Source organism: Breoghania sp. (assembly GCF_030066895.1).
Taxonomy (GTDB): Bacteria; Pseudomonadota; Alphaproteobacteria; order Rhizobiales; family Stappiaceae; genus Breoghania.
The window spans coordinates 56,985-111,417 of sequence record NZ_JASJAV010000011.1 but is presented as its reverse complement, the minus strand read 5'-3'; the positions used below and the strand labels follow the sequence as shown (position 1 = coordinate 111,417).

The window sequence follows — 54,433 nt, the reverse complement described above, 5'->3', positions numbered from 1 at the left end:
CTCCGTTCGGCCCAGATTCTGGATTTCAAGATTCCGTTCACGGCGCAACAGATCAATGACGCCACGAATGAGCTGCTGAAGCGTGAGAAGCTGACGGAAGCCTATGTGCGCCCGATTGCATGGCGCGGCAGCGAGGCTCTGGGCGTGTCGGCTCAGCAGAACAAGATTCACACCGCGATCGCCGTGTGGGAGTGGCCGAGCTACTTCAAGCCGGAAGAGAAGCTGAAGGGCCTTCGTCTGGATATCGCCGAATATCGTCGTCCCGATCCGCACACCATCCCGTGGAATGCAAAGGCTGCCGGCCTTTACATGATCTGCACGCTGTCCAAACACGCGGCAAAGCACAAGGGATACGCGGATGCGGTGATGCTCGACTGGAAGGGCGATGTTGCCGAAGCGACCGGTGCGAACATCTTCTTTGTGAAGGACGGCGCGCTGCATACGCCGAAGCCGATCTGCTTCCTGGACGGCATCACCCGTTGCACGGTGATGGGGCTTGCCCGCGATCGCGGGATCGAGGTGAACGAGCGCACGATCAAGCCGGAAGAGATGGAAGGATTCGAGGAATGCTTCCTGACCGGTACGGCCGCTGAGGTGACCCCGGTTGCCGAGGTCGGACCGTATCACTTCAAGCTTGGCAAGATTTCCGAGCAGCTGATGCACGACTACGAAGCTTGCGTGCGTGCGGTCGGTGCCGCCGCGATCGCAGCCGAGTAAAGCTCGACGGCCGAAGGCCGAAAGCATCTGAAATGAAAAGGCCGCCCGCAGTTCATCTGCGGGCGGCCTTTTTCGTTCAAAGCGGATCGGCTCAGGTGTGCGGCATATCTCCGGCGCGGAACATGTGACCGTGCTCCGTGATCACCACCACCACGAGGGCTGCGATCGACAGGATCGCGAAGCCGGTCGTGAAGGGGATAATCGTTCCGTCGAAAGCCTGACCGATGAAATAGCCGGGAATGGTGCCGCCGGTGGTGCCGACAAAACCGATGATCGCGGCGGCGGAGCCCGCGATATGGCCGATTGGCACCATGGCGAGCGAATTCAGATTGGCCATCATGAGACCGAAGCAGCACATGGCGGCCGCCATGAGCGGGGCGAAGGTCCAGATCGAGTCGAGCCCGAGATTGGCGATCAGTGCGTGGATCACGTAGATCACGGCCATCGTCGCCATGGCGTAGTGTGCGATGACACGCATGCCGAGCTTCACGACGAAGCGGGAATTCAGCATCGAGGCAACGGCGATCGACAGGGCGATGCCGGCGAAGACCAGCGGGAAGGCAGCGCCCATGTCATAGACGTCGACCATGATCTGCTGCACGGAATTGAGAAAGCCGAACATGCCGCCGAACATGAGGGCGACCGCGATCATGTAGCCGACCGTCTGGCGGGTCGTCAGCGTGATGCGGTAGTTGGTCATGATCGAGCTGAAGGAAATCCGTGTGCGGTCTTCCGGGTGCAGCGTTTCGGGGATGTGCAGGGCCGTCCAGCCGGCCACGATCGCGCTGCCGATGGTCAGAAGCCCGAAGATCCAGCGCCAGTGCCCGGCCAGGATCATCAATTGCCCGATACTGGGGGCGATGACTGGAACCAGGATGAAGACCATCATGGTGAGCGACATCACCCGCGCCATCTGTCGGCCTTCGAAACAGTCGCGCACGATCGCAAAGGCGAGCACGCGCGGGGCGGCCGCGCCCATGCCCTGCACGAACCGGGCAAGCAGCAGCAACTCGAAACTCGGTGCGCTCGCCGCCCCGATACCGGCAAGGCAATAGATCACCAGTCCGACCAGCAGCACGGGCTTGCGGCCGAAGCGGTCGGCAAGCGGGCCGTAGAGAAGCTGCGTGAAACCGAAGCTGATGAGGTAGGCGGAGAGAATGAGCTGACGGTCGTTGACGTCGCTCACGCCCAGATCGTTGCCGATATCCGGCAAGGCGGGAAGCATGATGTCGATCGCCAGCGCGTTCAGCATCATCAACGATGCGATGAACACGATGAATTCGGCGTAAGGGATACCGAGGCGCGCATAGGCGTCCGATTGGGTCGAACTCATCTGAGGTCCTTGCAAGAACGGATTTGGAGGTGGCGGGCAAGAGGCAGCAGAACACACCGACCGAGACCTGCCTGGATCAAGCTGGCATGATTTTAATGTCTACCAAGCTAGACGGCCGGGACGAGACGTCAAGGCATTGACGCACGTCCTCGCTCGACCCAGCGAACATATATTCGAATGTCAGGCGGCCCGCCAGCGCTCTGCAGCGGCATCGTCGCGGTCGTGAGCCTCGACCCACCCGCCGCTGGTGCCGTCCGCCAGCCATTCCTTCTTCCAGAAGGGAGCGCGGGTCTTGAGATAGTCCATCAGGAACTCGGCAGCCTCGAAGGCGGCGGCCCGGTGCGAGGAGGTGGTGACCACCAGCACGATATTGGAGCCCAGTGCGAGCTTGCCGTGGCGATGGATGACGGTGATGTCCTGCAGGGACCAGCGCTCGGCGGCCTGTTCCGCGATACGCCGGATCTCGGCTTCCGCCATGCCCGGATAATGTTCCAGTTCCAGTGCGGAGAGCCGACCGTCCTCGTCCCGGCAAAGACCGGTGAAGGTGACGATCGCGCCGATATCGGCCCGGCCCTCGGTCAGGTGAGCGATCTCGGCGGCCGGGTCGAAATCCTCCGGCTGGATGCGCACGGTGATCGACATCGGCTCAGCCGCCCGTCATCGGGGGAAAGAAAGCGACCTCGCACGCATCGCCGAGGGGAGCGTCATGCTCGATATGCGTCTGATCGGCGGCGACGCGAATGAGCTCGGGGCGTTCGAAGGCGGATTCGTATATTCGGGATCGCGCTTGCGCAGGGAAGTGAGCAGGTCTGCCGGTGTGGTAACCTCCGCGGGCAGGGCGATCTCTTCCTCCGGCATGCCGATGTGCTCGCGCACCCAGGCGAAATAGAGGATCTTCATCACGGTTCCTCGATCAAGTGGCCGATACCGGCTCTGAAGTAGTCGTATCCGGTATAGAGCGTCAGCAACCCGGAAATCCAGAGCAAGGTCAAACCGATCAGCGTCGTGCCGGGCAGAATCTTGTCTCCCGCGGGACCGGCGAGCAGGAAGCCGATGGCCACGAGCTGCGTCGTCGTCTTGTATTTCGCCATTTTCGTCACCGGAACGCTGACCTGAAGTTCGGCCAGGAACTCGCGTAGGCCCGAAACCAGGATCTCGCGGCACAGTATGACGATGGCGGGAATGAGGGACCAGTTTCCCACGGTGCCTTCGGCGGCCAGAACTAGCAGGCAGACGGATACTAGCAGCTTGTCAGCGATCGGGTCGAGCATGCGGCCCAGGGCCGATTGCTGTTTCCACATGCGTGCAAGGTAGCCGTCGAAAAAGTCGGTGATGGCGGCTGCGACGAAGATTCCCAACGCCGTCCAGCGGGCGGCATTGCCGGGAACGTAGAAACAGGCTGCGACGGCCGGAACCGCGAGGATTCGTCCGTAGGTCAGCAGATTGGGAAGGGACAGGGCAACGGAAGCGGACATTGCGGCTCGTGTCGGGCTGAACAGGCGGCGCGCGTGGCCGTGCGGGTCGCCGTATCGCGAAAAGCGGTTGAGCCTGAAGCGGACATGCGGTCGGTCCGACCGCTTGCTTCAGGAAGGGCAGCACTGCCTACACGCTTATGCTGCATCGCGAGACAAGCACGGTGTGGGCTTGTCCGTCAATTCGCCAAGGAACGGATCCGGATACAAATGAGGGGAGGGGCCGTTTCCGGCCGCACCCGATCACACGGCCGACGTAGCGGTATCCTGATTAAGCTGGCTGTAAGCCGATACGACTCGGTTACGGCCGTTGTTCTTGGCGACATAGAGCCGGGTATCGGCGCAGGCGAACAGGGAATCGAAATCGGTCGCCTCGATCGGCGCGGTGGCGACGCCGATGGAAATCGTCGATCCGCGGAAGTTCGTTTCGGAGTGAGTGTTGACGGCCTCGCGCAGGCGTTCGGCTATAAGGGCGGCCGCGGCCGGTCCGAGGTTCGGGCTCAGGACGATGAATTCCTCGCCACCGTAGCGGAAGAGCTGATCGTCGGGCCGCAATCCTCGCGACAGGGTTATCGCCATGGCCTGCAGCACCTCGTCGCCCACCTTGTGCCCGAAATTGTCGTTGACCGACTTGAACTGGTCGATGTCGATCGCGAGAAGGCTGATGGGCTTGGCGGCGATGGTTTCTTTCTGAAAGGCCTCGGTCGCCATCAGTTCCAGCTTGCGCCGGTTGAAGACGCCGGTCAGCGCGTCGCGGCCGGTCTGTTGGAGCAGATCCTCGTACCGTTCGCGGAACGTCAGCATGTAGAAGATGTCGGCGATGTTGCGCCCCTTGACGGAGTGCTCGGCCGCCGGCTCCTCGTGCTCGACGAAACGGAGGTAACCGATAATCATCACACTGAACACGAAGGCTGCGCACACTTTCGCCATCCAGTCGCCGATCATCGCTTCGAACGGGGCGCTGGAATAGACGTGGAGCGCGATGAAGAAGCCCGCCTGATCGAAGCTCAGGATCAGGGCGTCGCTGGTGAACAATCTCAGGATGGGGACGCGCCTGAACCAGGTTCCCAGATGCTCGTAGAGCAGGATGATCGCGATTGAATCGATGAAGAGCAGCGTCGTGCCCCAGACCATCAACTAACCCATCTCATCGACGAAGTGGATGTCGGGCAGACGGTCGGGCGAGATCTCGTGACTGCGCAGGATCATGAATGTAGAGCATCAGGATTATCATCAGCTTGCCGGAAAACAGGATCGTGGAGCCCGGCGAAAGCTGGCCGAAGGGGAGCTGGATGTAAAAGACGCTGGCCAGATAGGTCTCGAGGAAGTGCATCACGCCGATGGCGCACATGAACACCCCGATGCCGAAGCGTCGGCGACCGTAGAGCAGCCCCGCCATGATCGTGAAGTAGAGCAGAGCCTCACACAGCAGAAGGAAAAATTCTTTTCGATCAAGTTCAATCCCCAGCGTCAGGCGTTCTTCGGCTGCGTGCGCAGATGCGTTGCATGGTGCGCCTCGCGTCGGATTGTTTCGGTGTTTTGGGGCGGCGAGAACCCGTTGCGGTGTAACGCCATGCTCGATCTGCTGAGGTGGTAACACGAAATCCGTTAATTCTTACACCGAAATTCCTGTCCCCGTGAGGATTCCGAAGCGGAAGATCCCCTAGGAGACGCGGTTCTAACGGTTCGGTGCAAGATCTCCGAGCGCGTCCAGCAACGGCGCGATGTGCGGCTCGTAACGTTTCCAGCGCTCCAGGGAGGTCTTGTAGATCGGTTTGCGGACCTGATCCTTGGAGAACGTGCGCACCTGCCTCTCTCCCTTGTAGAATTCGAGGCAGTCATCGTCCCATTCCAGACCTGTTTGGGCGATCAGGGCGCGGCTCTGGCCTTCCTGATCGGAGACCATTGCCTCATAGGACTGCTCGTGGATTTCGACGGACAGAACCGATTTCCAGTGCTCCATCAGGTCGCGGTAGAGGCGGAAATACTGGCTGAGCGTGCTCTGGCTGCGGTTGTACCTGTGCTCGCTGCCCAGAGCCTTCGAATAGATGGAAATGCAGCAATCGACCGGCTCGCGCGTGCAATGGATGAAGGTCGCGCTGGGAAAGAGCAAGGCCACCAACCAGAGATGCTCGAAGTTGTGGGGCATCTTGTCGGCGACGCGGTTCGTATTCGGCGCCAGCTTGTCGAGAAGTGTCAGATACTTCCGGCTTATGCGCTTGAAATCCTTCTCCTTCATCGCCTGTGCGTTGTCGGCGAAGATGCCGGGCTTGTCGGCACCGAAGCTCAGCGCCTGTCCCTGATGGGTGAAGAAGCTCAGTTCGCCGACACCGGCTGCGCGCGGGTGGCGGTTGATGATCTGTTCGGTCAGCGTGGTGCCGGAGCGGGGCATGCCGAAGATGAAGACCGGTTTGGCGCTGTCATGGCCCATTTCGCGTCGTTCCTCGAAGAACGTGTGGGTGAACACCTCCTTCATCATTTCTACGTGCTGCCGGTAGGCGTCCACGTTGTCGTCGGGATAGATCAGTTCGTGTCCGCGATCGTAGTGTTCGAATGCCTTGCCCGGATCGCCCGCGTCGTCCTACATGGCGGCAGCCGCGAAATGCAGCCGGCTCAAGGCCCTTGGACTGTGTCCATTCTCCGTGGCGATCGCCTTTTCCAGCTCGGGAATGTCCTGCGGGTCGCGTGTGCGTCCGTTGAGCTGTGAACGTGCGATGTAGCCAAGCGAATGATAGCCGTTGGTCGACTTGATGATCTGCCTGAAGAAGTCTTCCGCCACCTTGCTGTCGCCGAGCGCGAGCTTCAGTTCGCCGTATTGCCGTATTCCTGCAAGGTGCCGATGTGTTCCGGCTCCAGGGCGAGCGCACGCTGAAGGGATTGCTCCGCCAGCTTTTCGCGTCCGGCCTTGCGATATGCGGCGCCGAGCGCGGCATGCATGTCAGGGTTTTTCGGCTCAAGCGCAACCGCCTTGCGGGCCGCCGTAATGGCGTCTTCGTCCTCGTCGAAGTTGCGAATAGGCACGGGAGAGTTCTTCGAAGACGAGGCCCTTCTTCTTGGCGACCTGCGCGGCCTTTTTCAGGAAGTCCAGCCGCCGGTAGTCATTCCCGGCATCGCGGGCGGTCATGGCGAGCGAGAAGTTGACGCGGGCATCGCGCGGTTCGACCCGGTACAGCTCTTCCAGGAGTGGCAGCGCATCGTCCACCCGGTTGACCTCCAGAAGGTCGAGTGCGTGCTGAAACATCGTCTGAGCTTGCATGCCGTGCATATGTCTTGCCTGCGGTGTGCCCGCAGTCCTTAGCCGTTTTGAATGAATCCGTCGCGGACGGCTGGGCCTTAGCGGAAATCCTGTCGTCTCGAAATCGGATATCGAGCATCAGGCGTGCGGGCGCTCTTCGCCATGATCATTCCCCGTCCACTCATTCGTGGAAGTGGTCGTAGATCGTCTTGGCGGTGGCTTCGGAAATGCCGTCTACCGCGATCAGATCGTCCACCCCGGCCTTGGAGACGGTTTTGGCGGTGCCGAAATGGCGCAACAGGGCGCGCTTGCGCGTGGGGCCGATGCCGTCGATCTCGTCGAGCGGGTTCTTCGCCATTTTTTTCTTGCGTCGCGCACGGTGGGTGCCGATGGCGAAGCGGTGGGCTTCGTCGCGCAGGCGCTGCACGAAATAGAGAACCGGATCGCGCTCCGGCAGCATGAAGGAGGGGCGGCCCTCGACGAAGAATTTCTCGCGGCCCGCATCGCGGTCGGGCCCTTTGGCGATGCCCACCAGCGGCACGTCGGTGACGCCAATCTCCTCCAGGGTTTCGCGCACGGCGCGCAACTGCCCCTGACCGCCGTCGATGAGCACGAGATCGGGCCAGGCCGGTATGGCCGTCGTGTCCGTGGTCTCTTCGCTCGTCTCCTCGCTTTCGGAAGCTGGCTGCGTCTCGTCCGGGCGCTCCTCGGCGTGCTCCTTCAGGAGCCTTGAGAACCGGCGGGTAAGGACCTCGCGCATCATGCCGTAGTCGTCGCCGGGGACCAGGTCCTGCGACTTGATGTTGAACTTGCGGTACTGGCTTTTGGCGAAGCCTTCCTGGCCGGCGACGATCATGCCGCCCACCGCATTGGTGCCCATGATGTGCGAGTTGTCGTAGACCTCGATGCGCCGCGGCACGCGCGGCAGGTCGAAGGCCTTGGCGACGCCCGCCAGAAGCCTCGCCTGACTGGATGTCTCGGCGAACTTGTGCCCCAGTGCCTCGCCCGCATTGGTCAGCGCGTGTTCGACGAGTTCTCGCTTCTCGCCGCGTTTGGGCACGGCCAGTTCGATGCGGCGTCCGGCACGTTCGGAAAAGGCCTCGGCCAGCAGCTCACGCTCCTCCGGCTCGTGCGAGAGCAGCACGAGTGTCGGCGTTTCCTTGTTGTCGTAGAACTGGGTGAGGAACGAGCCCAGCACCTCTTCGGCTTCCAGTGCCTTGTCGGTTTTGGGAAAATAGGCGCGGTTGCCCCAGTTCTGGCCAGTGCGGAAGAAGAACACCTGAATGCAGGTCTGGCCGTCTTCCTGATGGACGGCGAAGACGTCGGCCTCGTCCACATTGTGCGGATTGATGCCCTGGTGGTGCTGCACGTGGGAGAGTGCGGCCAGCCTGTCCCGGTAGATTGCAGCCGTCTCGAAATCCAGAACCTCTGAGGCCTTATCCATCGCCTCGGCCAGTTCGTTGTGTACGGTCTGGCTCTTGCCGGAGAGAAACGCCTTGGCCTCGTCGACGAGCCGGGCATAGCCTTCCATGTCGATCTCGCCGGTGCACGGCGCCGCGCAGCGCTTGATCTGATGGAGAAGGCAGGGCCGGGTTCGGTTGTCGTAGTAGCTGTCGGAACAGGTCCTGAGCAAGAAAGCCTTCTGCAGAGCGTTGATGGTGCGGTTGACGGCGCCGGCGGAGGCGAAGGGGCCGAAATAGTCGCCCTTGCGGGTGCGCGCGCCGCGATGCTTAGTGATCGCAGGAGCCTCGTGATCGCTGGTGATCAGGATGTGCGGGAAGGACTTGTCGTCGCGCAGAAGAACGTTGAAGCGCGGGCGCAGCCGCTTGATGAGGTTCGCTTCCAGAAGAAGCGCTTCGGCTTCCGTGCGCGTCGTGACGAATTCCATCGTCACGGTGGCCTGCACCATCCGGGCAATGCGGTTCGAGAGCCCTTGCAGCCGGGTGTAGTTGGTCACCCGCTTCTTCAGGTTGCGAGCCTTGCCGACATAGAGCATGTCGCCGTCCGCATTGATCATGCGATAGACGCCCGGTGTATTGGGCAATTGCCGCACGAAGGCCGCGATGACCTCGACCCCGCGCACCTTCTTAGCCGGTGCGGCGGCCTCGACCTCGGGAGCTGACGTGTCTTTCGATGGACCTTCGCTGTCGTTCATGCGCGATATCTGGTCAGAGTCGGGGGAACATGCAAATCAAAGCATGTCCGTTATTCCACGATCTGCGTCACATCGGGCGTCTGCCATGCAATGTGCTGGCCACCGTCCAGGGCGATCATTTGACCGGTAATCGAGGTCGTTTCCACCAGAAAACGGATGGCGCGGCCGAAATCGTCAAGCGCCGGGCCGCGGCCGAGAGGCAGGGCGGCGCATTGCGCTTCGAAATTGGCCTGCTGCTGGCGAGGGCTGGCGAGCGCGGGGCCGGGACCGACGGCATTGACACGAATGCGCGGGGCAAGCGCCTGAGCAAGCGTGCGGGTTGCCGCCCACAGGGTCGATTTCGAAAGCTGGTAGGAGAAGAAATGTGGTGTCGGCTTCAGCACCCGCTGGTCGATGATGTTGACGATATTGCCCGTCATGTCGTCGGCAAGCGCGTTGGCCATGGCCTCCGCCAGAAGGCAGGGCGCACGCACGTGAATGGCGAAATGATCGTCGAACAGGGCGGGATCGAGCGTGCCGATATCGTCCCGCTCGAAAATCGAGGCGTTGTTGATGAGAAGCTGCGGCGGGCCCAGGGTGCGGGTGGTCTCCGCAACCAGACCCGGCAGGGCTGAGATGTCGCGCAGGTCCGCCCGCAGGACATGTGCCCGGCCACCTGACTGGCGGATTTCGTCCGCCAGCGTTTCAGCTTGTTCGAAAGACTGGTTGGCGTGAATGGCGACGGGCCAGCCATCGGCAGCCAGATCCCGTGCGATCGCACGTCCGATGCGTTTGGCGGCGCCTGTGACGAGTGCCGTGCCTTCCCGCTCTTGTTTCACCCGGTCCCCCTTGCTGTTGCTGCGATGATCAGGCCACCTTTCCTGCAGCGAAGATCATGAAGATGTAGAGGCAGTAGCCGGCGACAAGGGCGAGCCCCAAAGGCCAGCGCAACCTGCAACGCGTGAATGCGAAAATGGCGAGCAGAAGGGTGGTCGCCATCATCACCCAGATATCGTAGCGCATGATGGCGGGCAGCACGTCAAGCGGTACTATCACCGCAGTCAGGCCCAGAATGGCGACGATATTGAAGACGTTGGATTCCAGGACGTTGCCGAGCGCGACGGCGGAATGTCCGCGAAGCGTGGCCATGACGGTCGTGGCGAGTTCGGGCAGCGATGTGCCGAGCGCGATCACCGTGAGACCGATCGCGGTGTCCGTCACTCCCCAGCTCCGTGCGATCTCGAAGGCGCCAATCACCGCGAAATGACCGCCGAGCGGCAGGCCGATCAGTCCCACGATCATGAAGTCCACGGCGACCAGGTATCCTCCGGGGGATTCCTCGAATTCCTCAAGTTCCGCGATCTGATCTTCGTCAAGGTTATCGCTGTTGCCTTCGCGATATTCCCGGCGGCGGCACTGGTGACGGCGCATCTCGCGGTAGGAATCGAACAGAAAAAGTCCCAGCAGCGCCAGCAGGACGATGCCCATGGCTCGGTTCAGCGTTCCGAAGGTGCACATCGCGGTGAAAATGACCGAGACGGCGACCAGGAGGGCGGAGTTCTTGCGCACGCTCCGTTCGGTGCAATGGGTCGTGGCGATCAGTGCAGGGATGCCCAGAACGAGCAGCACGTTGGCGATGTTCGATCCCACGACATTGCCGACGGCGATACCGGAGACGCCGTCCAGCGCGGAGCACAGCGAAATCACGAGCTCGGGGGCGGAGGTGCCGAAGGCGATGATGGTGAGGCCGATGACGAGGGAGGGAATGCCGAGCGCGCGGGCAAGCGTCACCGAACCGCGGACCAGTGCATCACCGGCTAAGGAGTAGGACAATGAGACCCCCGGCCAGGCTGATGTAGTCGAGCATGCTTGTTATGTTCCATTCAGCCTGTTTCCCGAACGGCGAAATGCTGTTCAGGAACAGTGTCTTGAGTATGTTCTCATCGATCGGGCAAGCCGGGGCGGTCCGATCGGAAAGCACGTCGGATGTCCGGGTAAGGCGTGGGAGCCCGTGACGGTCCGAGTGCAGTTGATCGCTATATAGGTATTCGAATGGCCCGGTGAAACCCACGGGCGCAAAGAGCGGGGGATGATCGCGTCAGGACCGTTTGCGCCAGCGCCGTTCCAGGTGTTTGGCGATGCGCATGTGGCGGTAGATGGCGTGGTTCATGGCCGTCAGAAAGCCGTAGCGTCCGCGCAGGAAATGGCGGCGAAGGAAATAGGCCTTGAGGAAGGCGAAGGGGAATTCCGTCACCATGCGCCAGCCCGGCAGAACCTTGCCGCGCGCTTCCAGATCGTCGACCTGCATGTCGGAATAGCTGTTGAGCTTGCGCAATTCATCGCTCAGCGAGCGGATTGAGCGATGGTGTATGCGATGGCGCAGCTTGCCGATCCCGGTGCCCTCGGCAAGGTCCACGCGATCATGCACGGGGCTTGCGTTGTAGCGTCCGGCGTCGCGACGATAGAGCCTGACCGGGGCGACCGTGTAGCTGAAGCGGTGGGGCGTGCCTTCTCCGGGAAACTGTTCGGTGATCGGCACCCCATAGGCGCGTTGTGCCAGCTCTCCCGCCGCAAACAGTGCCTTGATCTCGGCGACCAGATCGGCGGGGCAGACCTCGTCCGCGTCGATGTTGAAAAGCCAGGGATGGTGGCATTGGTCTTCCGCAAAGCGCTTCTGCGGGCCGTAGCCGGCGAAGGCGTTCACCACGACACGGGCACCCTTTTTCTGCGCGATGGCGCAGGTCTCGTCGTCGGAGCCGGAATCCACCACCACGATATCGTCCGACAGGTCGCGCACGGCGTCGAGCGTGGGACCGATGCGGTTCGCTTCGTTCTTGGTGATGATGAAGATCGACAGCGGCGGTTTGGGCATCGCGGTTCACGGCATGTGGCGGTTGGACTGCGGACAGGCGTTCGAGCGGCCGGGACCGGATGTCAGAACTTCAAGCCGTTCGACGGTGTTTTACCCGTATGACGATGAACGGTTGAGAGGGGCGCATAGGGGCAAATGTACGGTTGCGATGCAAGCAGTTTACAGATCCCTAACCATGCGCCGAATTACCATCGATTTGACGCTAATTATCCTCAATTGCCTTCTTTTATCGCCACATTCCGAGATCACGTTCAGGTCCGTATCGCAATCGCAAACGAACTCAATCCGTACGCAAAACGCATACAAGTTGGAGTACCCTCCATGAAACGCCTTCTCGGAACTCTTCTTGCCGGTACAGTCATCGGCGGTGGGGTCGTCGCGCCAGCCCTGGCAGCAGATCTGCCCGAGCCCACAGCGCCGGAGGCCTATTCTTCTCCCGCGCCCGTGCCTCAGGAACGGTTCTACTGGACCGGCTTCTATTTCGGTGGAACGCTCGGCTATGGCTGGGGCGATCGGGATGCCAGCGGTCCGTCGACCGGCAGCTTCGGCATGGGCGGTCTCGCCCTGGCGGATCGCGAATGGTCCCGGCGGTGGATCGGATGACAGCGAGGTGACCGCAGGCTGGACGCTCGGTGCCGGTGTGGAAGCGGCGCTGACCAACCACCTCACCGCACGTGCGGAATACCTCTATGCTGATTTCGGCAATGAGACCTTCGATTTCGGAGGAACCAAGGTGAAGTCCGATTTCGATGAGCATATTGGCCGCGTCGGCATGAGCTACAAGTTCTAGCTCAGTCCTCACGGGGGCAAGAATACGAGCGGTCCGGTCGTTGTTACGGCCGGGCCGATTTTTCGTTTAGCTTTTCACCCGGGTCCGCTCGAAAGCGGGAACCGCCGCGGAGAATTCGTCGAGCCATGCGACGAGGCGCGGGTGATCCTTGCGCCAGATCCCGTCGAAGCGCAGGTCGAGTAGCCCAGCGCGCAAGAAAGCCCGATTATGCCCACATCGGGCTTGGACGTCAGGGTCGGGGGCGCAGCTTCCAGTTTGTCGAGCGAACGCGTGGCCTTCTGCCACTGGCGGTTGAGCCAGGGCTGGTACCACTTTTCCTCCGGCCGGAAGCGCTTTTCATAAACGATCTGCAGCGTGGCCTCGCAGAGGCCGTCCTCCGCCAGCGCCTGAAGACGCAAGGCTTCGAAGCGCGTTGCATCCTGGGGCACGATGACCCCGCCTCCGACACGATGATCGAGATAATCGACGATGACGCGGGAGTCGTAGAGCGCCTGGCCATCTTCGGTGATGAGCACCGGGATCTTGCCGAGCGAGTTCTGGTTCAGGAACGCGTCTTCGGGCGCCTCGGTATTCGTCGGCTCCATCTGGATGATGGCATCGAGACCGAGGATACTTGCGGCAAGAGCCACCTTGCGTCCGAAAGGCGAGGCTGGAGAGGTGCGAAGGATGACCATGGCGTGTTCTCCGGGCCGTGCGACGGCAGGTTGTTGGGCAGGAGGACGCACACGGGAACGGAAGGTCTGTGAAGGCCTTCATCCGATGCGTGAAAGATAGCCCGGCCGGAGACGTCCGACCGCTGTTTCTGTCGTCAGCGGCGCACGACGCGGCACTGGCCGTCGTGGACATGCCAGCGGTCGTAACCCGGCAGACAGGTTTCCGTGTTCCAGGAAAGCCAGACGAAGCCGGCGCGCTCTTCGATCATGTAATAGACGGGATGCTGGCGGCCGTTGGAAAGATAGGCTCGGGCGCGGCAATAGCGGTGGGCCAGCGGACTGGGATTGTCCTGCGTGAAACCGGTTTGGCCGATGAGATCTATCGTCTTGATGGCGATGGCTTCGCGGTATTCGGTGTCGGCGCTGGCGATCGTGCGGCGAACGGACGGCGCGGCGCAATCGGGCAGAGCGGCGCCGTGGCCGTTCGCGCCGGAATAGGCGCCTCCGGCGAAGGCCGGGGTGAGCAGCATGCTCATCAGGGCAGTGTCCAACACGAGAAAACGGGGCAGGGCGGACATCGATGTCCTCCGTTTCAGGTTGCTCAGAGCGGTTCGGGCGCTCGGTTGATGTCGCCCGCTCGGCGAGAACACGCTTCAAAATCGGTACGGCGTGCAGATCCGGTGCGATCGGGAAAACGGTCCGATCCGATTGGAACATGCTTGTCGTACTGCAAAGGTAGTCGGTCGGGCAAGGCACGGATGACACATGTGCGTGGGGCGAATCTCTGCGAATTCAAATATTCGTGCGGGGGCACGATGTGTGAGCGCGTGAATTCAGTCAAGCCTCTCCGGGGCGGGAGCGTGCTTCCGCCGCCGGTCGGTACATCGTCATATCTGCCGCTTATTCGGGAACGAGCCAGTCGACGGTGCCGGTGGCATCCGGGCCTTGCGACAGGATGCGGACGAGCCACGGCAGAGCGTCGCGCAACTGAGCTTCCAGCGTCCAGGGCGGATTGAGGATCAGGAGACCGCAAGCGCGCAAGGTTCCGTTCTTGGTGGGGCGGGCCACATGCAGCTCCGTGCGCAGGATCTTCCGCAGGCCCGTATCCACCATCATCTGATAGAAGTGGTCGAACGCTTTCTGATCATACCACGCCAGATAGAGGCCGTTCACCCAGCGTCGGGTGGCCTTGAAGATACCGGCGGTAAGCGTGCGGTATTCGTCCGGCTCCTCGAAGACGGGGTCGATCAGGACCAGGCCCCGCTTTTCCTTGAAGGGCACGAAACTGCCGAGTGCCAGCCAGGCATCGAGATCGACGATCCAGACCTGATGGTCTCCGTCTAACCGCTCCGCCAGAACGCGATGGTCGTGTTCGTTCAGCTCCGTCGCACTCAGCCGATCCTGCGGGCGCATCAGGTGGCGGACGATCTCGGGCGAGCCGGGATATTTGGTCAGGTCGCCTTCGCTGTTGAATTCGCGCACGAGATCCAGATAGGGCGTCAGCAGGGGCGCTGCCTGATGCGACGGCGTGATATCGATCAGCCGCCCGATGCCGTCGCGCCATTCGCCGGTTTTCTGGGCCCGTTCGTTGGACAGGTCATAGGCGCCGATACCGGCATGGGTGTTGAGCACCCGGAAGGCTTTGTCCTTCTTCTTCAGGTGATCGAGTATGGCGATGAGGACGGCGTGTTTCAGCACATCCGCGAAGTTGCCGGCATGATAGGCGTGGCGATAGTTCATGGAGTCCGTCAATGAACCTCTGTGTCGGGCGAGCCGGGCGCAGAGTGATTACGTGCAATGCCCCTCATGTAGCGGAATTCGGACGCGAAAGAAATGATGACAGGATCACCGGGGCTCCAAGTTCGTCCCTGAGCGGTTTTCGGCTCCAGCAATGTGCCGCCTTGCGTGCGGTCCAGCTCAAACGAAGGCGGCGCGTCCGGGATCGAACGCGCCGCCTTCATATTCGTGTGCAAATTGCGTTTTTGCCGTGCGGGCCACGTTTGCACGGCCCTTGAGGCAATCAGCCTGCGCTTTCTTCGACCTGAAGTTCGACAGCCTTCGGGCCCTTGCCGCGCCGATCCGGCTCGGTGGCGAAAGACAGGCGTTGGCCGCTTTCCAGCCCGCTCAGGCCGGAACGCTCCACAGCGGAGATGTGAACGAAGACGTCGACGGCGCCCTCGTCCGGTGTGATGAAGCCAAACCCCTTGTCGCTCTTGAAGAACTTGACCGTGCCGGTCTGACGGGGACCGCGTTCCGCCGGCTGTCGTTCCTGCCGGGGGGTATCGCTGCGCGGGCGAAACCCGCCGCTGGGACGGTCGTCTCCCGAATGCTCGGCGGATGCACCGCGATCGGCACCGCTCGGGCCGCGTCGACCCGCATATCCGCCGTTGTCTTTATGTCCGCCACGACCGCGGCTTTCATATCCGCCGTAATCGCCGTAGTCGTCCCGATCGCCGTATCCGCCACCGTAGTCCTCGCGCGGGGCATGGTTGCGTCCGGGCGGCTCCGCTCCGTAAATGGGGCCACCAAAGCCCTGTCGGCTGTCAAAGTCGCGGGATCCGCGGCCGTGCCCGCGACGTCCCTTGTTGCGGCGTACCGGCTCGTCATCCATGTCCGGATCACAACCTTTGCGGCTGCGCCAATCAGCCATCGTATTGCTGCCTCTTCCCAGTCATTTCCGACACTTCACCATCGCGTCGTCAAACTGACGCGCCGCTTCGACGTGCGTTCGTTCGGCGCGCACGCCGCTCTGATCGCAAGCCGAAACGGAAATGACCATCACCTCCCAGGAGGCTGCCTATCGTGCCCCTGACCTGAAAAGTTCTGCCTGGTCGGTTAGATAGCTCAAAAATCGGACACGCTATCTGCGTCCTTTACGCCTTCGTTCGCGCAGCCGAATTCCGTGAGCCTCATCCAACCACAGCCATTTAAGAATAACTTCGGTCTCAGAGCAAGTCACACCTCGAGAATTGCGACATATTCGGCGCAGGCGAAGTTACTGCACTTGATCTCTCAGGCCTCTATTTCTTAATTCGTTAATAAAAATGTTTGCCCCCTAATGGTTCTCCGTGTTGTGTCGCGTCGAACGGTCGCGACGGATGGTAATTCTCCCTTCTTCCGCAGCCGCAGGTTAGCGGCGTTAAGTATGGGTTCGGAAACATAGAGACATATTCTAATTTTATCGGTAAGTAATTGTTTACTTTTCAGTATTCGTTAATTTTATTCGTTAATTTTTCGGTTTCGGGGAAAATTATGTGGGGCTTGGACGATCAGATTGCGGCTGCGGTGATGGTTGATCTCGTTGCAGGGACGCTTTCAACAGTAGAGCCGGAAACGCTCCGGAATAGCATTGTCGAGACTGTAGAAGAGGTTGAGGGATACTGCGCGCGCGGTCAGGCACGCCTATCGTAAAACGCAGCGGGATGTGGAGCGTGCGCACAATGCTGTCGCCCGTTCCAGGGAAGGCTTCCGCGATCTGGAGCGGGCTCTGGACGGTTCGGCCTGCAAAATCGCTACGGCGGGAGCGACTTTTTAACCTCGGGTGGTTCCACCGTCCGGCCGGGTGTTCTACGTCTGATGGATCCGCGTTTTTATCGAGCCCCAGCAGGATCTCATGACAAAGCTCAAGGCGGGGATTGTTCCCGTCACTCCCTTCGCCCAGAACTGCACGTTCCTGTGGGATGACGATACCAAGGCCGGTGTCGTGATCGATCCGGGCGGAGAGGTCGACGTCATCCTCGCGGCGGTTCGCGAACATGACATCAAGGTCGAGCGTATTCTGATCACCCACGGCCATATCGATCATATCGGCGGAGCCGCGGAACTGGCGGAGGCGTTGGGCGTGCCGATCGAGGGGCCGCACGAGGCGGACAAGCCGTTGATCGAGCGGGTGGCGGATCAGGCCCAGCAGTTCGGTCTGCCGGACGTGCGCACCATGACGCCCGACCGCTGGCTGAAGGAAGGCGACACGGTTGATGTCGCGGGAGCCCAGTTCCAGGTGCTGCATTGTCCGGGACATTCGCCCGGACACGTGGTCTTCTACCACCAGCCGTCGAATTTCGTCATTGTTGGAGACGTGATCTTCAAGGGTTCGGTCGGGCGCACGGATCTGCCCGGCGGCGACCACGCCGCTCTGATCAGTTCGATAAAGGAAAAGCTCCTGCCGCTCGGCGACAGCGTCGCCTTTTTATGCGGCCACGGCCTTCACTCCACCTTCGGCGAGGAACGCCTCACCAACCCGTTCCTGCAGAACTGAGGCACGGCATTCCGCCGACGAACAAGCGAGGCGCATTGCGGGTCCGGTCAAATCCGGGGGCGCACGTCTCGTGTCATGCCGATCCAATAGAAACGAAACGGAGCGGACACGGGTCCGCTCCTGAATCCTTTGGTTCGGTCAGGCCAGTTCGATGTTGCAGGCCTGCGGGCCGCGGCCACGCCTGTCTTCTTCCGTCTCGAAGGTGACCTGAGTGTCTTCGGGCAGCGCCTGCAGTCCGGAACGCTCCAGTGCAGTGATGTGCACGAAAATGTCCTTGCTGCCGTCCTCCGACGAGATGAAACCGAAGCCGCGTTCGGTGTTGAAGAACTTGATTGTGTCGTTGCGGCGCATGGGATGCCCTTTCCCGTTCTCTTGGCCGTTTGTCCGCCTTGATCACCTTGTGCCGATCGTTGCGATCGGGATGCAAGCAAGGGGTGCCCCTTCTCTCAGTCGTCGGGAAAGCAGTTCAAGCCCGTTTCAGGCACACGTACCAATCCACTTCGGCCGAGGGCACACCGGGTCCAGCGAGCAGCGCGCCGATGGGTCATTTTATGTGATTTATAGGAGAAAACATCAAGGTGAAAAATGATTCTATAACTCAAACGGCATTGCTGTACCTGCGTCGCGGCAAAGGGCTTGAATGCCTTGCTGCGGCAACGTGTGGCAAAAGGTTACGCCCCTTCAGGTCGCGATCTGCAACGTGAGCGGGCAGGGCAGGACCGTTCAGCGTGGGCAACCGGGGACAGGTTTGCCGTCCGGGTCATCGGTCAGGATCAGCGAAACCGGAGCCGTGCCGGCGTTGATGTAGCCGAGTTTCCTGGCGGCTGCGCGGGTCAGGTTGATGACGCGGCCGCGCGTATAGGGGCCACGATCATTGATGCGGACCGTCACGGTGCGGCCGTTGCGCAGATTGGTGACCTTCACCTTCGTGCCGAAAGGCAAGGTGCGGTGGGCGGCCGTCATGGCGCTCGGATCGGCTATTTCGCCGCTGGCGGTGCGGGTGGTGTATTCGTACCAGGCGGCCTGTGCGAGCGAACAGGCGCCGAAGAACGCGATCAGTGCGATGGTCAGGTGCTGTCTCATGGTATGTTCTCGGTGCGGCGTCTCTCATGTGCCGCGAAAGTTCCGCCCATAGGGCCATAATGGGGCAAAGCTGCGGCACGGGCCGCTTCTTATGAGCGCAGAGGAGCGGACCGATTCCGTTGCGGGCGGGGGCATGCTATTGTGGATTTGAGATCGGACGGCCCGCCCGAGTTATTTTCGTCACCTTGCGGAGGATTAGTGGGTGCGGATTGCGGCTGCGCGATATCCTATCGATTGGCTCGACAATCTGGATGCCTGGAAAGCCAAGACGACCGACTGGGTGGAGCGTGCACTGTCGCAAGGCGCGGAGCCGCTCGTTTTTCCCGAATATGGCTCGATGGAGCTTGCCTCGCTGTTCGGCAAGGAGGTGGCGGGTGACATCGATGCGTCGATCTCCTCCATGCAGAAGCTTCTGCCGGATATCCTCTCGCATTGGCGCGATCTGGCGGTGAAGCACGGCGTGCACATTATGGCGCCGAGCTTTCCCGAATGCGACGAGGCGGGAACGGTGCGCAACGTGGCGCGGCTGTTCACGCCCGCGGGCGAATGTGGTGAGCAGGCGAAGGTCGTGATGACCCGCTTTGAGGGCGAGCGCTGGGGATTCGTCGGCGGCGGCCCGATCCGCGTATTTGAGACCGATCTCGGCCGCATCGGCATCTCCATCTGCTACGACGTGGAATTCTCCGCCATTGCTCGGGCCCAGGCCGAGGCCGGAGCCTGGCTGATCCTTGCGCCCTGTCGACGGAAGGCGTGATGGGGGCGAGTCGTGTGGCGATCGGCGCAGCGGCGCGGGCTTTGGAAAACCAGTGCTATGTGGCGACGTTGCCGACCTCCTGCCGGGCACCGTGGTCTGTCGCGGTCGACGTCAATCGCGGGGCGGCGCGCGTCGTCTGCCCGCCCGATGTGGGCTTTGCGGAAACGGGGCTTCTGGCCGTCGGCGAGATGGATGCGGCGCAATGGGTTTTTGCCGATCTCGATCCGGATCTGGTTGAGCGCGCGCGGACCGATGGCGATGTGCTGATCTTTTCCGATCGGGCCCGGCCCGGGGGCACTGCGCCCCAGGCCGAACTCATCGATCTGACGGCGTGACGGGCCTTACTGCTCGAGCTGCCAGGTGATCGTGACCTGCACGCGCAGGGTTTTCTCTCCCGCCTCGACCGGCACGGGGGCGGCTTCCGCCTTCATGGAGCTGCGCATCAGCATGGGCTGCGAGCAGCTGACGGAATCTTCGGAAATCGACAGGATACGGCCGAGGCGGACGCCTGCTGCCTTGGCGTAGATCTCGGTCTTGCGCTTGACGTCGGCCACGGCGGCGGCGTGCGCCTCGTCGCGGCGCTTGTCGGCATCGGAAACGATGAAGTGGATGCCGCCGATCTTGTTTGCTCCGTCGCTGACCATGGCATCGAGTAGGGCGCCGAGCTTGCCCAGATCGCGCACGTGGATACTGACCCCGTTATTGACCTGATAGCCGACGATCTTGCGGTCCTTGACCCAGCTGCCGCCGCTGTCGCGCCGGTCGGCATAGCGCGGGGAGATGGAAAAGCCGCTGGTCTGGATGTCGCGCGGCTCGATCCCTGCGGCTTTGACCTCATCGATGAGGGGGGGCATTGCCTTCGTGTTGGCCGTCAGCGCCTCGCGTGCCGTCTTCTCCTGGGAGACGACGCCGGAGGTTATCATGGCCATGTCCGGAGCCGCGGTGACTTCGCCGGTGCCGGTCAGGCTCATGGTCGCGATCTTGTCCTCGCTCTGGGCGAGCGCGGGGGCCTGGGCAAGGGGGCAGGGTGGCTGCGGCGAGAAACGTTGAAGAGGATGGCGGCGGAATTCGGGCGAAGCGATAGCGTCATGACGTTTCCTCGAATCTGCAACCGGCGCCGGGTCGGGAGGCGCCAGCTTTGCGGTATTGACGTGCCCTTCAGTCATCCTTTCCGAATGCGGCACTTTTCGGCGGAGGCCGGATCATCACCGGGGAAGTTGCTGAAGGGGGAGAATGTCTCTTGTCGTGAGTTACCGGCTTGTAGCTCTTGTGCCAACGATATTCCTTGGTATAGGAAACTCGATCATGTCGCACCCGGCGCCTGCCGGTGCCGATATCAGGACGTCCTAGCGAGACGTTCCGGGGGGCCTGTAGCTCAATTGGTTAGAGCCGACCGCTCATAACGGTCTGGTTGCAGGTTCGAGTCCTGCCGGGCCTACCACCACTCTAAATTCCCGTTATTTTTCCACATCCCGTCGGTCACACGGCGCTCGTCAACGCGGGCAACGCCACTCACCTTCGCGGGAAGATGCGGCTAGATCACTGATCATTCAGCATCACTCATGTCAAATCGGTCCGTTGCAAACTCATTTCGGAGCTTGAATCAAGCCAAGTCTGATTTGGCGGCCCCGTTTATGAGGGTGCCTTGAAAACTCGGGGCTATTTTCAGCGCGGCTTACATTGGCATTTCTTCTTAGAAAATTGTTAACTAATTGAATAATCGACTCACGACGCTAGACCGAGATTGATCTTGCAGTGGGCGGAGATGACAGCACGCAGTCTGTATATCTGCCTGGAAGAGGATCCCGCCTTCATGAAGATCGATCTGCGAAGGTTACTCGAAGTTCTGGCGGTGGCGCGCAGCGGCTCATTCAGCAGCGCAGCGGAGGTTTTGCATGTCTCTCAACCGGCCCTTTCCCAAAGCATAGCACTGCTTGAATGCGAACTTGGCATGAGGGTGCTCGACCGCGGGCGCCACGGAGCAAAGGTCAACAGTTCGGGGGAAGCCCTGCTTTTTCATGCCGAAGCGCTGGAGGAACTTCTGGCACGGGCTCGCGAGGAAATGGGATTGCGCGCACGCGGTATGGAAGGCTCATTGACGATCGGGATCACGCCGATCACATCCTCCGGCGTGTTGCCCGAGGCAATCAATATCCTGATCGTGGAGATGCCACGGGTTTCGATCTTCGTGATCGAGAGACTGGACACGGAGATCATCCGGCCCCTGCGCACGTGCAAGCTCGACATGGTGCTCAGCCGGTTGGGCGTGCAACCCCGCTATACCGATGTCGCAGAAGAGAGGCTTTTTACGGTGGACTGAGCTCTGGTCATGGGGCCGCAGCATTCGCTGCGAGACCTGAAATCGGTGCGACTCGACGAACTTGGAGACAGGCGCTGAGTCCTGCCTGCCAGCGGCAGTGCCTTTCGCGAGCAGCTTGAGCTCGTGTTCACCAATGCGGGCACCGGCTGGCCCGCCGATGCGATCATTACCAACTCGATCCTAGTCATCAAGGCGATCGTGATGAGCACGGAATGTATCACCGTCATCTCGCCGCGTCTCGTCAAGGTGGAAGTTGCTGCTGGGCGGTTGTGCGCGGTTCCGCTAGAAGACATCGGCTCACTGCGCGAGGTTGGCCTTGCCTGGAGGCGGTCGGACCGGCTGTCGCCGATTGCCATGCGGTTCCGCGACATTCTTCGCCAGATTGGCACTCGGGAACTGGTTGCGGCGCATTCGCCCACCCACCGGCAATAGGCCTGAAAACAGCAAATGGTCAATCCGAGGGTTCCCGGATCGGCCAGTGCGCGATGGGGCCGGGGAAGGGGGCCGCAAAGGGCACGGCGGGTGCGAACGCCAGCCCCGGTTCCGCGACCCGAGCAAACTGTGCTCGGGCCTCGATCCTGTGGTCAGCGAAGTGCCTGCTTTGCGTTTTCCGGGGCGATCAGGATGCCGACAAATGCCAGAGCAGCGATGACCTCGAAGTAGATCACGACGAGATGGAAATCCTGGCCCGAACCCATCAGCGCCGTTCCTACGAACGGGAGAAGACCGCCGCCCAGGATGATACCGAACTGCTTGGCCATCGAGCTGCTGCTGACGCAGACGTCGGTCGGGAACAACTCGGCCGTGAACGCGGCTTCCGGATCGAACATCAGGGCATGGATCAGACCGACCGAGATAACCAGCCCGCCGACCAGCAGTAGCGGATCCTTCATGAGCACGATCTGGAAGAAGAACGGACACCAGATCGCCGCCAGCACAATGCCGATGATGAGGAAGGGGCGGCGACCCAGCCGGTCGCTGTACGCGGCGATCACGGGCACAAGGCACATCTCGACAATGTTGGCGATCATCGCCCCGGACGTGATCGATGATGGGGCCATGCCAAGCTTGCGAATGGCATAGCCCAGAACGAACACGGTGCTCATATATTGGAAGGCGCTGTGCACCATGTTTATGAGGCAACCGAGGATGGTGGCCTTCTTGTAGGACGCAACAACTTCCAGCAGCGGCGCTCGGCGGGTCTTTGCCTTGTCCTTCACGGCCTTGAAGAGCAGCGACTCGTCGACGTTATAACGCAGCCAGGTACCGATCAGGACGAGCACGAAGCTGAGCAGGAACGGCACACGCCACACCCAGGCCGCGAAAGTGCCCCGGCTGAAGGCTCAACCGAGCACCGAGATAAGGCCGGAGGCTGCGATGATGCCAATGGGCCCGGAGGCGTTGACCCACGAGGCGAAGAAGCCGCATCGGCCGGAAGGCGCATTTTCCAGGGTGAGCGAGACGGCGTTCATGTATTCGCCGCCGAAGGCGAAGCCCTGGATGAAGTGCAGGATGATCAGCCCGATCGGCGCCCAGAGGCCGATTGAATCGTAGCTCGGCAGACAACCCATGAAGAAGCTTGATACCCCCATGAGAAGGAAGGTCATCATTAGCATCGTCTTGCGGCCGATCTTGTCGCCGAAATGGCCGAAGACCATGCCGCCGAGCGGCCGGGCGACGAAGCCCAACGTGAAGGTGGCGTAGACCGCGAGCATGCTTGCGACGGAATCCATCTTCGGGAAGAAGAAGTGGTCGAATACGATCGGTGCTGTAAAGGCATATATGAAGAATTCGTAGTGTTCTATCGCTGATCCAATACAATATTATAAAAAAATACGGAGATATGCCGGAGTTGTACTCCCTTTATATACATCTTTTGGTGTAGAACTGTTATGAATATCCACTAAATACTTCATGATATACTAAATTTTAATTTATAATATTGACGATCTCGACAATAAAGGCCGACTAACCGCCGTCATCACTGTTTTCCGGGCGACTTTCTATTTAAAAATGCTTGCATTCGTTTCGTTTTCTCAGGCGTCGAGAAGATGAGTTGAAAAGCCTTGCGCTCACTACGCAGACCCGCCTCGAGCGGCACGTTCATGCTTTCGAGGACCATCTCCTTGATCAGGCGGACGGCCAGCGGCGATTGCGCGGCAATCCGGGAGGCGAGTTGCAGCGCTGTATCCAGCACCGCTTCGTCGTCGACAACTTGGCTCACCAGGCCGACGGCCTTCGCTTCTTCTGCGCGGATCCCATCTCCAGTCAGAAGAAGCTGCATTGCGGCGAACTTGCCCACGGCATGCGTAAGCCGCTGCGTGGCGCCACCGCCGGGAATGATCCCGATGAGATTTCGGGCTGGCTGAACTTCGCCGAGCGGCCCGCGACGATGATGTCGGCGTGCATGGCCAGTTCGCAGCCGCCGCCGAGCGCATAGCCGTTGATGGTTGCGATGATCGGCTTGGGCAATTCGCGATCGTACCCCACAGCAGATCCATGTTGCGGGCGATGACGTCGGCAGGCGTCGCATCGACGTATTTGTTGATGTCGGCGCCGGCACAGAAGGCGCGGTCATCATTCGTCACGACGATGCAATGCACGCCGTCGGAACGTCCGAGCATTTCGAACGTCGCTGCCAGTTCCCGGCGCAGTTCGAGGTTGAGAGCGTTGCGGACATGGGGGCGGTTGAGCCGGACGAGGACGACGCTTTCCGAGGGGCTCTCGGTCAGGAGGCTTGCATCGGACGCCAATTGAGGATCGGGAACAACAGACATCTCATTCCCCCCTGAACTCCGGACGCCTTTTCTCGAGAAGGGCTGCCACCGCTTCTGCGTGGTCCGCCGTCCCGTGGGCCATTGCCTGGTAGGTGGCGGCCTGCAAGAGGATCGAGTCCAGGTGCTCGTGCTGGGACTGTTTCATTAAGCGCTTCGTCCAGCGCAGAACATGCGGCGGGTTTGCAACAATTCGTTCGGCGAGCAACATGGCTTCGGACATGAGGTCGTTGTGCGGGACAACCTGCGAGACGAGGCCGATCGACAGCGCGGTCGAAGCATCGACCGGCTCGCCGGTGAGGGCCATTTCTGCAGCCCGCGCGTAGCCGATGATGCGTGGCAACAGCCAGGAGCCGCCATCGCCGGCGACGATCCCGACCCGTACGAAGCTTTCCGCGAAGAACGCACGTTCCGAGGTGATCCGGAGGGCGCACATGTAGGCAAGGTCGCAGCCTGCCCCGATCGCGGCTCTGTTGGCGGCGGCGATGCAGGGAACGTCGAGTTCTCAGAAGGCGCGCGGGATACGCTGGATACCGGTGCGATATTGTTCGGCGATCTGTTCGGGTGTTCCGTCGAACATGCCTTTCCTGTCACGCATGTCGCGGACATTGCCGCCGGAGGAGAACTCCTTGCCGTCGCCTGTGATTATGACGGCCCGGATCGAAAGATCCGCATTGGCGGAACGGACGGTTTGCTCAAGATCGCTGTAGAATGCGTCACTATTGAGCGCGTTCCGTATTTCTGGATCGCTGATTGTCAGGACCAGGACGTGCCCGGTCTGCGAGGCGTGGAGCTTGGTGCCCATATCTCGGATTCCTCCTCGAGAACCGCCGATTGCCTGCTGATTGTCAGATTGAGACGCGCCGGTTCGGAGCCGGCTGCCGCGGCCCGCGCAAGAGCAGGCCGCAACGCCAGTGGAGCGCCCAGGGCAGGATCAGATGCCCACTATTGTCAGACCGCCGTTGCACAGCGGGAACTGGTCGGTCATGTGCCGGGAGTCTTCTGCTGCCAAGAACAAGGTGGGAGGAACCATGTCTTCCGGCTTCGCAATGCGGCCGAGTGGCGTCTGGCTGAGAACCTGCTCGCGCTGACCGTGCGTCCAGTCGTAGCGGTTCTTGAGGGCTTCGGTTTCCATGAAGGCGGCGCCGAGCGTGTTGACACGGACCTTGGGCGCCAGCGCACGGGCATAGGATTTCGTCAGGCCAATGACGCCGTATTTCGCCGCTGTGTACTGGGGCGCACGCCGACTGCCGGCGATGACGACCTGAGACCCGATATTGACGATGACCCCGCCGGGGGCGTCGCCTTCTATCATCCGCGAGCCGACTTCGTGGATTATGAACATCATGCCTTTGACGTCGACCGCCAGCGTGTGGTCCACGACCTTCTCGTCGAGTTCGCGTCAGGATTTCTGGTTGAGCGCCATGTCGCCGACGTTGTTGACCAGGACATCGATATGGCTGAACTCGGAGAATGCAGCTTCCGTGATGGCCTGGACGTCGGAATATTCGGCGATGTTGCCCTTCACGGTTATGGCCTTGCGGCCGAGGGCGTGGATTTCATTTGCCGTTTCCTCCGTGCCGACGGCGGAATTGTTGTAGTGAACGACGATGTCCGCGCCTTCCTTGACGAAAGCCAGCGCCAATACCCGACCGAACCCGCGACCGGAACCCGTGACAAGTACCTTCTTGTCCTCGAATCTGGATATCGGCTTATCCTTCCCATTCTGATTGCGCCGCGGGTCCGATGGCCCTGCCGCCGGTCCGGGTCGCTATTGGTTAAGCGCAGCGCTTGACGATTTCGGTGAACTCCGCGTCGGTGAGGAGCCCGCGCTTCTTGATCGCCAGTTTCTTCACCTCATCGAGCAGCACCGGAACCTGGTTGTCCGCGACCTCCAGGCCGAGATCCTTGTCCTTGATCTTGATGGAGGCCGTACCGCTCTTCTTGCCGAGGCGAATGCCACGTGGCGTGTCGAGCAACTCCGACGAGTAGGGTTCGATGGCGTGGGGGAGGTGGAACTGTGCGGCGACCGCGCCTGTTTCGCGAACGAACAGGTTCTGGCCGACGACCGCTTTCCAGGGCTCCAGGTCGTAGCCGGCGATCTCGCGCAGCCGTTCGGAAGCACCGCGAACCTTTTCGAGCTTGAGCCCGGTATCGGTGCCGTAGAGCAGCTCGAGCGCCAGGCCGATTTCGGGAATGTTGGCGTTGTCGGCGCGCTCTCCGATACCGTCGATGGTGCCGTGGATCCATTCCGCCCCGACGTTGATCGCGGCGATGGCGCAAGCCATGCCGAGGCCAAAGTCGTTGTGTCCGTGGTAATGTACCGGCACGTCTCCGGCCCAGAACTTCACTCGCTTGACCAGTTAGGTAACCGCTTCCGGACAGGCGATCGCTAGCGTGTCGACGATCATCAGTTCCTTCGCGCCGGCTTCAAGCGCGGTCTTGTATACGGTCTATACGGTCTCGAAGAAGTCGAGATCGGCGCGGGTGGAGTCGACGTCGAAGTAGGCGACGTGGATGCCGCTTTCAGCGCCGAGCTTGACCGCATTGCGGATGCGCTCGAGCACCGTTTCGCGGGAGACGCCGAGGGCGGAGAGCTTCTGGTCGGAGATCAGCGCCTCGATGATGCAGTATTTTAGGTAGAGGTCGGCCACGGCCTCCACATCGGGGATCATGGCGCGTGCAAAGCCCCAGATCTCGGCATTGAGGCCGGCTTTCGAGATGGCGCGAATGGCCTCCCGGTCCTCTTCGGAAACCCGGGGGAAACCGGCTTCGATGCGCCCAACGCCGAGGCTGTCGACGAGCTTGGCGATTTCGAGCTTCTGCTCGGGCTCGAACACCACACCTACCGCCTGTTCGCCGTCGCGCAACGTGGTGTCGTAGAACCCGGCTTTCTTCTTCGGTTGGTTGGTCAATGCCAGCTCGTTCAGCGAGCCGGTCCAGATCTTGGAACGATCAATCATGGCGACCTCTTAAAAGCCTACGAATTCGGGAGCATCGACGCCGTGGGCGTCTTTCCAGGACACGACCTGATTGCACAGGACGCCGATCTTCTCGATCTCTGCCTCGATCTCGTCGCCTGGCTTGAGGTGCCAGACCTGCGGATCCTTGCTGAAGGCAGTGACGCCCGACACGGTGCCGGTGGTGAGGATGTCGCCGGCGGAAAAGCCGGTGGGCGAGAACTTGGCGATGAGCTGTGGGATCGTTACCGACATGTGACTGGAGTTGGAGATCTGCCGCTTCTCGCCGTTCACCCGGAGTTCGAGCGCGAGATTGTAGGGATTGGGGATCTCGTCGGCTGTCACAATCCACGGACTGAATGGGCAGAACGTGTCGATCGACTTCGAGAAAATGAAGTTCGACGACTGCATTTCCCAGCGCTGGATATCGCGGGCGGTGATATCGTTGAAGATGACATAGACGCCAATGTAGTCTTCGCGTCTTCTTCGCTGACGAACTTGCCGGACTTGGCGAGGACTGCGCACAATTCCAACTCGTAGTCGAGTTACTTGGTAAGATTTTCGGGATATACGATGTAGTCTTTGGGCCCGATGATGGCGTCGACGTTTTGGAAAAAGACGATCCAGGGTTTGATTGCGGCCACCCAGTTGGAACGGTCGCTCTCCTGTGCATGCTCGTCGTAGTTTCCGGTGCTATGGTAGATCTTCTTCGGGATGATTGGTGCACGAAGCTTGACATCTGCTAGCACATAACGCTGCGACGTTTTGCGCTCCTTCGCTTTATCCTGGACAGGCGTTCCGAGTTCGAATAGGGCGCGTATGGACGGAACATCGATAACGACGATCTATTCACCTTTGACGGCGCCAACGAATTTCTTGCCATCTACTTCAAATATCGCAAGATTCATTTCTTCGTATCCTCATAAATTTTTTATTCTTAGATATTAATATACATAATGATATATTATTAAATATTATTTGTTAAGCAAAACAAAAATAATGATAATTAGTTAGTCTTGAGTTTATCGCGCTGTATTTAGATGTTTTGACCTGATATTTTGTATTTCATTACAGGTTGGACGTACAATATTATTAATTGTGATATATATTAGCTGTTCTTATGGAATGTCTGTGCAGACAACGGAGCTGCACCAAGCACCTGCCGGCGGTACGCGAGTGCTTTCCGTTCAAACGGGTTCGTTTGAACGATTGGAAATCGCTCCAGATCAATACCTGGAGCATATTCCTGTCGATCAGATCGCTTTGACTTGATCCCCTTAGATGCCCTCGATTTCGGGTTAGCCTGTTCTTCAAGGAAGGAGACAGGCAATGAAGCGATCAAGGTTCTCGGGAGAACAGATCATCGGCATTTTGAAGGAACATCAGGCTGGCATGACGCCCCGCTGATTTGTGCCGCAAGCACGGCATCTCTGACGCAACGTTCTACACGTGGCGCAAGACGTATGGCGGGATGGATGTGACGGACGCCAAGCGGCTGAAGGCGCTTGAGGAAGAGAATGCGAAGCTGGAGAAGCTTCTGGCGAAGCAGATTGTGGACGTATCGACGCTCCGCGAGCTGCCGACGAAAAACTTCTGACGCCCGGCTCAAGAAGAAATGCCGTGAGTTGGGCGACCGAGATGAAGGATCATTCGCCGCGGTGAGCCTGCGCCCTGAGCAGTATGGTACCGCGCGTCTTCCGTTACCAGTCAAGCTGGTCGGGCGATGTCGACCTCCGACAGCGCACGCGGGAGCTGTCGTCGGAACGTCGCCGTTTCGGTTACCTCCGTCTGTATCTGCTCTCGAAGCAGGAAGACGTCGCGGTGAACTGGAAGACGCTCTACCAGATTTACAAGGAAGAGCGGCTGACAGTCCAAAGACGCGGTAGCCGCAAGCGGGTCTTGGGCACGCGGGCGCCGATGGCGATCCCGCAGGATCCGAACCAGAGATGGCCATTCGACTTCATGTCAGACACGCTGGTGGAGGGGCGTCGCTTCCGCATCCTGTGTGTCATCGGTGACTTCAGCCGGGAATGTCTGGCAACAGTGGTCGATAACTTGCCCTCGGGTGAACGCCTGGCCCGGGTACTGGATGTTATCGTGGAACGGCGCGGCTATCTCTGCATGGTGGTCGGCGCCAACGGCACCGAACTCACATCGAATGCCTCGCTCGCCTGGCAGCCGGATCGTAGCGTCGATTGGCACTAGATCGCGCCCGGCAGGAAAACCGATGCAAAACGATTTTGTCGAGAGCTTCAATGGACGGCTGCGTCACGAGTGCTTCAACGAGTATCTGCTCCGTAATTATCGCCGTGCCCAAGAGGTCATCGAAGTGGAGGATCGGCTGCAATCTGAACCGGCCACACACAAGCCTCGACGGTCTCACACCGAACGAATTTGCAACCCGGTCAAGAATGGACCACAACGTGAACAGGGCTAACCTATGAATGGGTACATTTAGGGGAGCAGGTTAGTTTCTATGAAATAACGTCAGGGGGCATCGTCAGTGACGTTGCTCCAAGTTTTATCCAGCTTGATGGGGGGACTGGTGGCCGGTTTGCACGCTATGGGCTGAGGGTGTTGACGCGCTCTAACGCGGAATTCGCGAGCGAGCGAAACGGCAGATTCCGTCTCTGGTTCAAAGTGTCGGCATGTTCGGATGGAGCCTTCCGTGGCGCCGGAAACGGAGGCCGTCCACCACATCAGCTCAGCTGGGATGAACAGCGCGCCAGCGTGTCCGTTTTCTCACGTGCGCCGCTATAACGATCTGACGGTGCAGGGTCGGGCCTCACCGATCAGGCTGCGCGCTTCGGTTTGCGGCTCTTGTGTTTCGAGGTCTTGCCTCGATCTGCCGTCGGGGCCCGGTGTTTTTGCGGGGCGGCTTGCCGTCCTGCTTGAATTTCGGTTTCGCGTGCCTCGGCTCGCCGCGGCTCTCACTGGCGGGTGCGATCCTGATGCCTTTCTCAAGGCTGCCAGGCTGCTTGATCTGCTTCGCATAGCTGTCGGCCTTGTCGGCCGAAATCTCGAAACGGGTTTCGGTATCGTCGATCTTGATCGCGCCGACATCACGTCTTGTCACGCCGCCGGCGTTACAGATCATCGGCAGCAGGAATTTCGGATCGGCGCGCTGCCTGCGTCCAAGCGAGATGGTGAACCAGATATCGTCCTGCATGTTCGGGCCGCGCGGCTCGCGAACCTTTGCATGTTCCTCTCGGGACCGCGGGCCGCGGCTGGAACCCTGCTCTGCAACGCCTCGACGGGAAGCGGCGAGAGTTCTTCGGGGACGGGGAGCGCTGCCAATTGCTGGCGAAGGAAAGCCGCAGCAATACGCTGCGGTCCGGCCTTGTCCAGCAACTCGGCCACGAAATCCTTTTCCAGTTCGTCAGGGTCTTCGGCCGAGGCGACGGCATCGAGTATCCGGCGGCGGTAGCGCGCCTCGATCTCGGCAATGCCGGGCGCTGACCGCACGGTCGCGGTCAGCTTCGCCAATGCGAGCACGCACTGGGCCGCGCCTCACCTGTTTTCCGGAACGATGAGCACGCAGACGCCCTTTCGGCCGGCGCGGCCGGTCCGCCCGGAACGATGCAACAGGGTTTCCGGGTTGCTCGGCAAGTCGGTGTGGACCACGAGGTCGAGGTTTGGAAGGTCGATGCCGCGCGCCGCGACATCGGTCGCCACGCAGACGCGCGCGCGTCCGTCGCGCATGGATTGCAGCGCATTTGATCGCTCCGATTGTGCCATCTCACCCGAAAGTGAAACCGCCTGGAAGCCGCGATTGACGAGGTGCGCCGTGAGATGGCGAACCGCTTCGCGTGTGCGGCAGAAAACCAGGGCGCTCTTGGCGTCGGAATCCAGCAGCGCGTTGATGATGGCGTGTTCGCGCTCGTCGCGCCGCACCAGCATCAACTGATAGTCGATGTCGGCATGCTGTTCGGTGGACGCTGTTATCGCGACACGCACCGCATCGGTTTGCACCGTCTTGGCCAGTTCGGCGATGGCGCGCCGCACCGTCGCCGAGAACAGCAGTGTCCGACGCTCTTCAGGTGCTGCGCCGAGAATGAATTCCAGGCCCTCGTGAAAACCGAGATCCAGCATCTCGTCGGCTTCGTCGAGCAGCACCGTGCGAATTGCGCTCAGGTCCAGCGTTCCCCGTGTGATGTGGTCGCGCAGGTGCCCGGGAGTGCCGACGACAAGATGAGCGCCACGTTCAAGCACACGGCGTTCGCCCGGATGTCCATGCCACCCACACAGGTCGCGATCCTGATTTGCGTCGTAGCAAAGACCCAATCGAGTTCGCGGCGAACTTGAATGGCGAGTTCGCGCGTCGGCGCGATGATCAGGCCAAGCGGTGCGCCAGCTTCGTCAAAGCGCTCGGCGCTTTCAAGCAGTGTCGGTGCGATTGCGATGCTGTAGGCGACCGTTTTCCCCGAGCCTATCTGCGCTGAGACGAGCAGATCGACGTCGCGATACTCCTCATTCGTTATCGCCATTTGAACCGGGGTCAGCTGGCTGTAGCCTTTCTCCGCCAGGGCGGAAGCAAGCGCCGGATGTATGGCAGCGATCGGGGATATGGGGGAGGAGTCGGTATTCGGCATCATGGTCACCATCTTTGAAGCGCGCCGAATACCATGATGGATGCGTTTTGGGCAGCGATAGTTTGCGTAGATCCCCGCCTTTAGGCACGAGGGGGCGGTGGCGACACCCTAGAGAAGCAACTAAGCGGCGGGGTCCTGCTGCCCAGGCAAAGGCCGGACAATTCGCGAACGAAGTGGTGGTCAGTTGATCTGAACGTTGTTCCCCCCCTCAGAACACGTACCGGATCTCGGCGAGGAGGCTGTGGCTGTGGGGTTCGAGCTCGCCCTCGTAGCGGGTGGTCAGGGCAAGGTCGTCATCGGTGACGTAGCGCAGACTGGCGCTGAGGTTCAGGGCATCGCCGCCAGTCTCCGACAGGGTTTGCGTGAGCACGGTAATCGGAAGGCTGGTCAGCGAGTAGGTGACATCCCTGTCCGGGCTCAGCAACTCGTGCGTCCAAACTGCCGAGATCTCGGGCTGCAGGAAGCCGTGCTCTGTCCGCTAGGTGCGGCCCAGCTTGGCGCCGATGCCGCTTTCCAGGAGGTTGGCGTTGTAGCTGCTGACGATCTGGCTGGCCGCACCCGCGCCGGTCTCGGTGTAGCCGTTCTGGTGAAAACGGATTTATTCGAGCGAGGCGGTGGGGGTCAGGGAGATGCCGCCGAGGTCGAAACGGTAGCCGCTTTCGATCTTGGCAGACAGGGCATAGCCGTCGCTTTCGGAATTGGCGGTGGCCGAAAGGGCGGGCAGTTCACGGTCGGTGTCATCGCTGTTGAAGGCCGCAGAGAGCAGGCCGTCGACATACCAGGCCCGGTCGAACAAGCTGGCGTAAACGCCAAGGGTGTAGGAATCGAGGGTGGATTTGCTGCCGCCGTCATCGTCGTAATCGATGCCGGTGAGAGCGTAGCCCGCGCTGACGCCGGCCAGGAGATGATCGCCGATCATGCGGTCGTAGTCGCCGGAGAAGAGCACGGTGCCGTAATCATAGCCGGAGTAGCCGTCGTGACTGTCCATGGATCCGCTGCGCCCGACAACGCGCAAATAAAGACCGTTGGGGTCTTCGTCGGCTGAGCGCCCGAACTGGCTCGAAAGCTCGCCATGGGCGGCGATCTGGGGCCAGGTGTCCGCATCCCCGAACCCCAGGTTTCCGCCGTTCGACTGTGCGATCTGGTAGGCGGGCATCCTGGCCATGCGGAACTGGGTGGATAGGGACTGGAGCTGGGACATGGCGACGGTGGTCTTGACCCTCTGGCCCAGAAGCAGGGAGGTCAACTCGCCCATGGTGGCGTTCGCCTCTGCTTGGGTGGAGGAATTCTCCACCGCAGCAATCAGCTCGCTCAACTCCGCGTCGGCAGTGGCGTAGTTGTCGTCGAAGGCCTTCGCAAGCTGCCTGCCGGCGGAATCTGACCCGGAGAAGACATCCGAGAAGCTCAGGCTGGTCATGTTTACGTCGCCATTGGCAGAATCGATACTGATGGAGGTGAACAGGGAGTTGGAGGTGTAGGTTACTGTGCCGGCCAGGCTGGTGGCGTTGAGGACGGTGAAGGTTCCGGCGGAGATTGAATCGTCGAGAACGAAGGTGATCACGCCGTCGTTGGTCGCGGTGCCGGTGACGGTTACCGTGGGCGTTGCGGTCTGGGTGACGTTGACCACGAGCGTGCCGTCGCTGACGGTAAGCGTATCGGTCTCGATGCTTCCGGTAGTACTCCAGGTGCCGGAACCGGACTTGGTCAGCGTGGTGATGTTGGTGATATCGCCGATGAGCGTGCCTGCGTCGAGCAGGGTTAGCAGGTTGCCGCCGCCTAGGTCAATGTCGCCGGTGATCGAGGTGCCATCGGCCAGGGTCACGGTGTCGTCGTAGTTGCCGCCCGTGGACCAGGTGCTGCCGCTGGCCGAACCCGCGGCGATGGCATAGGCCTCGCCTGAGCCGGATGTGTCGGTGGCGGTGAGGGTGCCGGTAACATACAGGTTCATGTCCTCGGCGGCACTCACTGCCACGGCCAGTCCGTCGGCTTCGGCGCTGACCGTCGTGCCGCTGATCTCCGCTGCCCCGCCTGAGCCGTCATCGAGAGCGTCCGTGGTATAAATTCCGAACGCGCCGTAGGAGCCCGCGACGGCGGTGACGGTGCCTGACAGCGAGCCAAATTCGATCGCTCCGACGCTGTAGATGCTGTAGGCGCGGGTCTCGTCCGCCGTGGCCGAAATCTTGCCCGTATCGGATAGGGTGGTCACGGTCAGGGTGCCGCTTTCGCTGTAAAGGCCATAGGCGTAATTGCCACCTGCTTTCGCCGTGACCGTGCCGGAGAGATCGGTCACGCTCAGGTCGCCGAAATAGGTCATGATTCCGTAGGCGTAGTTGCCGCCCGTCGTGGCCGAAACCGTGCCTGTTTCGGACAGGGTTTCCAGCTCAACGGCGTTCATGGCGCCGATGGCATTGGCGTAATTGGTGGTCGCGGTGGCGGTAACGGAGCCGGACAGGGTAGCGATGTTCACAGTGCTGGAGAAACCGCTGCTATAGATTGCGTAAGCGTCGTAGGTATCCGCATTTGCCGAGATCGTGCCCGCGAGATCGGTCACGGTCAGGTCTCCGGAACTCTGGATCCCTACCGCGTTGCTGCCCGCCGTAGCTGAAATTGACCTCGTGTCGGACAAGGTGTCCACCGTTACGGTTCCTTGACTGCAGAAGCCGTAGGCTCCTTCGTCGTCTACCGTGGCCGTAACCGAGCCGGAGAGCGTGCCCACGGTTATGTTTCCTCCGGAGTAGGCCCAGATCCCGTGGGCGTAACCGTCCGCCGTGGCCGAGAGGTCACCGGAGAGCGTGGTCACCACAAGGTCGCCGCTGGTGTAGATCTCCTGGGCATAACGGTAGGCCGCGTCGGCCGAAATCGAGCCGGACAGTTCATCTATCGTCATGGTACCGGTGTTGAGGCCGTAGGCGTAAGCGCTCGTCGAAGATGTGGTGGCCGATATGGAAGCCGGGAGTTCGCCGGACAGGGTTGATCCGGCCACTGTCAGCCCCACGGAGGAGAGGCCGTCGTATCCGATCAGAGCGATGCCTTCGCCGTTCTCGAAGGTGATGGCGTCGAGGCTCGGCAGGGCGGAGGTCAGGGTAATTGTTCCGTACAGCCCATCTGCGAAGGCGATGGTATCGCCGTCCGTCGCGCTGCTGATCGCCTCGCGCAAGGACCCCGATCCGGAATCGTTCAGGTTGGTGACCGTGTAGATGATGGCCCAGCCGGTTCCCGGCCAGATTGCGATCAGCGCCGACGCCAGCAGCAGCTCCCCGGCCGCCATTACAAGTCCGTTTCTTGCCCGAGCCCGGATGTTTTCTTTCATCTATTTGCCTCTTTGATGCCGATGGCGCACCCGTTGCGCGCCTCGACGCTTCGTGATCGGCTCACCCCCCAGTCAGAAAACACATTTCCCCAATCGTCACCGTGCCGCAGCCACGGCCGGACAACACCCCTTAGAGATCTATTATCATGTATATAAATATACACAAAATATTGAAATATAAAATTTTTTCTGTTTTTTTGCGTTCCAGAAAACACAGCTTTGCACTAGATAAGTCGAGGCAGCCGAGGCGCTTGCCGACACGGCCGGGTTATGCCACGGTCAATCGGCGCGATTTCTGATTGCGTATGGAGAAGCCGAAAGAATTTCGTTCGTTCCCATGGAAAAAACTGGTCCCGCCGGACGGCCGTCCCTGCGGCGCAACGCGCAAGCTGGAAAGCATCTCGGTCCCGCCCTGAAGCTTATGGGCAAGACATGGCGCCGGGACGCTGGCAATCCCAATCATGTGCACCATTGGCGACGCTGGATGGATTGCGGCTTGCCGCGCAGCGCCACGACCATCGACAAGGATATTCGCGAGGGCATTCCGGACACTCGTCTCGCCGCCTATGCCCGTTGCCTGGGGTTGACGGCGGAAACCCTGACCTCGCCGGAAACGGACATTCTGGCGGCATTGGAAGCGCCGGTTCCGGGCGGAGATCGAATCCCCTCGAAGGTGCAGGGCTATCGGGACCGGTTTCCGGAACGCTACCTGGAGAACAACCAGGAAGACTACATTCAGGAGCTGTTAGGTTTACTGCAAGGGGTGTACCGGATGCACTACCTGCTGTTTGGGCTCAACGAAATCCACCGCTGCACCGTCTAGATTCACGGAACCAAGTCCTACCGGGTGCTCATGCGCGGCCGGTTCAGCATGTTCGGCGTCGAGAATCCGCTCAACGCCGACATGTTTCCTTGGCAAAACAACCTGCATGTCCATTTTCTGTGCGAGAACGAGTTTGAACTGGGCTATGTCCTGTTCATCGACCCGCTACGGCATCATCTGGTGCGGCGGCGCAAGCCCTTCTGGCTCAAGGGAGAGGGCCTGACGGATCGGGAACTTGCCGACAACCTGCCGATCTCGTTCAAGTTTGCGCATGGAAAAGCTGCCTCTGCCGGACGGCATGCCGCTTGAAAAGCTCTATCAGCGGGAATGCGAAGAGGTGCAGCAACGGCCCGTCATCGCTCCCGGCAACCCGGACTACGATGCGTTCCGGACCGACATCCTGACGCCGGACAATTTGCGATAGGGAAGGGGAGCCGGATCGGTTGGTTCCTGCCCTACGCTCCAGCGTTGCTGTGTGAGCAACTGCACGCCAGGTCCGTTGCCTAAGACTGAACGCAGGCCTAAACTCGTCAAAATCACGAGTGGTTAAGGAGCGTTCCCGTGTTCGACGCGGATCTCATTTCTCAAGCCGTTGCCTGGCGGCATGATTTCCATCGGTATCCTGAACTTGGCTTTGAGGAGACGCGCACCTCGGAGACGGTTGCCCGACTGCTGAGTTCGTGGGGATGGCACGTCCATCGCGGCATGGCCAAGACCGGGGTGGTCGCGCGTCTGGGCGAGGGAACAGGCCTCGGTTTGCGGGCCGATATGGACGCCCTGCCGATCGTGGAAGTCAACGATTTCGCCCACAAGTCCACCATTGCGGGCAAGATGCATGCGTGTGGTCATGACGGTCACACGGCCATGCTGTTGCTTGCTGCGCAACGGATTGCGGAACTGGATCTCGGCACACGTTCCGTCACGCTGATCTTTCAGCCCTCCGAGGAGAACGACGGCGGCGCCCTTGCCATGATCGAGGAAGGGCTTTTCGAGAAATTTCCCTGTGAGGCGATCTATGCCATTCACAATTGGCCGAGCCTTCCGGTCGGCCAGTTCGCGGCGCGCGATGACAGCATAATGGCGGCCTTCGGGATCTTCGACATTGTTCTGCGCGGCACCGGCGGGCATGCGGCAATGCCTGAATTGAGCGACGGTGTCCTTGCTGCTGCTGGGCGCCTCATTCCTATGTTGCAGGAAATTCCTGCCCGGCGTCTGTCTCCGCTGGAGCCGGGCGTGGTTTCGGTCACCCAGATCCAGGGCGGGGCCGCTTACAACGTCTGCCCGGACGAGGTCCATCTGGCCGGGTGTGCCCGCTGGTTCGGTGCTGCGGCGGGCGATACGCTGCAAAGCTCCTTGCGCGCAATAACGGAAAGATTGGCGGCCGCTCACGGTTGTACTGCCGAGATCAGCTACGACCGCAGTTATCCGGCGACCATCAACACGCCGGAACATGCTGCAACCGCGCGCCGTGTTGCTGCGGGGATGGGACTGGAGGTCTCTAATCCACGGCCATCGATGGCGTCGGAGGATTTTTCGGCGATGCTTGAGGTCCAGCCCGGCGCCTATCTGTGGCTGGGAGCCGCGCGCGAAGGCGGGAAGAATCCGCGGCTTCACGCCGCCGACTATGACTTCAACGACGCTGTCCTGGCCAAGGGCGCGGAATTTTGGGTCCGTCTGGTAGAGGACAGCTTGCGGTGAGCGATCCGCTGGAAAACCGGTTCCTGCGTGATTTTATTTGTGTGGCGGAAGGGGGCTCGATCCGCGGGGCTGCGGATTGGCTCGGTGTGGCGGCTTCTGTCATCAGCCGGAACGTGCTGGATGCGGAAATTCGGTTGGGCGTGCAATTGCTGGAGCGCAATTTGCGCGGGGTGCGGCTGACGTCAGCGGGAGAACTCGTGCGCGAGCATGCTCTCCAGCGCCAGGACGAGAACACCTACCTTTTCGACCAGTTGCAGACATTGGGGGAAGGGCGGCAACAGCTCGTGCGCATCGCGCTCGGCGAAGGATTTGCATCGGACCTGATGCAGAACGGGCTGAAGCCGCTTTATGCGATCCATCCTGAGTTTTGCTACTCGATCGATCTCGCCGGTACGGAGGAATTGCAGCGTCGGGTGGTGCAGGGGCAGGCGGATATCGCGATCGCCTACAATCCGAGTATCAGCGAGGCAACGCGATCTCTGGCGGTTCAACGCCATCCGCTTTGCGCAGTCGTTCCGCGTGGTTCGGCTCTGGCGGAGGGGGCTCGGTGCGTTTGATCGAGGTTTTGCGGGGGCCTGTGGAGCTTCTCGATCAGAGACACGGCATTCGCGCTCTCCTCACCCAGGCTGCAAGCGATCAGGGGCTAGTGGTCCAACCGTTGGTCGAAACTGCGTCGATTGCCCTGTTGATCCGGTATGTGGCCGCCGGGATCGGGGCGACCTTCCTGCCGCGCTTTGCTGCGACCGCCCAGGCGGCGCGGGGCGATCTGGCCGTGGTCGAACTTGAAGACGAAACCCTACGCTACGTCAGCGCGCACCTTATGGTCCGGGCCCGGCGGCGTTTGCCCAAATCGGTCGTAATGACTGCCAACTTCCTGGCCAAGCGGATGCAGGCTTTCACGTCAGACGAGTAGCCGTGTTCGCTCTGGGGCAACACAGGTTTCGTAAACCCACCTCTGCCACGACACCAATCTCCCAGTCCTAAAACTCATTACGTTGCGGTGACCTCCGCCGCGCGTCACGAAAATAGCTTTCCAGGGAGACTGTCTTGTCTGACAAATCGCCACTCCGCACCGGGGTTATTGGTCTCGGTGCCATGGATTTCGGCATGGCCAAGGTGCTTGCGGCCAAGGGCTTCGCACCGCTGGTCTTCGACATATCGAAGATCTCGCTGGAGCGGGCCTCTGCCGTCGGAGCCTCACCATGCGCCAGCGCCGCGGACGTCATTGCGGTCGCCGAGGTCATCGTCCTGTCGCTTGCCACCGCACGTCATGTCGAAGTGTTGTCGACGAGACTTTGAGCGCCGGGGCTCTGGTAACGCCGGGCAAGACGATCATCGATGCCTCGACCTCGGAAGCGGAGACCTCTCGCGCCCTGGCCAGCAGGCTGGCGCCGCTCGGCCGCGGCTTCCTCGATGCACCGGTGAGCGGTGGTCCCACAGGTGCGGCCGCGGGCACGTTGGCAATGATGGTGGGCGGAGATGCCGATGTCGTCGCCCGAGCTAGGCCCGTTCTGGAAGCCATCGCGGCCAAGATCATTCATGTCGATCCTTCCGGCGCCGGCAATGTCGCCAAGCTCGTGAACAACATGCTGGTGGCCTGCCACATGATCACCACCAAGGAAGCCCTGAAGCTTGCGATAGCGTCCGGCGTCAGCGCCGAGGACGCCCTGCGCGTGGTCAATACCGCCACCGGCCGCAGCGCGTTGAGCGAAGTGCATTTCCACACCTGGGTTCTGACGGGCAGCTTCGATAGCGGCTTTTCAACGGGTTTGATGCGCAAGGACGTGCGTCTAGCGCTTGAAATGGCAGGCGAAGGGCTGGAGATGCCGCTTTCGCGTTTGGCCGCCGAATTGTGGGCGGAGGAAAATTCCGGCTTCGCGGATGACGATGACTTCATAGTCATGGGCGATCCGGCTCGTGGTGCGCGTGAAGAGAAGGAAAAGGTCTATGCTTGATGTCTCTTCGCATTCCGCCGCGCTCAATGACGAGATTTCCGCTCTTCTGACGACACTTCTGGGCGACGGCACGGTGAAAAGCTCGGTCGGCGGCGAACTTGTTGCCGGAGATGGCGAGCCGCGGGATCTTACGAACCCGGCGACGGGTTTGGTCTTTGCGCAGTTCCGCGATGCCTCAGCCGGAACTGTCGCGGCTGAGGCTGAAGCCGCAATCCGTGCGCAGGTCGAATGGTGCGCCATGACCGCATCGCAACGCGGCCGTATCCCGTTCGAGATCGGCCGTCAGATCCGCGCCCACGCAGCTCCGCTGTCGCAGTTGGAAAGCCTGTCGACGGGGCGGCCGATCCGCGATTGCGGCGGCGAGCCCGTGCGCATGGCGGAGATGGTTCGAGTACTATGCGGGCTGGTGCGACAAGCTTTACGGTGACGTGATCCCGGTGCCGTCGAGCCATCTGAACTACACTCGGCACGAGCCGATCGGCGTCGTTACCCAGATCACGCCGTGGAACGCCCCGCTCTTCACCTGTTGCTGGCAGGTGACCACAGCCATTTGCGCGGGCAACGCGGTGATGCTGAAGCCGTCGGAACTGACGCCGCTCAGCTCGCTGGTGATCGGGAAATTGTGCAAGCTTGCCGGTGCTCCGCGCGGGCTGGTCAATGTGCTGGTCGGAGCCGGCCCCACCACCGGCCAGGCGATGATCGATCATGAGGCGACGGGACTGATCGTCTTCGTCGGTTCGGCTCAGGCAGGCGCTCATATCGCGGCTTCGGCGGCACGGCGCACGATCCCTTCCGTCCTGGAAATGGGTGGCAAGTGCGGATCTGGACCATGCCATTGTCGGTGCGCAGGCGGCGATCTTTGCCAGTTGCGGACAAAGCTGCGTGGCCGGTTCGCGTCTGCTGGTCCACGAAAGCATCCACGATGAGCTGGTCGAGAGGTTCGCTGCGGTGAGCGCGGCCATTCCGGTAGGAATGCCGAGCGATCCGACGACCCAGATCGGCCCGATCAACAATCTGCGCCAACTGGAAAAGATCCGGCAAATGGTGGGCCGGGCGACCGACGACGGTGCGCGTCTTGCGACCGGCGGAGCGGAGCAAGCCGATCTGGCTGAGACGGGCGGCTATTTCTATGCACCCACCGTGCTCGATGACGTCGACCCGCAGATGGAAATCGCCCGTGAGGAGGTTTTCGGTCCGGTCGTCTCGGTTCTGACGTTCCGCGACGAGGACGAGGCGGTGGCGCTGGCCAACGGCACGCCCTACGGGTTGGCCGGTGCCGTATGGACCCGGGATGTCGGGCGTGCGCATCGCATGGCCGCCAGGGTTCGCGCCGGCACCTTCTGGATCAACAGCTACAAGACGATCAACGTCATGTCTCCCTTCGGCGGTTTCGGGCGCTCGGGCTACGGCCGCTCTTCGGGCCGCGAAGTGCTGGGTGCCTATACGCAGACTAAATTCGCTTGGGTTGAAACCGCCGCCGACCCCGCGTTCGGTTTCGGCACCCTACCGGCCTGATTTCGACGGGCGCGGCCCCCTGCGCCCGTTCAACAACAACAAGAACAAACAATAAAACACCGCCTAAACAGTGCACCTCCAGAGAGGACATCATGTCACTTGCCAGAGAACTTCTGCTCGATTGGCGCATGCATCTCAGCGTGCTCATCATTACGATCATCTGCGAGGCGATCGGCGTCGTCGCTATCCCTATCGGCATTGGCAGCGTTCTGCTGCTTCCGCTGCTCTACGCCTTCCTGATCGGCCTGGTTCTCAATCCCAACGTGGTGAAGCCTGCGGGCAAGTGGCTGCAACAGTGACACGTGCGCGCTGCCTCTCCGCTGATCGTCGTGGCGATCATGCCGTTCATCGCCAAGTTCGGAACGATCATCGGTCCGTCTCTGCAACAGCTTGTCGATGCGGGGCCTGCGCTACTTTTGCAGGAACTGGGCAACCTCGGCACCATCGTGCTGGCCTTCCCCGTTGCAGTCCTTGTGCTCGGAATGGGGCGCGAAGCAATCGGCGCCTGCTTCTCCGTGGCCCGGGAGCCGTCCATTGTCATCATCGCCGACGAGTACGGACTGAAGGCCGCGAGGGCGCCGGCGTGATGGGGGTCTACGTCATCGGGACGCTTTTCGGCACGTTCGTCTTCGCCGTCCTTGCCTCGCTTCTGGCTTCCATGGGGATCTTCAACATCGAGGCGCTCGCCATGGCGTGCGGCATCGGTTCCGGCTCGATGATGGCGGTCTGCACCGGCGCGCTCGCCAATGCGGTTCCCGGCCAGCAGCAGAGCATCCTTGCCCTTGTCGGGGCCTCCAATGTTCTGACCTACGCGACGGGCCTCTATCTCAGCATCTTCGTTGCGCTACCGGTGACCGAGAAACTCTACGCCTGGTTCGGCCCCAAGGCTGAAACCGCGACCGCAGGAGAACGATCATGTCCGATACGCCCAACGAAGACCTTTCGTTCGAGGAACTCCCCACCGAAGAAGTGAAGCTGGGGATTGCAGAGCATGTCATGGTCCTGGCGGTGATCAGCGTCATCACCTTCTTCGGCAACGCCGTTGCGACCAATGCCACCGTGCCGCAAGGGCTGATCGGATTGGCTCTGCTCTATGTCCTGTGCATGGTCGGCGTGGTGATCACCCGCTTTGCTCCGATCAAACTGCCGTCGGTTGCGTGGATCTCGCTGGTCGCGATCATCGTGACGACACCGTGGTTTCCGGGGAATGACTGGATCCTGGCGCAGGTGAAGCACATCAACTTCCTGACGCTTGCCACGCCGTGTCTCACCGATGCGGGCATTGCGATCGCGCAACGCGAGATCGATATCGCCAAATCGTCCGGCTGGAAGATGTTTGTGATCGCCGTTCTGGTGATGGCGGGAACCTATGTCGGCTCCGCAGTGGTCGCACAGATCTTCCTGTAGACCGCTCACGGGACTGCATGCGGGGCGGCTCCGCCCCCGCTCTTTTCTTTCGGCATCAAGCGTGGTTCGCTGTGCGACCGCTTGGCCTCGCCTGCATTCGCCCTGTCACCGGCAACCGATCGACGTTCTCGCGCTTAAGCCTGCTGACGGCATTGGCGAGTGCTGGGACGGCGGCGATGAGCGGTGCCTCACCGGCCCCGGCCGGTGGCTCGGTGGCGTGCTCGATGAGCTCAATTCGCATTTCCGGAACGTGTCTATGGGTCGGCGTTTCGTAGTCCGGGAAGGAGCGGGCGGTCATCAGGCCATCGCTCAGATGAGCCTGTTCCATCAGCACCTGGCCGATCGCCATCATCAGGCAGCCCTCGGTCTGGGCCCTGACGCGATCCGGATTGACCACCAGGCCGATGTCGAGAACGCAGAACGCCCTCTGCACGCGAATCGATCCGTCATCGGAACGAGAGACGTCGAAGGCGGCGGCGACATGGCTGTGGTCGTGATAGATGCCGCAGGCAATGCCCCGTGCCGCGTCTGGCTGCAAGGGAGATGTCTCCATCATCTTGCGCAGCCGTTTCAGACACGTGCCGAGGCGCTCTTCACCGGGGCCGAGATTTGAGAAGGCGCAGGGCGATCGGGTCGATGCCGGTTGCCTGCGCCAGCCAGTCCACTGCGATTTCGATGGCTGACGTGTTCTGCGTTGCGCCCAGAGATCGCCACTGGCCAATGAAGATCGGCAGGTCCTCGTCCTGGAATTCGATCCGGCGGCGTGATGCAGAGTAGGGCGGGCGGCTGCTTTTCGGGTTGCGCCGAAATCTGCCATGACCATCCGGGCAAGGCCGAGCGCCCATTTCGGCGTCATGATCTCGGTGAGAAGAAAATGGCCGCTGACGCTTGCCTGCCACCAGTCGGAAATGTGCCCCGCCTTGTCCGCCCGGATGCGGACGCGATGGCTCGACGGCGGTCTCACCCGGTCGGCCCGGAACTTCTCTTCGCGTGTCCACTGCACCTTCACCGGCTGTCGGACATGCCGGGCGAGCATCAACGCCTCGCGCCCGACATCGTAGAGTGCTCGGCCGCCGAAGGCCCGCCGGTACGCATCGGATGGACAATGACGCACTCCTCGAACCAGCCGAGATCCCGCGCCGCCTTGCACCGATGAACGAAGGCGTCCTGTGTGCCGACCCAGAGATGAAATATCCGGACGCCCTTTTCCCTGGTGACGTGGGCAATCGCGGTCCTGAGTTCCTGGGCAGCATGATGGAGCGGTGGCAGGTCGAGGCGATGGTCGACGGTTCAGTCCTCGTCGGCCGCTAGTTCTTCATCCTCGATCACGTGCTCCAGCGCCCCTTTCAACAGAAAGGCATCGACATCGACCAGGGTTGCGAGCCCCGCATCATCGAGCGGGTGCGGCTCGTCCCAGGTTACCCGGACCTTCGCCATGGCTTGCTCAAGTGCCGAAGGCGTCGCGGCGACTACGCCGACCATGGCTTCGGCCGCGTCGTGGAAGACGTCGACGACCCCGGCCACGTCCCGAGCCTCGTCGAGGTCGATGCCGCGCAAGCGCGCGCCAGGAAAGGGCGGCTGGAGCATGCGGCCGTAGAGCATGCCGGACAGGGAGAAGTCATCGACGAAGAGTTCGGCGCCGGTGACGATTTCGATGTCTCGGTTATCCCGTGTGTTGCGGCCGATTTCGTTCTTCGGCCATCTCGAGAAAAAGCTGTAGAGCGGCACGTCTCCGAAATCCTCGGCGGCGATGGTCCGTATCTTTCCATCGACCAGATCAGCGTAGCGAATTTCGCGCGTCCCGATGCGGAAGCCGTCGACCATGTCGTAAACCTCTGCAGGAGCTGCGCCCAAGCTGTCGGCGGCCTTGCGGCGCAGGATTTTTCGCATGACGGCAGCCGCGCGGGCGACGGGGCGGGCATGGGAGGACATGCCGTGGCTGCCGGTGGTAAAACGCATGTAGGGGATTTCGGAAGTACCCGGCATGACGAGGCGGATTTCTTCAGCCTTGAGGTTCAACTCCTTGGCAACGATCTGGGCGAAGCTTGCGGGCGTGTCCTGGCCGAGATCGTGAACGGGGTTCAGCAGCACCGCCGTGCCGTCCGGCGTCATGTGCAGCCAGTAGCGCCCGTCGTCATCTGCCGGGTCCCGGCTCGATGGCAGGACGGGCAGCTTGCCGGCACTGAAATAGGCGCCGACACTCAGGCCCGCCACAGCGAGATCCGCGCCGAGGAGCAGGCGTCGACGATTGGTCGACAGTGACAACAGGGTTATCGGACGGCTCCTTCGTCACGCATTGCTTCAGCGGCACGGTGGATGGCCCGGATGGCGCGCACCTGACTGCCACAGCGGCAGAGGTTGCCCGCCATCCAGTCGGCGATCTCATCTGTCGACGGCGCCGGATTGTGCTTCAGAAGCGCAAGCGCCTGCATGATCTGTCCCGGGTGGCAGAAGCCGCATTGCGCCACGGCTTCATCGATCCATGCCTGTTGAAGGGGATGAAGTGGTGCGCCGGACTGGCTCAATCCCTCGATGGTGGTAAGGCTCAGGTCTGCGACATCATTCGGCTTGAGCCGATAGCTGCGCGTGGCCTCGCCGTCGATCAGGATAGTGCAGGCCCCGCAGGAACCTTCGCCGCAGCCGCATTTGACTCCCACCAGCCCGAGATGTTCGCGCAGGACAACGAGAAGACTCTCGTCCGCCCAGGGATCTGCCACGTTGTAGGAAGTCCCGTTGACCAGCAAGCGTGTCATTTGCCCTCCTCCCGTCGGTTATGGATGGGATCATGTCTTGATCGGGTGCTATTCCCGCGGCCCGAACTCGATCTCGGTGACCTTGGCCCTCCAGAAGGGGTGGTGCTTTCCCGCTGCCGCGCGCGAAATGGTGAGCTCGGTCGGGTGCCGCACGCCCTCCCTCAGTCGATAGTCGTCGCTCTCCACGTGTTCGCCGGGGCCGTGGTAGGGCGTGGTCAGGTCTCCGTCCTCTTCCGCCGACATCTCGATCAGCGCTCCGGACGCATCAAAACGGGCGATCATGTTTTCGGTGATGCCGTGATCGCTCACCAGTGCGCGGGCCGTGCTGTCGTCAATCGCCTGCCAGATGACCGGGCCATCGGGAAGCAGAGCGGGCGGCCAGGACGAGGCTTCGAGCAGCCAGCGGCGCAAAGACAGCCGGTCGAGCTGTGCGTCGTTTGTGAAATGCAGCAAGGTGATTGCGGATACGAGTTTCGCCCGCATTTCCATCCGGCCTGCAACGTAACCGTCATAGGCCGCCGCCCAGATTGGTCCCGGGATCGGTGTCGTTGCGTGGAAGACGAAATCGGGGGACCTGGTGGAAATGATCTGCTCGGCGGATGTCGGCTGGAAGTTCTCGGTGAGCAGTCGACGGAAATCGCCTGCGGCCTTGATCCGGACAAAGGCGGGCAGGCCGTCTGTTCCGTCGGGAAGGGCGGCCATCTGGTCCGGGGTAACGCGTGGGGCACTTGCCCGCTCGCGGACCTGGTCCTCGAGCGCAGCAATATCGCAGCCGGTCCGCCAGATCCCCCAACTGAGGAAGCTGGCAATGGCGACGATGATGATCAGCAGCGCGAGAAACAGGAACTTGAGCGCTTTCATGATCGACCTCCGCAGGGAACCCGTCTGATGCATGTCCGGACGCCGGCCGTTTTCGTTCGCGGTTCAGCGAAGCAGGGGCAAGGCTTGCCCGGCGTCTCGGGTCACAGTAAGCGTAAAGTTGTGTACGAAAATCTATAGCGTATATTTGTGTACGCATCAAGGGGAATGCATGCGCAGTGCGGATGAGAAAGATCGGCGGATGCTGGAGATCGAGGAAGCTGCCTACGCGCTCCTCAGCGAGGTCGGCTGCAAGGCGACGTCGATGCTGGCCATCGCCAAGCGGGCCAAGGCGAGCAACGAGACGCTTTATCGCTGGTACGGCAACAAGCAGGGCCTGTTCGCGCGCATGGTCGAGCGCAACGCGGAAGCCTCCATCAAGGCTCTGGAGACCGCGCTGCAATCAGGCAGGCCGATTGGCGATGTTCTCGATGAACTCGGTCCGGCCCTGCTGCAACTCGTGGTCGGCGAGAGAGCCGTGGCGCTCAACCGCGCGGCCGCGGGCGATGTTCATGACAGCGGTCAGCTTGGCCGGCTGATTGCAGAGGGCGGTCGCGCACGGGTGGAAAAACTGCTGGCGCAGGTATTGGGGCGCTACGAGAGCCTGACGTGCCCGGCCGAGACAATCGCTGCATCCTATCTCGATCTGTTGATCGGCGATATCCAGGTCCGGCGTATCATTGGTGCGGCGGACATTCCGGATGAGAGCTGGATCCGCGAGAGATCCGATCGGGCAAAGCGGATTGCCGTTCTCCTGATGGAAACCGGGATGCAGGCGCCGCGTGCGCGCGGATAGTTGCCGTGTGGTCGACGTCTTGGGGAGGCGCGCGCTTGGCTGAGAGCGGCAGAGCCAAGGGTGAGCCCGGCACGGCCATGATTGCGGGTCGGGCCGATAGTCTGCCCGGGATGTCCTTAGTCGACGGGCAGGCCGGGACGGCCCAGCGGGCGTTGCAATGCCGTTTCGCCGGTCAACGAATTCAGGAACGCCACGATATCGGCGAGCTCGGCCTCGGTAATGGGCGGCAGTTCGATACCGATCTTGGCCAGAATTCGATTGTTCTCGATCTCGTTGTCATGCAGTGCGAAGTCGCCGGATGCGAGCCACCGAACCGGCGGCAGGCTCGCCATTTCGTTGCTCCACTTGGTGTTGCTTTACATTTCGCAGGAACGGCACGCGAAAACGGTAAGCGTCGTCAGGATCGTCGGAAACGGCCAGCCGGCCCACGTCGCGGGAAATCAGGTCGTTCAGCAAGGTGCGGCCCGGCCCCAACGGCGGCAGCCCCAGCGCCTGAAAGCTCTGGTTCGACAGCAGCGGTCCCGAATGGCAATTCGAACAGCTGACCTTGCCATAAAACAACTCCATCCCGCGTTTTTGCGCGGAGTTCATGGCCGTCTTGTCGCCCTCAAGGTACTTGTCGAACGGGCTGTCGAAATTGCGACACTCGGTGCCTTCGAAAGCTGCAATGGCATTGGCGATTTCGACGATCGTGATGTCAGAGGCTTCGTTCACATTGTCGAAGGCCTCAATGAACATCGGGACATAGGCGTCGATCTTGCGGATACGCTCGGTGACCAGCAGCCAGACGTAATTCGCACCTTCGTAGGCGACTCTGGCGATCCTGGTTTTCTTCGGGTTGCCCGGCCATTTCCGTTTCCGACGCCATCGGAAACAAGACCTGCGCCGCCAGCGCCGAATTCAATCCTTCGGGCAGGAATATCCAGGCTGGGGTTCTGAAGCCGTTGCCGAAATTGTCGGACACCTCGACCCGTCCGTCGAGGAACATGAACCGGACATCCTTGTGGCCCAGGTTCCACAAGGCGGGCGCACTGCGGGGCACGCGTTCGAGGATCCGGTCGTGTCCGGTTCCACCTGTGCGGTGGGGCCCGAGCCCGACTCCGCCCTCGCCAATACCCAGACTGACCCCGTCAGAGCCGTTGAAGTCTGGTGATGACAGGTGGCGCAGGCGATATTTCGGTTGCCGGACAGCACCTTGTCGTAAAACAGCAACTGGCCGAGCTTCATCTGAGCCGGGTCGAACTGAATAAAATCATCAGGTTTCAACGTGTCCGGAAAATCAAACGCCATGGCCGGCGCGGCCAGGGTCAGGGATAGCAGACACGCGTAAACTCTTGCTCGAATGGATGTCACCTTAAATTCCCCATTTGAACAACTTTCCCCAAGGTTACATTCATCCAAAGTGCTGCTCCAAGCGGTTTCTGCTTTTGCCGCTTGTGGAGCGCGGCATGAAAACCTCAAAGTCTGTGTATCAACACAGTGCTTCTCATTTTGCAGAAATTTATCCGGATACTCGGACCTCCGGAACCTGATCCGACATTTCGCGAGATGCCCCGCGTCACTCGCGGGTGAGGCGGTAGCTGGCGCCTGCTTTGAGCGGGCCGGAGACCTCCGTGCGTCCGCCGTCTGCCCAGTGGACCGTGAGGCGGGTGATTTCGTCCGCCTCGCCAAGTTCGAAATGCGCCACCGGCGCATCGAACGACATGAAGCCGCCGCCCGATTGCAGCTCGCGCATCATCCGGGTTCCGTCCGGCAGTTCGACGTCCAGCCGTGCGCCCACCCCGCGGCTGTTGCCCTTGGCGTCGCGCAATTCGACCTCGATGGCGTTGCCGGATTGCGAACCGTTGCGGAAGAGAGAGACGGGGCCGTTGACCGGTTGGGTGATGATGTCGAGATCGCCGTCATGGTCCATGTCGAAGGCAACCGCACTGGCGGTCATCAGGTAATCTTCCAGCCCGAAGGGGCCCGAGGTCTCGGTGAAGGTTCCGTCGCCCATGTTGCGGTAGAACAGATTTGACGGGCTGACCCCGTTCGGCACCCAGGTACCGTTGACGACATAGACGTCCTGCAGGCCGTCATTGTCGAAATCGGCGATCTTCGTGTCCCAGGACAAGCCGCCGATCTCCAGCCCTTCGCTCAAGGCGGTGTCGGTATAGGCCTTGTCCGTACCCGGCCGTGTCAGCAGCACGTTCGTGCGCATGACTTGCCGAACCGTGGTGTCGAAGACCGATTGCAGCGGCCTCAGCCGGGGCTTGAAATGGATGTCGCAAAAGGCCCGCGTCACCTTCTGGTCGGCGGGGAGCAGAGCGCAGATCGTCGGATCGTTCTTCTGGATCAGCAGATCCTTGACCGACATCGCCTTGCATTCCGCCTTTAGCTCGCCTTCGAATTCCTCGCACTTTTCCGCGTAATCCGGATCGAACCTGTTGCCGGCCTTGTACCAGGTCTTGATTGCCATGTTGCGGAGGCAGAGCGCCTTGGTCGGGGCGTCCTGAATGCCATCGCAATATTGCGACAGCGGCTGCATCTTCAGCCGTTCCGAGACCGCCGACGACCGCCCCGCGATCTGGGCGAAGAAAAGTTCCGGCGTCCCGTCATTGTGAAGATCCGCCACCTTGATCGCCATGGTGGTGTGCGGGATCGGCTCGTTGGCCCGGGTGATGGCGGTGAAACCGCCCTTGCCGTCGCCGAGATAAACGTGATCCGGCATCTCGAAATCGTTGCCGACCAGGAGATCGGCTGTGCCGTTCAGGTCGATATCGCTGAACAGGATGGTCAGCGTCTCGCCGGGCAGCCCCTCCATATCGGTGAAATGGTTGCCGCTGAGCGATCCGTTTTCGTTGAAGATCAGCCGATTGCGCGATTTCTCACCTGGGATGCGCCGGTACCAGCCTGCCGCCCAATTGCCCATAATGGCATCGAGGTCGCCGTCGCGGTCGACATCGGCGAAGCTCACCGAAATCGACAGCATCGCTTCCTCGCGGTTGGATATGCGTTGCGGCGAGGCGGTGTTGAAAACGCCCTGCCGGTTGTAGACGACGTAGTTGCCGTCCGCATACGTGGCGAGAAACAGATCGAGCCGGCCGTCGTTGTCGATATCCACCAGCGCGGCGTTGAAGACGTCGAGATCCGCCACCAGGCCGAGTTCGTCCGCCGATCGGCTGAACCCGCCGGTGCCGTCGTTCTTGTAGATGTAGACGCCGCGTTCGGTGGAGGCGATCACCAGATCCAGATCGTCGTCATTGTCGATGTTGCCGGTCGTCAGGCTGCGCCCTTCCCAGAAGGGGGGCCACATGTCTTTCATCGAAAACTCCAGCGGCTTGTCTATGCCGTGGGTCGAGGCCTCGACGCGCTGGAAGACCGTCTCATAGGCGGGTGAACGCGGGGCGAAGGCGCGTGACGTCATGCTGACCGGGCGGTCGGAGGATATGTCCGCCGCCTCGACAGGTGCGATCAGTGCCGCAAGGACTGCAGCCAGAGGCAAGGCAAATCCCACGCGCCTCTCGGCGTGTCGCACGACTGGTCCGATCATCGATCCCCACTCGCGGGCCGCGCTGAAAGTCAGGTAATGGCGCGCCGCTTGCTGTCTGCAATTCCGCGATCATTGGCCAATCGGGCGGCCAATTCAACCGGGTTTCCCATTTGAATGACCAGGGTATTTGACAGTAGCGGGACGCGAACCTTCCGGGCGTTTGCAGCTTTCCTCGGGCGATGTCGAGCTGGGTCGGTCGCGACGGTATCGAGGCTTGAGACGGTTGACAGAGCTGCGCGAATGGGGGCAACTGACGCCATCGACAGTTTCCGGTCGCCGGACAGCGGCTGGAATTAAAAGGGAACACGGTGAGGCGTATCCATCAGGGACCGAATCCGTGGCTGCCCCCGCAACTGTGAGAGGAGAGTTGAACCCGAACATGCCACTGGCGTGCACAACGCGCCGGGAAGGCGGGGTTCAGCAACGACCCGAGAGCCAGGAGACCCGCCGCTGATCGTCGTTGCGCCGCCAGGCGTGAACGACACCGTAACCGGACGCCGGGGTGAGCGTCGGGCGGTGAGAAAGGGCAGGGCTTCACCCGCATTCTGCGTCCTTTTTCCACGCCACACATCCCGAGTGTTTCTCGACTTGATCCATTTGGCGCCGGTCCCGGCCCAAAGGTCTATTGAGAGAGACGTCACATGAAACTTCGCAATTTCGATCTCGCCGTTCTTTGCGCGACCATCACCTGCCTGCCGTTTGCGGCCGAGGCACACTTCCAGCTCGCCTATACGCCCGAGGTTAATCTCGCCAAGGCGGGCGATGTGACCTTCAAGCTGCTCTTCTGGCATCCCTTCGAGAACGGCCATGTCATGGACATGGGCCAGCCGGAGGAATTCTACGCCGTCAATCGCGGCAAGAAGATCGATCTCATGGATAGCCTGAAGCCGATCACTTTCGCCGGCTCGGAAAACTCCGCCAAAGCGTTCGAGGCGATGTTGCCGGTCAAGCGTAGCGGCGACTACTTGATGGTTTTGGTGCCCGCTCCCTATTACGAGGAGAGCGAGGACCTCTATATCCAGCAGATCACCAAGAGCTACGTGAACCGCGCCGAGCTTCCGACCGACTGGATGGAACCTCAGGGGCTCGCCACCGAGATCGTGCCGCTTGAGCGGCCGACCAATATCGTTGCCGGGTCCACGTTCACCGGCCGGGTTCTGTCGAACGGCGAACCTGCCGCCGGTGTCGAGATCGAGATCGAATACATGGCGGCGGAGCCTGACATGGTCGCCAATACGCCGAAGGGTACGACCGCCTCGCCGATACCCGGCGGCGCCATCGTCGCGATGTTGGACGAGAACGGCTACTTCACCTTCGGCATTCCGCGCTCCGGGTTCTGGGGCTTTGCGGCTCTCGGCTCCGGTCCGGCCAAGGAGTTCGAAGGCAAGGAGCTGAGCCAGGACGCGGTCCTGTGGATCCGCGCCTACGACATGCAGTGATCGAGCGCTCCGGCGGTCCGCAGGCCATGCGCCGCAGAGTTCCGGGTCGCCGGAGCCATCGTCTTCAAACCGATTTCAAATGATGAGGCCGGACGTGCGTTTCGTTTGCACGCCGTGCCTTCAATGCCTCGAAGGGGCAGGAAAATGTATATTGTCGATGGAGCCCTGGCGACACCCGTGATTGCCGTCGGCACGACACTTGCTGTCGGCGGGCTGGCGCTCGGTCTCAGGTAACTGACGATCGAGAAGATTCCGGTCGCGGGCGTTCTCAGTGCGACCTTTTTCGTCGCTTCCCTCATTCACGTGCCGATCGTGCCTTCCAGCGTCCACCTGATACTCAACGAGCTGGCCGGGCTGGTGCTCGGCTGGGCGGCGTTTCCCGCACTCTTTGTCGGGTTGCTGCTCTAGGCGGTGTTCTTCGGCTTCGGCGGGTGACGGTGCTGGGCGTCAACACACACTCAACATCGCCCTGCCTGCGGTCATCGTCTACTACGTCTGCCGACGGGGCGTGGGCTCGCCCTCGGCCATCGTTGCTGCGCTCTGGGGCGGGGTCGGCGGAGCGTTGTCGATCGCCTTGACGACGCTTTGCGTCGGCGCGGCGCTGGCGTTCAGCGGCGATGCGTTCATTCCCGCCGCCAAGCTCGTTTTCTTTGCTCACATTCCGGTGATGGTCATCGAAGCGTTGCTGAGTGCCGCCGCCGTCTATCTCGCCCACCGGGTCAAGCCCGAGCTCTTCTCCGTCGTCACGCAAAACAGCTAGGCCGCCATGAAAACGCAACTTGCAAAAGCACTCGCCGGCATCGCTCTTCTGCTGTTTGTCGGCAATCCCGCCTGGGCCCACAAGATGATTGCCTCCGTCTATGCGACCGGCGACCATATCGAGGGCGAAATCGGCTTCTCCAACGGCGAAATGGCAAAGAACGCCGAGGTCGATGTTCTCGATGAGGAGAGCAACAAGCTCGCTCAGGTCAAGACCGACGAGGACGGCTTCTTCACCTACAAGCCGACCAAGCGCATCGTTCACATCTTCCACGCCAATCTCGGTGCCGGTCATGTCGCCAATGCGCGTATGGAGGTTGAGGAGCTGCCGGATATCGCCGGGGCGGCCCAACCGAAAGCCGCATCGAAAGCACCTGCGCCTCAGACGAACGGGGCTCCGGCGGCGCAGCCGGTCGCCGTCACGGTGGCGAGCCTGAGCGAGGAAGAGAAGGTGGTTCTTGCCAAGCTCATCCACCAAGAGGTCAAGCCGCTCTATCAGGAGGTTCTGGCGTTGAAGGAGAAGAACGACTTCCAGTTGATCCTCGGCGGCATCGGCTATATCGCGGGTCTGTTCGGTCTCGGCTTCTACATCGCCGCGCGCCGCAAACTCGCCAAGGACTGAGCGCCGAAAGGTCGATCCATGGGACACATCCTCTCCGCCGATCAGCGACAATTATCTGGACCGGAACCGGAGGTCGTCTCCAGTCTGCTGGAGACGCTCGATCCGCGCAGCCGGATCATGGCCGCTGCCGTCTTCTCCATCGCGGTTGTGTCGCTCGACAAACTAACCGCGCTTGTCGCGGCCCTGGTCGTCTCACTCCTTGCCCTGTCGCTGATACGGCTTGCCTGGCGCAATACCCTGCACCGGATGGCGGCGATGGACGGCTTCATCATTTTCATGCTGGTGCTGCTGCCCTTCACCGTGCCGGGGGAGTCGATCTTTCAGGTCTTCGGGTTCGGCGTCAGTCTGGAAGGGATCCTGAAAGCGGTCATGATCGGGCTGAAGGCGAATGCTGTGATTCTGATGCTGATGGTCCTGGTCGGCACGATGGAACCGGTGGCGCTGGGCCATGGCTTTTACCGGCTCAAGGTGCCTGAAACGCTGGTGCATCTGCTGATGTTCACCGTGCGCTACATTGCGGTGCTCCATCAGGAATACGGGCGCATGCGGGCCGCCATGAAGGCGCGGGGATTTCGTCTTACCAACCGTATGCACACCTACCGTTCGCTCGGCTATCTCGTCGGCATGATGCTGGTGCGCTCCGTCGACCGGTCCGAACACATTTTCGCGGCGATGCGCTGTCGCGGGTTCAACGGCACCATCCATCTTGTCGATGATCCGCGCTTTTGCCGCGCGGACTGTGTTTTTGCGGCGCTGGCTCTGGGCGTCGTGCTTTTGCTGTTTGTATTGGAGGTCGCGCCTGGCGCGGCTTATTGAGCTTACCGATATCCGGTTTTCCTATCCCGGTCATTCGCCGGTCCTGAACGGCGCCGCGCTCACCGTGTCTGCGGGGGGACGGGTCTGCATCTCCGGTTATAATGGGGCGGGCAAGAGCACGATGCTCAAGCTGATCGTCGGCCTGTTAAGGCCGGATAGCGGCCGCACCCTCGCCTTTGGAAAGGAACGGGTGCGGGAAGAGGATT

The 54,433-nt window shown here is 61.2% G+C and carries 58 protein-coding genes, 1 tRNA gene, 12 pseudogenes and 1 riboswitch (2 of these 72 only partly in view); of the genes and pseudogenes, 30 read left to right on the top strand and 41 right to left on the bottom strand.

Features of this window, described 5'->3' with window-relative positions; genetic code table 11:
- Positions 1-717, top strand: the 3' portion of a protein-coding gene (locus QNJ43_RS12835) for a branched-chain amino acid aminotransferase (RefSeq protein ID WP_300470542.1). 183 nt of this gene lie to the left of the window's left edge; 717 of the gene's 900 nt are visible here — the last part of the coding sequence; its start codon lies beyond the left edge, outside the window; the stop codon is at positions 715-717.
- A gap of 91 nt (positions 718-808) precedes the next feature.
- On the opposite strand, the gene QNJ43_RS12830 is transcribed toward QNJ43_RS12835, so the two are convergent.
- The 14 genes and pseudogenes from QNJ43_RS12830 to QNJ43_RS12770 form a co-directional block, all read right to left on the bottom strand.
- Entirely contained in the window at positions 809-2,050 is a 1,242-nt protein-coding gene (locus QNJ43_RS12830) for a multidrug effflux MFS transporter (RefSeq protein WP_300470540.1), read from the bottom strand.
- Positions 2,051-2,230: 180 nt separating this feature from the next.
- Positions 2,231-2,692, bottom strand: a complete 462-nt coding sequence (locus QNJ43_RS12825; RefSeq protein WP_300470538.1) for a molybdenum cofactor biosynthesis protein MoaE — start codon at positions 2,690-2,692, stop codon at positions 2,231-2,233.
- Positions 2,693-2,696: 4 nt separating this feature from the next.
- Positions 2,697-2,950: pseudogene (gene moaD, locus QNJ43_RS12820) on the bottom strand (molybdopterin converting factor subunit 1).
- Entirely contained in the window at positions 2,950-3,525 is a 576-nt protein-coding gene (gene pgsA, locus QNJ43_RS12815) for a CDP-diacylglycerol--glycerol-3-phosphate 3-phosphatidyltransferase (protein WP_300470536.1), read from the bottom strand. Before pgsA ends, moaD begins: the two are co-directional and overlap by 1 nt.
- A 240-nt stretch (positions 3,526-3,765) precedes the next feature.
- The gene (locus tag QNJ43_RS12810) at positions 3,766-4,656 is read right to left on the bottom strand and encodes a GGDEF domain-containing protein (protein WP_346432966.1); all 891 of its coding nucleotides are present in this window, start codon (positions 4,654-4,656) and stop codon (positions 3,766-3,768) included.
- 13 nt (positions 4,657-4,669) lie between these two features.
- On the bottom strand, positions 4,670-4,921 hold the full coding sequence (locus QNJ43_RS27155; RefSeq protein ID WP_346432965.1) for a hypothetical protein: 252 nt from the start codon (positions 4,919-4,921) through the stop codon (positions 4,670-4,672).
- A 279-nt stretch (positions 4,922-5,200) separates the two neighbouring features.
- The gene (locus QNJ43_RS12805; RefSeq protein ID WP_300470533.1) at positions 5,201-6,028 is read right to left on the bottom strand and encodes a sulfotransferase; all 828 of its coding nucleotides are present in this window, start codon (positions 6,026-6,028) and stop codon (positions 5,201-5,203) included.
- Between the two features lie 75 nt (positions 6,029-6,103).
- Positions 6,104-6,301, bottom strand: a complete 198-nt coding sequence (locus QNJ43_RS12800; RefSeq protein WP_300470530.1) for a hypothetical protein — start codon at positions 6,299-6,301, stop codon at positions 6,104-6,106.
- Positions 6,302-6,324: 23 nt separating this feature from the next.
- Complete coding sequence (locus QNJ43_RS12795; RefSeq protein ID WP_300470529.1) at positions 6,325-6,459, bottom strand: hypothetical protein; 135 nt, start codon at positions 6,457-6,459, stop codon at positions 6,325-6,327.
- Positions 6,460-6,475: 16 nt separating this feature from the next.
- On the bottom strand, positions 6,476-6,763 hold the full coding sequence (locus QNJ43_RS12790) for a hypothetical protein (RefSeq protein WP_300470528.1): 288 nt from the start codon (positions 6,761-6,763) through the stop codon (positions 6,476-6,478).
- 175 nt (positions 6,764-6,938) lie between these two features.
- Positions 6,939-8,912 carry an excinuclease ABC subunit UvrC gene (uvrC, locus tag QNJ43_RS12785; protein ID WP_300470527.1) on the bottom strand — a complete coding sequence of 658 codons (1,974 nt, stop codon included), beginning with the start codon at positions 8,910-8,912 and terminating at the stop codon, positions 6,939-6,941.
- 50 nt (positions 8,913-8,962) lie between these two features.
- On the bottom strand, positions 8,963-9,730 hold the full coding sequence (locus QNJ43_RS12780; protein WP_300470526.1) for an SDR family oxidoreductase: 768 nt from the start codon (positions 9,728-9,730) through the stop codon (positions 8,963-8,965).
- 28 nt (positions 9,731-9,758) lie between these two features.
- Positions 9,759-10,724: a calcium/sodium antiporter gene (locus QNJ43_RS12775; protein ID WP_300470525.1), complete on the bottom strand. Its 966-nt coding sequence runs from the start codon at positions 10,722-10,724 to the stop codon at positions 9,759-9,761.
- Between the two features lie 265 nt (positions 10,725-10,989).
- Positions 10,990-11,763 carry a glycosyltransferase family 2 protein gene (locus QNJ43_RS12770; protein ID WP_300470524.1) on the bottom strand — a complete coding sequence of 258 codons (774 nt, stop codon included), beginning with the start codon at positions 11,761-11,763 and terminating at the stop codon, positions 10,990-10,992.
- Positions 11,764-12,084: 321 nt separating this feature from the next.
- Between QNJ43_RS12770 and QNJ43_RS12765 the strand changes: the two genes are divergently transcribed.
- Together QNJ43_RS12765 and QNJ43_RS12760 are read left to right on the top strand one after the other, a co-directional pair.
- Positions 12,085-12,366 carry a hypothetical protein gene (locus QNJ43_RS12765; protein ID WP_300470522.1) on the top strand — a complete coding sequence of 94 codons (282 nt, stop codon included), beginning with the start codon at positions 12,085-12,087 and terminating at the stop codon, positions 12,364-12,366.
- A 7-nt stretch (positions 12,367-12,373) separates the two neighbouring features.
- Positions 12,374-12,553: an outer membrane beta-barrel protein gene (locus QNJ43_RS12760; protein WP_300470521.1), complete on the top strand. Its 180-nt coding sequence runs from the start codon at positions 12,374-12,376 to the stop codon at positions 12,551-12,553.
- Between the two features lie 74 nt (positions 12,554-12,627).
- On the opposite strand, the gene QNJ43_RS12755 is transcribed toward QNJ43_RS12760, so the two are convergent.
- From QNJ43_RS12755 to QNJ43_RS12740, 4 genes are all read right to left on the bottom strand, one after another.
- A complete protein-coding gene (locus QNJ43_RS12755) occupies positions 12,628-13,227 on the bottom strand; it encodes a glutathione S-transferase N-terminal domain-containing protein (RefSeq protein WP_346432964.1) in 600 nt (199 codons plus the stop codon).
- A gap of 134 nt (positions 13,228-13,361) precedes the next feature.
- Positions 13,362-13,784, bottom strand: coding sequence for a hypothetical protein (locus tag QNJ43_RS12750; protein ID WP_300470520.1), 423 nt, complete (start codon positions 13,782-13,784; stop codon positions 13,362-13,364).
- Positions 13,785-14,106: 322 nt separating this feature from the next.
- Positions 14,107-14,946 (bottom strand): 23S rRNA (adenine(2030)-N(6))-methyltransferase RlmJ, encoded by an 840-nt coding sequence (gene rlmJ / locus QNJ43_RS12745; RefSeq protein WP_300470518.1) that lies wholly within the window; start codon positions 14,944-14,946, stop codon positions 14,107-14,109.
- Between the two features lie 280 nt (positions 14,947-15,226).
- Positions 15,227-15,856 (bottom strand): cold-shock protein, encoded by a 630-nt coding sequence (locus tag QNJ43_RS12740; protein WP_300470517.1) that lies wholly within the window; start codon positions 15,854-15,856, stop codon positions 15,227-15,229.
- A 963-nt stretch (positions 15,857-16,819) separates the two neighbouring features.
- Here QNJ43_RS12740 and QNJ43_RS12735 point away from each other — a divergent pair.
- Entirely contained in the window at positions 16,820-17,461 is a 642-nt protein-coding gene (locus tag QNJ43_RS12735) for an MBL fold metallo-hydrolase (protein ID WP_300470516.1), read from the top strand.
- A gap of 138 nt (positions 17,462-17,599) precedes the next feature.
- Here the strand turns inward: QNJ43_RS12735 and QNJ43_RS12730 are convergent, their stop codons facing one another.
- Together QNJ43_RS12730 and QNJ43_RS12725 are read right to left on the bottom strand one after the other, a co-directional pair.
- Positions 17,600-17,812, bottom strand: a complete 213-nt coding sequence (locus QNJ43_RS12730; protein WP_300470515.1) for a cold-shock protein — start codon at positions 17,810-17,812, stop codon at positions 17,600-17,602.
- A gap of 372 nt (positions 17,813-18,184) precedes the next feature.
- Positions 18,185-18,544 (bottom strand): septal ring lytic transglycosylase RlpA family protein, encoded by a 360-nt coding sequence (locus tag QNJ43_RS12725; protein WP_300470513.1) that lies wholly within the window; start codon positions 18,542-18,544, stop codon positions 18,185-18,187.
- Positions 18,545-18,746: 202 nt separating this feature from the next.
- Between QNJ43_RS12725 and QNJ43_RS12720 the strand changes: the two genes are divergently transcribed.
- Together QNJ43_RS12720 and QNJ43_RS12715 are read left to right on the top strand one after the other, a co-directional pair.
- The gene (locus QNJ43_RS12720; protein ID WP_300470512.1) at positions 18,747-19,298 is read left to right on the top strand and encodes a nitrilase-related carbon-nitrogen hydrolase; all 552 of its coding nucleotides are present in this window, start codon (positions 18,747-18,749) and stop codon (positions 19,296-19,298) included.
- Entirely contained in the window at positions 19,298-19,633 is a 336-nt protein-coding gene (locus QNJ43_RS12715; RefSeq protein WP_300470511.1) for a hypothetical protein, read from the top strand. The genes QNJ43_RS12720 and QNJ43_RS12715 overlap by 1 nt, the downstream gene beginning before the upstream one ends.
- Positions 19,634-19,639: 6 nt before the next feature.
- Here the strand turns inward: QNJ43_RS12715 and QNJ43_RS12710 are convergent, their stop codons facing one another.
- Positions 19,640-20,464, bottom strand: coding sequence for an SIMPL domain-containing protein (locus tag QNJ43_RS12710; RefSeq protein ID WP_300470510.1), 825 nt, complete (start codon positions 20,462-20,464; stop codon positions 19,640-19,642).
- 198 nt (positions 20,465-20,662) lie between these two features.
- On the opposite strand from QNJ43_RS12710, the gene QNJ43_RS12705 reads away from it, so the two are divergent.
- The 3 genes from QNJ43_RS12705 to QNJ43_RS12695 all read left to right on the top strand — a co-directional run bounded on the left by QNJ43_RS12705 (position 20,663) and on the right by QNJ43_RS12695 (position 22,050).
- Positions 20,663-20,739, top strand: a tRNA-Ile gene (locus tag QNJ43_RS12705).
- 324 nt (positions 20,740-21,063) lie between these two features.
- Complete coding sequence (locus QNJ43_RS12700; protein WP_300470508.1) at positions 21,064-21,618, top strand: LysR family transcriptional regulator; 555 nt, start codon at positions 21,064-21,066, stop codon at positions 21,616-21,618.
- Positions 21,619-21,699: 81 nt separating this feature from the next.
- Complete coding sequence (locus QNJ43_RS12695) at positions 21,700-22,050, top strand: LysR substrate-binding domain-containing protein (RefSeq protein ID WP_300470664.1); 351 nt, start codon at positions 21,700-21,702, stop codon at positions 22,048-22,050.
- Positions 22,051-22,202: 152 nt separating this feature from the next.
- Here the strand turns inward: QNJ43_RS12695 and QNJ43_RS12690 are convergent.
- The 6 genes and pseudogenes from QNJ43_RS12690 to QNJ43_RS12665 all read right to left on the bottom strand — a co-directional run bounded on the left by QNJ43_RS12690 (position 22,203) and on the right by QNJ43_RS12665 (position 27,877).
- Positions 22,203-23,435, bottom strand: a pseudogene (locus QNJ43_RS12690) (MFS transporter).
- Between the two features lie 164 nt (positions 23,436-23,599).
- Positions 23,600-24,395 (bottom strand): annotated as a pseudogene (locus QNJ43_RS12685) (enoyl-CoA hydratase-related protein).
- Position 24,396: 1 nt separating this feature from the next.
- Positions 24,397-25,197 (bottom strand): annotated as a pseudogene (locus QNJ43_RS12680) (crotonase/enoyl-CoA hydratase family protein).
- 129 nt (positions 25,198-25,326) lie between these two features.
- Positions 25,327-26,100, bottom strand: a pseudogene (locus tag QNJ43_RS12675) (SDR family NAD(P)-dependent oxidoreductase).
- 70 nt (positions 26,101-26,170) lie between these two features.
- Positions 26,171-27,355, bottom strand: a pseudogene (locus QNJ43_RS12670) (hypothetical protein).
- 9 nt (positions 27,356-27,364) lie between these two features.
- Positions 27,365-27,877 (bottom strand): fumarylacetoacetate hydrolase family protein, encoded by a 513-nt coding sequence (locus QNJ43_RS12665; RefSeq protein WP_300470506.1) that lies wholly within the window; start codon positions 27,875-27,877, stop codon positions 27,365-27,367.
- An 804-nt stretch (positions 27,878-28,681) separates the two neighbouring features.
- Here QNJ43_RS12665 and QNJ43_RS12660 point away from each other — a divergent pair.
- Positions 28,682-29,796, top strand: a pseudogene (locus tag QNJ43_RS12660) (IS3 family transposase).
- Between the two features lie 341 nt (positions 29,797-30,137).
- Here the strand turns inward: QNJ43_RS12660 and QNJ43_RS12655 are convergent.
- Complete coding sequence (locus QNJ43_RS12655; protein WP_300470504.1) at positions 30,138-30,521, bottom strand: DbpA RNA binding domain-containing protein; 384 nt, start codon at positions 30,519-30,521, stop codon at positions 30,138-30,140.
- 128 nt (positions 30,522-30,649) lie between these two features.
- Here QNJ43_RS12655 and QNJ43_RS12650 point away from each other — a divergent pair, with 128 nt between their 5' ends.
- On the top strand, positions 30,650-30,811 hold the full coding sequence (locus tag QNJ43_RS12650; RefSeq protein WP_300470501.1) for a hypothetical protein: 162 nt from the start codon (positions 30,650-30,652) through the stop codon (positions 30,809-30,811).
- 51 nt (positions 30,812-30,862) lie between these two features.
- Here the strand turns inward: QNJ43_RS12650 and QNJ43_RS12645 are convergent, their stop codons facing one another.
- From QNJ43_RS12645 to QNJ43_RS12630, 4 genes and pseudogenes are all read right to left on the bottom strand, one after another.
- Positions 30,863-31,252 (bottom strand): C-terminal helicase domain-containing protein, encoded by a 390-nt coding sequence (locus QNJ43_RS12645; protein WP_300470662.1) that lies wholly within the window; start codon positions 31,250-31,252, stop codon positions 30,863-30,865.
- A 144-nt stretch (positions 31,253-31,396) separates the two neighbouring features.
- Positions 31,397-31,839, bottom strand: a pseudogene (locus QNJ43_RS12640) (DEAD/DEAH box helicase); the annotation flags it as partial.
- A gap of 313 nt (positions 31,840-32,152) precedes the next feature.
- Positions 32,153-32,368 (bottom strand): hypothetical protein, encoded by a 216-nt coding sequence (locus QNJ43_RS12635; protein WP_300470499.1) that lies wholly within the window; start codon positions 32,366-32,368, stop codon positions 32,153-32,155.
- 174 nt (positions 32,369-32,542) lie between these two features.
- Positions 32,543-35,254 (bottom strand): autotransporter domain-containing protein, encoded by a 2,712-nt coding sequence (locus QNJ43_RS12630; RefSeq protein ID WP_300470497.1) that lies wholly within the window; start codon positions 35,252-35,254, stop codon positions 32,543-32,545.
- A 337-nt stretch (positions 35,255-35,591) separates the two neighbouring features.
- Here QNJ43_RS12630 and QNJ43_RS12625 point away from each other — a divergent pair, with 337 nt between their 5' ends.
- The 11 genes and pseudogenes from QNJ43_RS12625 (at position 35,592) to QNJ43_RS12570 (ending at position 42,652) form a co-directional block, all read left to right on the top strand.
- The gene (locus tag QNJ43_RS12625) at positions 35,592-36,077 is read left to right on the top strand and encodes a hypothetical protein (RefSeq protein ID WP_300470495.1); all 486 of its coding nucleotides are present in this window, start codon (positions 35,592-35,594) and stop codon (positions 36,075-36,077) included.
- A gap of 24 nt (positions 36,078-36,101) precedes the next feature.
- Entirely contained in the window at positions 36,102-36,386 is a 285-nt protein-coding gene (locus QNJ43_RS12620) for a hypothetical protein (RefSeq protein WP_300470494.1), read from the top strand.
- Positions 36,349-36,501 (top strand): hypothetical protein, encoded by a 153-nt coding sequence (locus tag QNJ43_RS12615; RefSeq protein WP_300470492.1) that lies wholly within the window; start codon positions 36,349-36,351, stop codon positions 36,499-36,501. The genes QNJ43_RS12620 and QNJ43_RS12615 overlap by 38 nt, the downstream gene beginning before the upstream one ends.
- 137 nt (positions 36,502-36,638) lie before the next feature.
- A complete protein-coding gene (locus tag QNJ43_RS12610; RefSeq protein WP_300470491.1) occupies positions 36,639-37,775 on the top strand; it encodes an amidohydrolase in 1,137 nt (378 codons plus the stop codon).
- Positions 37,772-38,688: pseudogene (locus QNJ43_RS27150) on the top strand (LysR family transcriptional regulator). Before QNJ43_RS12610 ends, QNJ43_RS27150 begins: the two are co-directional and overlap by 4 nt.
- A gap of 134 nt (positions 38,689-38,822) precedes the next feature.
- The gene (locus tag QNJ43_RS12595; protein WP_300470488.1) at positions 38,823-39,074 is read left to right on the top strand and encodes an NAD(P)-binding domain-containing protein; all 252 of its coding nucleotides are present in this window, start codon (positions 38,823-38,825) and stop codon (positions 39,072-39,074) included.
- Positions 39,071-39,730 (top strand): NAD(P)-dependent oxidoreductase, encoded by a 660-nt coding sequence (locus QNJ43_RS12590; RefSeq protein WP_300470487.1) that lies wholly within the window; start codon positions 39,071-39,073, stop codon positions 39,728-39,730. Before QNJ43_RS12595 ends, QNJ43_RS12590 begins: the two co-directional genes overlap by 4 nt.
- Positions 39,723-41,245, top strand: a pseudogene (locus tag QNJ43_RS12585) (aldehyde dehydrogenase family protein). Before QNJ43_RS12590 ends, QNJ43_RS12585 begins: the two are co-directional and overlap by 8 nt.
- Before the next feature lie 92 nt (positions 41,246-41,337).
- A pseudogene (locus QNJ43_RS12580) lies at positions 41,338-41,832 on the top strand (DUF3100 domain-containing protein).
- Positions 41,832-42,218 carry a DUF3100 domain-containing protein gene (locus QNJ43_RS12575; RefSeq protein WP_300470660.1) on the top strand — a complete coding sequence of 129 codons (387 nt, stop codon included), beginning with the start codon at positions 41,832-41,834 and terminating at the stop codon, positions 42,216-42,218. Before QNJ43_RS12580 ends, QNJ43_RS12575 begins: the two are co-directional and overlap by 1 nt.
- Positions 42,161-42,652, top strand: coding sequence for a hypothetical protein (locus QNJ43_RS12570; protein WP_300470486.1), 492 nt, complete (start codon positions 42,161-42,163; stop codon positions 42,650-42,652). Before QNJ43_RS12575 ends, QNJ43_RS12570 begins: the two co-directional genes overlap by 58 nt.
- 55 nt (positions 42,653-42,707) lie before the next feature.
- Here QNJ43_RS12570 and QNJ43_RS12565 read toward each other — a convergent pair whose 3' ends face one another.
- Entirely contained in the window at positions 42,708-43,802 is a 1,095-nt protein-coding gene (locus QNJ43_RS12565; RefSeq protein ID WP_300470484.1) for a molybdopterin cofactor-binding domain-containing protein, read from the bottom strand.
- A 2-nt stretch (positions 43,803-43,804) separates the two neighbouring features.
- Between QNJ43_RS12565 and QNJ43_RS12560 the strand changes: the two genes are divergently transcribed.
- Complete coding sequence (locus QNJ43_RS12560; protein ID WP_300470482.1) at positions 43,805-43,963, top strand: hypothetical protein; 159 nt, start codon at positions 43,805-43,807, stop codon at positions 43,961-43,963.
- Here QNJ43_RS12560 and QNJ43_RS12555 read toward each other — a convergent pair.
- The 3 genes from QNJ43_RS12555 to QNJ43_RS12545 are packed head-to-tail and all read right to left on the bottom strand — an operon-like array spanning position 43,943 to position 46,266.
- On the bottom strand, positions 43,943-44,917 hold the full coding sequence (locus tag QNJ43_RS12555; protein ID WP_300470480.1) for a molybdopterin cofactor-binding domain-containing protein: 975 nt from the start codon (positions 44,915-44,917) through the stop codon (positions 43,943-43,945). The two genes, QNJ43_RS12560 and QNJ43_RS12555, sit on opposite strands and share 21 nt — an antisense overlap.
- A gap of 5 nt (positions 44,918-44,922) precedes the next feature.
- The gene (locus QNJ43_RS12550; protein WP_300470478.1) at positions 44,923-45,405 is read right to left on the bottom strand and encodes a 2Fe-2S iron-sulfur cluster-binding protein; all 483 of its coding nucleotides are present in this window, start codon (positions 45,403-45,405) and stop codon (positions 44,923-44,925) included.
- 48 nt (positions 45,406-45,453) lie between these two features.
- The gene (locus QNJ43_RS12545; RefSeq protein ID WP_300470475.1) at positions 45,454-46,266 is read right to left on the bottom strand and encodes a DUF6544 family protein; all 813 of its coding nucleotides are present in this window, start codon (positions 46,264-46,266) and stop codon (positions 45,454-45,456) included.
- Positions 46,267-46,435: 169 nt separating this feature from the next.
- Here QNJ43_RS12545 and QNJ43_RS12540 point away from each other — a divergent pair, with 169 nt between their 5' ends.
- Positions 46,436-47,059, top strand: a complete 624-nt coding sequence (locus QNJ43_RS12540) for a TetR/AcrR family transcriptional regulator (RefSeq protein ID WP_300470473.1) — start codon at positions 46,436-46,438, stop codon at positions 47,057-47,059.
- Positions 47,060-47,175: 116 nt separating this feature from the next.
- Here QNJ43_RS12540 and QNJ43_RS12535 read toward each other — a convergent pair whose 3' ends face one another.
- The 5 genes and pseudogenes from QNJ43_RS12535 to QNJ43_RS12520 form a co-directional block, all read right to left on the bottom strand.
- Positions 47,176-47,391, bottom strand: coding sequence for a hypothetical protein (locus tag QNJ43_RS12535; protein WP_300470471.1), 216 nt, complete (start codon positions 47,389-47,391; stop codon positions 47,176-47,178).
- The gene (locus QNJ43_RS12530; protein WP_300470468.1) at positions 47,336-47,797 is read right to left on the bottom strand and encodes a hypothetical protein; all 462 of its coding nucleotides are present in this window, start codon (positions 47,795-47,797) and stop codon (positions 47,336-47,338) included. The genes QNJ43_RS12535 and QNJ43_RS12530 overlap by 56 nt, the downstream gene beginning before the upstream one ends.
- Positions 47,787-48,101: a hypothetical protein gene (locus QNJ43_RS27145; RefSeq protein WP_346432976.1), complete on the bottom strand. Its 315-nt coding sequence runs from the start codon at positions 48,099-48,101 to the stop codon at positions 47,787-47,789. The genes QNJ43_RS12530 and QNJ43_RS27145 overlap by 11 nt, the downstream gene beginning before the upstream one ends.
- 138 nt (positions 48,102-48,239) lie before the next feature.
- A pseudogene (locus tag QNJ43_RS27140) lies at positions 48,240-48,286 on the bottom strand (hypothetical protein); the annotation flags it as partial.
- A 331-nt stretch (positions 48,287-48,617) separates the two neighbouring features.
- Positions 48,618-50,555 carry a CRTAC1 family protein gene (locus QNJ43_RS12520; protein WP_300470466.1) on the bottom strand — a complete coding sequence of 646 codons (1,938 nt, stop codon included), beginning with the start codon at positions 50,553-50,555 and terminating at the stop codon, positions 48,618-48,620.
- A 282-nt stretch (positions 50,556-50,837) separates the two neighbouring features.
- Positions 50,838-51,058: riboswitch (cobalamin riboswitch) on the top strand.
- A 174-nt stretch (positions 51,059-51,232) separates the two neighbouring features.
- Here QNJ43_RS12520 and QNJ43_RS12515 point away from each other — a divergent pair.
- The 6 genes from QNJ43_RS12515 to QNJ43_RS12490 form a co-directional block, all read left to right on the top strand.
- A complete protein-coding gene (locus QNJ43_RS12515) occupies positions 51,233-52,030 on the top strand; it encodes a DUF4198 domain-containing protein (protein WP_300470464.1) in 798 nt (265 codons plus the stop codon).
- A 303-nt stretch (positions 52,031-52,333) separates the two neighbouring features.
- Positions 52,334-52,438 (top strand): energy-coupling factor ABC transporter permease, encoded by a 105-nt coding sequence (locus QNJ43_RS12510; protein ID WP_300470462.1) that lies wholly within the window; start codon positions 52,334-52,336, stop codon positions 52,436-52,438.
- Positions 52,439-52,538: 100 nt separating this feature from the next.
- The gene (locus QNJ43_RS12505) at positions 52,539-52,790 is read left to right on the top strand and encodes an energy-coupling factor ABC transporter permease (protein ID WP_300470460.1); all 252 of its coding nucleotides are present in this window, start codon (positions 52,539-52,541) and stop codon (positions 52,788-52,790) included.
- A gap of 6 nt (positions 52,791-52,796) precedes the next feature.
- On the top strand, positions 52,797-53,411 hold the full coding sequence (locus tag QNJ43_RS12500; RefSeq protein WP_300470458.1) for a cobalt ABC transporter permease: 615 nt from the start codon (positions 52,797-52,799) through the stop codon (positions 53,409-53,411).
- Between the two features lie 18 nt (positions 53,412-53,429).
- Positions 53,430-54,227, top strand: a complete 798-nt coding sequence (gene cbiQ / locus QNJ43_RS12495) for a cobalt ECF transporter T component CbiQ (RefSeq protein WP_300470456.1) — start codon at positions 53,430-53,432, stop codon at positions 54,225-54,227.
- On the top strand, positions 54,151-54,433 hold the 5' end (the start) of the coding sequence (locus QNJ43_RS12490; protein ID WP_300470454.1) for an ABC transporter ATP-binding protein. Its footprint extends 434 nt past the window's final position; only the first 283 of its 717 coding nucleotides appear in the window; its start codon is at positions 54,151-54,153; its stop codon lies off the right edge, out of view. The genes cbiQ and QNJ43_RS12490 overlap by 77 nt, the downstream gene beginning before the upstream one ends.

What these genes read in the sequence shown, in the direction of transcription:
- QNJ43_RS12830 (WP_300470540.1), bottom strand. Translation starts at nt 2,050, where the DNA reads ATGAGTTCGACCCAATCGGACGCCTATGCGCGCCTCGGTATCCCTTAC.
- QNJ43_RS12825 (WP_300470538.1), bottom strand. Translation starts at nt 2,692, where the DNA reads ATGTCGATCACCGTGCGCATCCAGCCGGAGGATTTCGACCCGGCCGCC.
- pgsA (WP_300470536.1), bottom strand. Translation starts at nt 3,525, where the DNA reads ATGTCCGCTTCCGTTGCCCTGTCCCTTCCCAATCTGCTGACCTACGGA.
- QNJ43_RS12810 (WP_346432966.1), bottom strand. Translation starts at nt 4,656, where the DNA reads ATGGTCTGGGGCACGACGCTGCTCTTCATCGATTCAATCGCGATCATC.
- QNJ43_RS27155 (WP_346432965.1), bottom strand. Translation starts at nt 4,921, where the DNA reads ATGGCGGGGCTGCTCTACGGTCGCCGACGCTTCGGCATCGGGGTGTTC.
- QNJ43_RS12795 (WP_300470529.1), bottom strand. Translation starts at nt 6,459, where the DNA reads ATGCATGCCGCGCTCGGCGCCGCATATCGCAAGGCCGGACGCGAAAAG.
- QNJ43_RS12790 (WP_300470528.1), bottom strand. Translation starts at nt 6,763, where the DNA reads ATGTTTCAGCACGCACTCGACCTTCTGGAGGTCAACCGGGTGGACGAT.
- uvrC (WP_300470527.1), bottom strand. Translation starts at nt 8,912, where the DNA reads ATGAACGACAGCGAAGGTCCATCGAAAGACACGTCAGCTCCCGAGGTC.
- QNJ43_RS12770 (WP_300470524.1), bottom strand. Translation starts at nt 11,763, where the DNA reads ATGCCCAAACCGCCGCTGTCGATCTTCATCATCACCAAGAACGAAGCG.
- QNJ43_RS12765 (WP_300470522.1), top strand. Translation starts at nt 12,085, where the DNA reads ATGAAACGCCTTCTCGGAACTCTTCTTGCCGGTACAGTCATCGGCGGT.
- QNJ43_RS12755 (WP_346432964.1), bottom strand. Translation starts at nt 13,227, where the DNA reads ATGGTCATCCTTCGCACCTCTCCAGCCTCGCCTTTCGGACGCAAGGTG.
- QNJ43_RS12750 (WP_300470520.1), bottom strand. Translation starts at nt 13,784, where the DNA reads ATGTCCGCCCTGCCCCGTTTTCTCGTGTTGGACACTGCCCTGATGAGC.
- rlmJ (WP_300470518.1), bottom strand. Translation starts at nt 14,946, where the DNA reads ATGAACTATCGCCACGCCTATCATGCCGGCAACTTCGCGGATGTGCTG.
- QNJ43_RS12740 (WP_300470517.1), bottom strand. Translation starts at nt 15,856, where the DNA reads ATGGCTGATTGGCGCAGCCGCAAAGGTTGTGATCCGGACATGGATGAC.
- QNJ43_RS12735 (WP_300470516.1), top strand. Translation starts at nt 16,820, where the DNA reads ATGACAAAGCTCAAGGCGGGGATTGTTCCCGTCACTCCCTTCGCCCAG.
- QNJ43_RS12730 (WP_300470515.1), bottom strand. Translation starts at nt 17,812, where the DNA reads ATGCGCCGCAACGACACAATCAAGTTCTTCAACACCGAACGCGGCTTC.
- QNJ43_RS12725 (WP_300470513.1), bottom strand. Translation starts at nt 18,544, where the DNA reads ATGAGACAGCACCTGACCATCGCACTGATCGCGTTCTTCGGCGCCTGT.
- QNJ43_RS12715 (WP_300470511.1), top strand. Translation starts at nt 19,298, where the DNA reads ATGGGGGCGAGTCGTGTGGCGATCGGCGCAGCGGCGCGGGCTTTGGAA.
- QNJ43_RS12710 (WP_300470510.1), bottom strand. Translation starts at nt 20,464, where the DNA reads ATGACTGAAGGGCACGTCAATACCGCAAAGCTGGCGCCTCCCGACCCG.
- QNJ43_RS12700 (WP_300470508.1), top strand. Translation starts at nt 21,064, where the DNA reads ATGACAGCACGCAGTCTGTATATCTGCCTGGAAGAGGATCCCGCCTTC.
- QNJ43_RS12655 (WP_300470504.1), bottom strand. Translation starts at nt 30,521, where the DNA reads ATGCAGGACGATATCTGGTTCACCATCTCGCTTGGACGCAGGCAGCGC.
- QNJ43_RS12645 (WP_300470662.1), bottom strand. Translation starts at nt 31,252, where the DNA reads ATGCTGGTGCGGCGCGACGAGCGCGAACACGCCATCATCAACGCGCTG.
- QNJ43_RS12630 (WP_300470497.1), bottom strand. Translation starts at nt 35,254, where the DNA reads ATGAAAGAAAACATCCGGGCTCGGGCAAGAAACGGACTTGTAATGGCG.
- QNJ43_RS12625 (WP_300470495.1), top strand. Translation starts at nt 35,592, where the DNA reads ATGGAAAAAACTGGTCCCGCCGGACGGCCGTCCCTGCGGCGCAACGCG.
- QNJ43_RS12615 (WP_300470492.1), top strand. Translation starts at nt 36,349, where the DNA reads ATGGAAAAGCTGCCTCTGCCGGACGGCATGCCGCTTGAAAAGCTCTAT.
- QNJ43_RS12575 (WP_300470660.1), top strand. Translation starts at nt 41,832, where the DNA reads ATGGGGGTCTACGTCATCGGGACGCTTTTCGGCACGTTCGTCTTCGCC.
- QNJ43_RS12570 (WP_300470486.1), top strand. Translation starts at nt 42,161, where the DNA reads ATGTCCGATACGCCCAACGAAGACCTTTCGTTCGAGGAACTCCCCACC.
- QNJ43_RS12560 (WP_300470482.1), top strand. Translation starts at nt 43,805, where the DNA reads ATGAACGAAGGCGTCCTGTGTGCCGACCCAGAGATGAAATATCCGGAC.
- QNJ43_RS12550 (WP_300470478.1), bottom strand. Translation starts at nt 45,405, where the DNA reads ATGACACGCTTGCTGGTCAACGGGACTTCCTACAACGTGGCAGATCCC.
- QNJ43_RS12545 (WP_300470475.1), bottom strand. Translation starts at nt 46,266, where the DNA reads ATGAAAGCGCTCAAGTTCCTGTTTCTCGCGCTGCTGATCATCATCGTC.
- QNJ43_RS12540 (WP_300470473.1), top strand. Translation starts at nt 46,436, where the DNA reads ATGCGCAGTGCGGATGAGAAAGATCGGCGGATGCTGGAGATCGAGGAA.
- QNJ43_RS12535 (WP_300470471.1), bottom strand. Translation starts at nt 47,391, where the DNA reads ATGGCGAGCCTGCCGCCGGTTCGGTGGCTCGCATCCGGCGACTTCGCA.
- QNJ43_RS12530 (WP_300470468.1), bottom strand. Translation starts at nt 47,797, where the DNA reads ATGTTCATTGAGGCCTTCGACAATGTGAACGAAGCCTCTGACATCACG.
- QNJ43_RS12515 (WP_300470464.1), top strand. Translation starts at nt 51,233, where the DNA reads ATGAAACTTCGCAATTTCGATCTCGCCGTTCTTTGCGCGACCATCACC.
- QNJ43_RS12500 (WP_300470458.1), top strand. Translation starts at nt 52,797, where the DNA reads ATGAAAACGCAACTTGCAAAAGCACTCGCCGGCATCGCTCTTCTGCTG.
- cbiQ (WP_300470456.1), top strand. Translation starts at nt 53,430, where the DNA reads ATGGGACACATCCTCTCCGCCGATCAGCGACAATTATCTGGACCGGAA.